At 74.8% G+C, this 47,407-nt stretch carries 42 protein-coding genes, 1 pseudogene and 1 riboswitch; of the genes and pseudogenes, 7 read left to right on the forward strand and 36 right to left on the reverse strand.

What is annotated here, in order from left to right; all coding sequences use genetic code 11:
• Nucleotides 1–763: pseudogene (locus AB6N24_RS09040) on the reverse strand (hypothetical protein); the annotation flags it as partial.
• A gap of 255 nt (nucleotides 764–1,018) precedes the next feature.
• Between AB6N24_RS09040 and AB6N24_RS09045 the strand changes: the two are divergent.
• Nucleotides 1,019–1,528, forward strand: coding sequence for an Lrp/AsnC family transcriptional regulator (locus tag AB6N24_RS09045; protein ID WP_412869070.1), 510 nt, complete (start codon nucleotides 1,019–1,021; stop codon nucleotides 1,526–1,528).
• 26 nt (nucleotides 1,529–1,554) lie between these two features.
• On the opposite strand, the gene AB6N24_RS09050 is transcribed toward AB6N24_RS09045, so the two are convergent.
• The 4 genes from AB6N24_RS09050 to AB6N24_RS09065 form a co-directional block, all read right to left on the reverse strand.
• Complete coding sequence (locus AB6N24_RS09050; RefSeq protein WP_412869071.1) at nucleotides 1,555–2,523, reverse strand: universal stress protein; 969 nt, start codon at nucleotides 2,521–2,523, stop codon at nucleotides 1,555–1,557.
• 170 nt (nucleotides 2,524–2,693) lie between these two features.
• Nucleotides 2,694–3,194, reverse strand: coding sequence for an HNH endonuclease (locus tag AB6N24_RS09055; RefSeq protein WP_412869107.1), 501 nt, complete (start codon nucleotides 3,192–3,194; stop codon nucleotides 2,694–2,696).
• Nucleotides 3,195–3,407: 213 nt separating this feature from the next.
• Entirely contained in the window at nucleotides 3,408–4,163 is a 756-nt protein-coding gene (locus AB6N24_RS09060) for a C40 family peptidase (protein ID WP_412869072.1), read from the reverse strand.
• 2 nt (nucleotides 4,164–4,165) lie between these two features.
• Nucleotides 4,166–4,317, reverse strand: a riboswitch (cyclic di-AMP (ydaO/yuaA leader).
• A gap of 306 nt (nucleotides 4,318–4,623) precedes the next feature.
• Entirely contained in the window at nucleotides 4,624–5,325 is a 702-nt protein-coding gene (locus AB6N24_RS09065; protein ID WP_412869073.1) for an iron-dependent transcriptional repressor DtxR, read from the reverse strand.
• Between the two features lie 95 nt (nucleotides 5,326–5,420).
• On the opposite strand from AB6N24_RS09065, the gene serC reads away from it, so the two are divergent.
• Together serC and AB6N24_RS09075 are read left to right on the forward strand one after the other, a co-directional pair.
• The gene (gene serC, locus AB6N24_RS09070; RefSeq protein ID WP_412869074.1) at nucleotides 5,421–6,575 is read left to right on the forward strand and encodes a phosphoserine transaminase; all 1,155 of its coding nucleotides are present in this window, start codon (nucleotides 5,421–5,423) and stop codon (nucleotides 6,573–6,575) included.
• A 19-nt stretch (nucleotides 6,576–6,594) separates the two neighbouring features.
• Nucleotides 6,595–7,908: an MFS transporter gene (locus tag AB6N24_RS09075; protein WP_412869075.1), complete on the forward strand. Its 1,314-nt coding sequence runs from the start codon at nucleotides 6,595–6,597 to the stop codon at nucleotides 7,906–7,908.
• A 217-nt stretch (nucleotides 7,909–8,125) separates the two neighbouring features.
• Here AB6N24_RS09075 and AB6N24_RS09080 read toward each other — a convergent pair whose 3' ends face one another.
• The 7 genes from AB6N24_RS09080 to AB6N24_RS09110 form a co-directional block, all read right to left on the reverse strand.
• Nucleotides 8,126–8,788 carry an LPXTG cell wall anchor domain-containing protein gene (locus tag AB6N24_RS09080; protein WP_412869076.1) on the reverse strand — a complete coding sequence of 221 codons (663 nt, stop codon included), beginning with the start codon at nucleotides 8,786–8,788 and terminating at the stop codon, nucleotides 8,126–8,128.
• Between the two features lie 177 nt (nucleotides 8,789–8,965).
• Complete coding sequence (locus tag AB6N24_RS09085) at nucleotides 8,966–10,837, reverse strand: DUF4012 domain-containing protein (protein WP_412869077.1); 1,872 nt, start codon at nucleotides 10,835–10,837, stop codon at nucleotides 8,966–8,968.
• 345 nt (nucleotides 10,838–11,182) lie between these two features.
• On the reverse strand, nucleotides 11,183–12,538 hold the full coding sequence (locus tag AB6N24_RS09090; RefSeq protein ID WP_412869078.1) for an MFS transporter: 1,356 nt from the start codon (nucleotides 12,536–12,538) through the stop codon (nucleotides 11,183–11,185).
• Entirely contained in the window at nucleotides 12,535–13,104 is a 570-nt protein-coding gene (locus tag AB6N24_RS09095) for a MarR family winged helix-turn-helix transcriptional regulator (protein ID WP_412869079.1), read from the reverse strand. Before AB6N24_RS09095 ends, AB6N24_RS09090 begins: the two co-directional genes overlap by 4 nt.
• A 125-nt stretch (nucleotides 13,105–13,229) precedes the next feature.
• Nucleotides 13,230–13,640 carry a RidA family protein gene (locus AB6N24_RS09100; RefSeq protein ID WP_412869080.1) on the reverse strand — a complete coding sequence of 137 codons (411 nt, stop codon included), beginning with the start codon at nucleotides 13,638–13,640 and terminating at the stop codon, nucleotides 13,230–13,232.
• 51 nt (nucleotides 13,641–13,691) lie between these two features.
• Complete coding sequence (locus AB6N24_RS09105; RefSeq protein WP_412869081.1) at nucleotides 13,692–14,303, reverse strand: CAP domain-containing protein; 612 nt, start codon at nucleotides 14,301–14,303, stop codon at nucleotides 13,692–13,694.
• A gap of 89 nt (nucleotides 14,304–14,392) precedes the next feature.
• Nucleotides 14,393–15,718, reverse strand: a complete 1,326-nt coding sequence (locus AB6N24_RS09110) for a UDP-glucose dehydrogenase family protein (protein WP_412869082.1) — start codon at nucleotides 15,716–15,718, stop codon at nucleotides 14,393–14,395.
• Between the two features lie 71 nt (nucleotides 15,719–15,789).
• Here AB6N24_RS09110 and AB6N24_RS09115 point away from each other — a divergent pair, with 71 nt between their 5' ends.
• A complete protein-coding gene (locus tag AB6N24_RS09115) occupies nucleotides 15,790–16,308 on the forward strand; it encodes a VanZ family protein (protein ID WP_412869083.1) in 519 nt (172 codons plus the stop codon).
• 3 nt (nucleotides 16,309–16,311) lie between these two features.
• Here the strand turns inward: AB6N24_RS09115 and AB6N24_RS09120 are convergent, their stop codons facing one another.
• The 9 genes from AB6N24_RS09120 to AB6N24_RS09160 form a co-directional block, all read right to left on the reverse strand.
• The gene (locus AB6N24_RS09120; RefSeq protein WP_412869084.1) at nucleotides 16,312–17,793 is read right to left on the reverse strand and encodes an NCS2 family permease; all 1,482 of its coding nucleotides are present in this window, start codon (nucleotides 17,791–17,793) and stop codon (nucleotides 16,312–16,314) included.
• Between the two features lie 95 nt (nucleotides 17,794–17,888).
• The gene (locus AB6N24_RS09125; RefSeq protein WP_412869085.1) at nucleotides 17,889–18,707 is read right to left on the reverse strand and encodes a polysaccharide pyruvyl transferase family protein; all 819 of its coding nucleotides are present in this window, start codon (nucleotides 18,705–18,707) and stop codon (nucleotides 17,889–17,891) included.
• A complete protein-coding gene (locus AB6N24_RS09130; protein ID WP_412869086.1) occupies nucleotides 18,704–20,155 on the reverse strand; it encodes a lipopolysaccharide biosynthesis protein in 1,452 nt (483 codons plus the stop codon). The genes AB6N24_RS09125 and AB6N24_RS09130 overlap by 4 nt, the downstream gene beginning before the upstream one ends.
• A complete protein-coding gene (locus AB6N24_RS09135; RefSeq protein WP_412869087.1) occupies nucleotides 20,152–21,531 on the reverse strand; it encodes an O-antigen ligase family protein in 1,380 nt (459 codons plus the stop codon). Before AB6N24_RS09135 ends, AB6N24_RS09130 begins: the two co-directional genes overlap by 4 nt.
• Nucleotides 21,528–22,400: a glycosyltransferase gene (locus AB6N24_RS09140; protein WP_412869088.1), complete on the reverse strand. Its 873-nt coding sequence runs from the start codon at nucleotides 22,398–22,400 to the stop codon at nucleotides 21,528–21,530. Before AB6N24_RS09140 ends, AB6N24_RS09135 begins: the two co-directional genes overlap by 4 nt.
• Complete coding sequence (locus AB6N24_RS09145; protein WP_412869089.1) at nucleotides 22,393–23,475, reverse strand: glycosyltransferase family 4 protein; 1,083 nt, start codon at nucleotides 23,473–23,475, stop codon at nucleotides 22,393–22,395. The genes AB6N24_RS09140 and AB6N24_RS09145 overlap by 8 nt, the downstream gene beginning before the upstream one ends.
• Nucleotides 23,468–24,631 carry a glycosyltransferase family protein gene (locus AB6N24_RS09150; RefSeq protein ID WP_412869090.1) on the reverse strand — a complete coding sequence of 388 codons (1,164 nt, stop codon included), beginning with the start codon at nucleotides 24,629–24,631 and terminating at the stop codon, nucleotides 23,468–23,470. The genes AB6N24_RS09145 and AB6N24_RS09150 overlap by 8 nt, the downstream gene beginning before the upstream one ends.
• Nucleotides 24,624–25,736, reverse strand: coding sequence for a glycosyltransferase (locus AB6N24_RS09155; protein ID WP_412869091.1), 1,113 nt, complete (start codon nucleotides 25,734–25,736; stop codon nucleotides 24,624–24,626). The genes AB6N24_RS09150 and AB6N24_RS09155 overlap by 8 nt, the downstream gene beginning before the upstream one ends.
• 59 nt (nucleotides 25,737–25,795) lie before the next feature.
• On the reverse strand, nucleotides 25,796–27,262 hold the full coding sequence (locus AB6N24_RS09160) for a sugar transferase (protein WP_412869092.1): 1,467 nt from the start codon (nucleotides 27,260–27,262) through the stop codon (nucleotides 25,796–25,798).
• 287 nt (nucleotides 27,263–27,549) lie between these two features.
• Between AB6N24_RS09160 and AB6N24_RS09165 the strand changes: the two genes are divergently transcribed.
• Nucleotides 27,550–29,121 carry a tyrosine-protein kinase domain-containing protein gene (locus tag AB6N24_RS09165; RefSeq protein ID WP_412869093.1) on the forward strand — a complete coding sequence of 524 codons (1,572 nt, stop codon included), beginning with the start codon at nucleotides 27,550–27,552 and terminating at the stop codon, nucleotides 29,119–29,121.
• 379 nt (nucleotides 29,122–29,500) lie between these two features.
• Here AB6N24_RS09165 and AB6N24_RS09170 read toward each other — a convergent pair whose 3' ends face one another.
• Nucleotides 29,501–30,028 carry an LPXTG cell wall anchor domain-containing protein gene (locus AB6N24_RS09170; RefSeq protein WP_412869094.1) on the reverse strand — a complete coding sequence of 176 codons (528 nt, stop codon included), beginning with the start codon at nucleotides 30,026–30,028 and terminating at the stop codon, nucleotides 29,501–29,503.
• A 73-nt stretch (nucleotides 30,029–30,101) separates the two neighbouring features.
• Nucleotides 30,102–31,943 carry a DUF4012 domain-containing protein gene (locus AB6N24_RS09175; RefSeq protein ID WP_412869095.1) on the reverse strand — a complete coding sequence of 614 codons (1,842 nt, stop codon included), beginning with the start codon at nucleotides 31,941–31,943 and terminating at the stop codon, nucleotides 30,102–30,104.
• 168 nt (nucleotides 31,944–32,111) lie between these two features.
• On the opposite strand from AB6N24_RS09175, the gene AB6N24_RS09180 reads away from it, so the two are divergent.
• Nucleotides 32,112–32,735: an arsenate reductase/protein-tyrosine-phosphatase family protein gene (locus AB6N24_RS09180; RefSeq protein ID WP_412869096.1), complete on the forward strand. Its 624-nt coding sequence runs from the start codon at nucleotides 32,112–32,114 to the stop codon at nucleotides 32,733–32,735.
• A 33-nt stretch (nucleotides 32,736–32,768) separates the two neighbouring features.
• Here the strand turns inward: AB6N24_RS09180 and AB6N24_RS09185 are convergent, their stop codons facing one another.
• The 13 genes from AB6N24_RS09185 to AB6N24_RS09245 form a co-directional block, all read right to left on the reverse strand.
• Nucleotides 32,769–33,596 (reverse strand): CAP domain-containing protein, encoded by an 828-nt coding sequence (locus tag AB6N24_RS09185; protein ID WP_412869097.1) that lies wholly within the window; start codon nucleotides 33,594–33,596, stop codon nucleotides 32,769–32,771.
• 111 nt (nucleotides 33,597–33,707) lie between these two features.
• Nucleotides 33,708–34,196: a hypothetical protein gene (locus AB6N24_RS09190; RefSeq protein ID WP_183296952.1), complete on the reverse strand. Its 489-nt coding sequence runs from the start codon at nucleotides 34,194–34,196 to the stop codon at nucleotides 33,708–33,710.
• Nucleotides 34,193–34,552, reverse strand: a complete 360-nt coding sequence (locus tag AB6N24_RS09195) for a response regulator (protein ID WP_258727252.1) — start codon at nucleotides 34,550–34,552, stop codon at nucleotides 34,193–34,195. The genes AB6N24_RS09190 and AB6N24_RS09195 overlap by 4 nt, the downstream gene beginning before the upstream one ends.
• 52 nt (nucleotides 34,553–34,604) lie before the next feature.
• Entirely contained in the window at nucleotides 34,605–35,060 is a 456-nt protein-coding gene (locus tag AB6N24_RS09200; RefSeq protein WP_412869098.1) for a chemotaxis protein CheX, read from the reverse strand.
• On the reverse strand, nucleotides 35,057–35,440 hold the full coding sequence (locus tag AB6N24_RS09205) for a response regulator (protein ID WP_034634097.1): 384 nt from the start codon (nucleotides 35,438–35,440) through the stop codon (nucleotides 35,057–35,059). Before AB6N24_RS09205 ends, AB6N24_RS09200 begins: the two co-directional genes overlap by 4 nt.
• Nucleotides 35,437–36,258, reverse strand: a complete 822-nt coding sequence (locus AB6N24_RS09210; RefSeq protein ID WP_412869099.1) for a CheR family methyltransferase — start codon at nucleotides 36,256–36,258, stop codon at nucleotides 35,437–35,439. The genes AB6N24_RS09205 and AB6N24_RS09210 overlap by 4 nt, the downstream gene beginning before the upstream one ends.
• A complete protein-coding gene (locus AB6N24_RS09215) occupies nucleotides 36,255–37,397 on the reverse strand; it encodes a protein-glutamate methylesterase/protein-glutamine glutaminase (RefSeq protein ID WP_412869100.1) in 1,143 nt (380 codons plus the stop codon). The genes AB6N24_RS09210 and AB6N24_RS09215 overlap by 4 nt, the downstream gene beginning before the upstream one ends.
• A gap of 95 nt (nucleotides 37,398–37,492) precedes the next feature.
• Nucleotides 37,493–39,127 carry a methyl-accepting chemotaxis protein gene (locus AB6N24_RS09220; RefSeq protein WP_412869101.1) on the reverse strand — a complete coding sequence of 545 codons (1,635 nt, stop codon included), beginning with the start codon at nucleotides 39,125–39,127 and terminating at the stop codon, nucleotides 37,493–37,495.
• A gap of 107 nt (nucleotides 39,128–39,234) precedes the next feature.
• Nucleotides 39,235–40,878 carry a methyl-accepting chemotaxis protein gene (locus tag AB6N24_RS09225; RefSeq protein WP_412869102.1) on the reverse strand — a complete coding sequence of 548 codons (1,644 nt, stop codon included), beginning with the start codon at nucleotides 40,876–40,878 and terminating at the stop codon, nucleotides 39,235–39,237.
• A 1-nt stretch (nucleotide 40,879) separates the two neighbouring features.
• Nucleotides 40,880–42,016, reverse strand: a complete 1,137-nt coding sequence (gene chvE, locus AB6N24_RS09230) for a multiple monosaccharide ABC transporter substrate-binding protein (RefSeq protein WP_412869103.1) — start codon at nucleotides 42,014–42,016, stop codon at nucleotides 40,880–40,882.
• Between the two features lie 19 nt (nucleotides 42,017–42,035).
• Nucleotides 42,036–43,778, reverse strand: a complete 1,743-nt coding sequence (locus AB6N24_RS09235) for a methyl-accepting chemotaxis protein (protein WP_412869104.1) — start codon at nucleotides 43,776–43,778, stop codon at nucleotides 42,036–42,038.
• Nucleotides 43,779–43,866: 88 nt separating this feature from the next.
• Entirely contained in the window at nucleotides 43,867–44,280 is a 414-nt protein-coding gene (locus AB6N24_RS09240; RefSeq protein ID WP_309485012.1) for a chemotaxis protein CheW, read from the reverse strand.
• Nucleotides 44,281–44,282: 2 nt separating this feature from the next.
• Nucleotides 44,283–46,736 carry a chemotaxis protein CheA gene (locus tag AB6N24_RS09245; RefSeq protein WP_412869105.1) on the reverse strand — a complete coding sequence of 818 codons (2,454 nt, stop codon included), beginning with the start codon at nucleotides 46,734–46,736 and terminating at the stop codon, nucleotides 44,283–44,285.
• A gap of 387 nt (nucleotides 46,737–47,123) precedes the next feature.
• Between AB6N24_RS09245 and AB6N24_RS09250 the strand changes: the two genes are divergently transcribed.
• Nucleotides 47,124–47,407: endo-1,4-beta-xylanase (locus AB6N24_RS09250; RefSeq protein ID WP_412869106.1), on the forward strand; the 284-nt coding region annotated here is incomplete at its 3' end.

Consider the following 47,407-nt stretch of genomic DNA (forward strand, 5'->3'; position numbering starts at 1 on the left):
TCGCGGCCCCGAGCGCGTCGACGGCGGCCTGGAGGGCGGCCCGCGGCGCGTCGCCGGCCTGGGGGGTCGCCGTGAGCACGCCCTGCGCGGCCTGGGTCACCGCGGCGGCGTCGGCGAGGGCTGCCGCGCGGAACGCGGCGGACGACGCGAGCTCGACCGCGCGGGTGCGCCCGTCCAGGAACCGGGCGTCCGCAGCACGCGCGGCGGTCTCGGCCGCCACCCGGTCCTGCGCGCGGGCGAGCTCGGCGGCACGGGCGTCCATCTGGACCTTGACCACGATGCCGGCGACCAGCGCGCCGAGCACGAGCGAGACCGCGCCGACGACGAGGGCGGTCCGGACCCGGCGGCGCCGCGCGGGGGCGGCGGGCAGTGCCGGTGCGAGCTGGGAGGCCGCGTCGGTGGTGGGCGCCTCGGCGGTGGGTGCGTCGGCCGTGGGTGTGACGACGTCGGGTGCGTCGACGGCCGGTGCATCGGTGCGAGGCCCGGTCGCGCCGACCTCCGGGGCCTCGGCCGGGGCGAGGCGCTCGACCGCCGGAGCGGGAGCCGGCGCGGGGACGAGCGGGGTCGCCGCGGGCGCGGTCGTGACCGAGGCCCGGGCGCCGGGCGCCGCCGTCGCACCGGCCGCTGCCGTCGCGTCAGGTGGCGTCCCCTCGTCGGTCGACGAGGCCACCGGCACCGCGCCCTGGGGAGCGACCCCCGGTGCGCCGAGCTCGCGCTGGGTCGGGATGGTGCCGAGCCGTCGGTCCTCGCGCACAGTCGCCATGGGAGCCCCTGCCTCTCGTCGAGCACGACTTTTGCGGAACTGCCACTTGGACGCAAGGCCAGATGCGCATTGTTACGGCTATATGTCGGGTTTGTTCCGTGCTGCCCAGAAAAATCATTCCTCGGCGTATTGATTCGTGAGATCGCGGGATCCTGACCATTTGGTCGCGAACTCCCCTTCGTGCCACCGGACGTTCGGCCCGCTCGTGCAGCCGCTGCGGCGGGGCCCGTCGCGGGCGTGCGGGATGATGAGCGCGTGCCACCCGCCGCCCCCTGGGACCGCCCCGCCGAGACCACCACGCCCGCCCCGCTCGACGGGCTCGACACCGCGATCCTGCGCGAGCTCGCCGTCGACGCCCGGGCGAGCTACGCGGAGATCGGCGCAGCGGTGTCGCTGTCGGCACCTGCCGTCAAGCGGCGCGTCGACCGGCTGCGGGCGCGCGGTGTCGTCCGCGGGTACACGGTGCTGCTGGACCCCGCGGCGCTGGGCTGGGCGACGGAGGCGTTCGTGGAGCTCTACTGCCACGGCTCGACCAGCCCGGCCACGATGCGCGCCGCGGTGGAGAACTACCCCGAGGTCGTCGCCGCGAGCACCGTCACGGGAGACGTGGACGTGGTGCTGCAGGTCCGCGCGCACGACATGCGCCACCTCGAGCAGGTCGTCGAGCGCCTCGCCGCCGAGCCGTTCGTGGCCCGGACCCGCTCGACGATCGTGCTGTCCGCGCTGCTGCGCCGGCCCGACGTCCCCGCGGCCCCGCCCGCCTGACCGCCCGGGCCGGCGGCCGTCCCGGGCTAGACCCGGTGCTCGGGCGGCACCTCGCCGGTCTGCTCCGCGAACTGCTTGCACCGGCTCGTCACGACCATGACCGGGCACACCGCGTGGTGCAGCACCGCCTGGCTCGTCGACCCGAGCAGCAGCCCGGCGAACCCGCCGCGTCCGCGCGAGCCGACGACGATGAGGTCCGTCGCGGTCGAGAACTCCGTGAGCAGCTCGGCGCCCGTGCCGTCGAGCACGTGCCGGCGCACGGTGAGCCCCGGGTGGTCGGCGAGCGCGCGGTCGACCACGACGCCGAGGCCCTCGGCAGCGTCCGCGAGCACCTGCTCGTGGTCGACGGCCGCGGGCAGCCACGCGAGGATCCCGCTGCCGGCGCCCACGGGCACGCCCGCGACCGCGGTCAGCTCGGCGCCCCACACCTCGGCCTCCCGGATGGCGCAGCGCAGCGCGAGGTCCGCCTGCGGGGACCCGTCGATGCCGACGACGATGCGCCGCACAGGACCGACCGGCTTGAGCGGCGCGTCGTCGGACGCCGCCCGGGACGGGCCCGCGCCGCGCAGGGGCACCACGACCGTCGGGCACGACGCGTGCGCCGGGAGCGCCGAGGACACGGTGCCGAGCAGGCGGTCCGCGAACCCGCCACGCCCGCGGGTGCCGACGACCGCGAGCGCCACGTCGTGGGACATCTCGACGAGGACGCCCGCGGCGTCACCGGTCGCGACCGTCGCGGTGACCGGGACCCCGGACGGGGCGACCCGCGCCTGGGCCTCGGCGAGCACCGCGCGGGCACCCTCCTGGATCGCGGAGTCGTCGAGCGCCGCGTAGCCGCCGTCGAGCGAGGCGGCCGTGAACGACGGCAGCGAGTAGGAGCACACGATGTGCAGCCGGCGTCCGTGCACCTGCGCCTGGGCGGCGGCCCAGTCGAGCGCGTGCAGGCTCGCCGCCGAGCCGTCCACCCCCACGAGTACGACGTCGTCGCGCGTCATCACCGGCACCTCCTGGTCGTCACGCCACCCAGTCTGCCCCCGATCATGCCCCGGCCGGAAACTTTCGGGAGGCGTTCTTGGGGGACGCTTGGCGTGCAGGACGCGCGGCGGCACGCACGGAGCCCGGCGGGTGGGACCCTCAGCCCGGCGGCGCCCGCCCGGGACCGCCCTCAGGCGACGAGGTACGCGCTCCAGGTCGGCTCGTCGACGTGGGAGCCGGCCATGAGCGCCGCCAGCCCGCGCGGTGCGCGCGGGACGAACGGCAGCTCCCAGCCGATCTCGTGCAGCAGCCGGTCGGCCTTGCGGTGGTTGCACCGGCTGCACGCCGCGACCACGTTGGTCCACTCGTGCCGGCCGCCGCGCGAGCGGGGCAGCACGTGGTCGACCGTGTCCGCTCCCCCGCCGCAGTACGCGCAACGGTGGCCGTCGCGCTGCAGGACCGTGCGCCGTGTCGGGGCGACCGCCTTGCGCATCGGCACGTGCACGTACCGGGTGAGGCACAGCACGAGCGGCAGCGGGAGCGAGGTGCGTTCGGAGTGGAGCTCACGCCCGTCGGTCTCGAGGATCGATGCCTTCCCGGACATGACGAGCGTGACGGCGCGGTGCACGCTCACGACGCAGAGGGGTTCGAGACTGGCGTTGAGAAGCAGCGTCCGGTGCGTCACGGGCATCAGCACGGCGGGCTCCTGTCCAGATCGGTGGACCCGCCTGGCTGGCGGGTCCCTGGGGGAGTGCAAGCGCGACCAGAGTACGCGGCGACGAGCCCCGCGTCCCTCGACTGTGGCACGAGCGCGGCGTGAACGCCCGGTGACTTCCGGACGCACGTCCAGGGCCCCCTGCGCGCGGTGGCGTGCAGGGGGCCCATGAGGAGCGGTGCGGGGGGCTCAGCCGATGCGGATGAAGACCGGCGAGCTCTGGTAGATGTTCCGGAACTGCACGGTCTTGCCGGGCGACGGCGAGTCGATCTGGTCGTCGCCGCCGGCGTAGATGCTGATGTGGCCGGGGCTCCAGATCAGGTCTCCGGGGAGCGCGTCGGCCCGCGAGACGATCGTGCCGGCCCCCTTCATCGCGGACGACGTGCGCGGGAGCGAGATGCCGAGCTGGGCGTAGACGTACCCGACGAAGCCTGAGCAGTCGAAGCCCTCGGGCGTCGTGCCGCCGGCGAGGTACGGGGTCCCGACGTAGCGGGCGGCGATCTCGAGGACCGCGTTGCCCGACACGGACTGCGGGATCGGGTTGTTGACCGTCGCGGCGGCCGTGCGCTCGGCGCTGCGGCTCGCGGCGGTGCGTGCGGCGCGGGTCTGGGCGACCGGCTTCGGGGCCACGGTCACGGCCGGCGCCTCGAAGGACCACGCGGCGTCCGCCGGGGAGGAGACGACCGGCGAGGTCTGGAGCACGGCCCGCGCGGAGGCGGTGAGCGCGGAGGTGTCGACCGCCGGCAGCGCACCCGCGGCACCGGCGCCGGGGGCGGCACCCGCAGGGCTGATCATCGTGGCGACGAGACCGCCCGACGCGGCGACGATCGCGGCCCCGCGGCCCACCGCACCCATCGAGTCGGACGCCGCGGAGGCGAAGTCGGTCAGCGGGGTAGCAGGGCGTCGTGCAGAACGGTGCCGCGCGCGCGTCATGCTCTCGGTCACTGAGTGCCTCTCCTGTCGCCTGCGAGGTCAGCTGTCGGGTTCGGGTGGGAGAGCACCCGGCCGTCGGGATGCGAGCATCCGTCGGGCTTCACCCCAAGGACACCGTTGCCGGTGCCCGTCATGGGTCCCCCGCCCCTGCCGGCGAGTTGAACGGACCGCGTGCGGCGGCAGGGCTGGGCGAATCCGCACGAGGGCTTCCCCGAAGGAGGGTCCGGGTGAAGCAGGACGAACGTACAGGAGTCCTCGCGAGAATGTCACGTATCCGACACGTCCGTTTCGTCCCCTCCTCCGGACGGGCCGCGGCACCCGCCTGCCCCCTCCCCCGGACGGGTCCCGCGGCTGCACGACGACACCCCGCCGGCACGGTGACCGACGGGGTGCCGTGCGCCTCGGCGCAGGTCAGCGGAGGTCGCGCCCGGCGCACCGGAGCCGCCGGGCGGCCGGGAGGCCGGGCGGCCGGTCAGCGGTTGCCGACGAAGATGTGGCGCGCGACGTCGTCGGGCAGGTCGAGGACGGTCGCCGCGCCCGGGGGTGCGATGGTCACGACGCCCGGGCTGCGCTCGACCGTCACCGTCACGCCCGGACGGATCCCCGCCTGCGCGAGCCGCGACAGCAGCTCGACGTCCGGCTGGATCGGCTCGCCCAGGCGCGCCACGACGACGTCGTCGAGCCGGCCCGGCGCGGCGTTCGCGACCGTGAGGAGCGACGTGACGCCGTCGAGGAACTGCTCCGACGTGCTCGTCTCGCCGATCTCCGCGAGCCCCGGGATCGGGTTGCCGTAGGGGTCGAAGTGCGGGTGGTCCAGCAGCGCCGCGAGCCGGCGCTCGACGCGCTCGCTCATGACGTGCTCCCAGCGGCACGCCTCCTCGTGCACGAACTCCCAGTCGAGCCCGATGACGTCCGTCAGGAGCCGCTCCGCGAGCCGGTGCTTGCGCATCACGCGGGTGGCCTTCGCCAGACCCAGCTCGGTGAGCTCGAGGTGCCGGTCCCCGCTCACCACCACCAGGCCGTCGCGCGCCATCCGCGCCACGGTCTGGGAGACCGTCGGGCCGCTGTGCCCGAGCCGCTCCGCGATGCGGGCGCGCAGCGGCGTGATGCCCTCCTCGGTGAGCTCGTACACGGTCTTCAGGTACATCTCGGTGGTGTCGATCAGGTCGCTCACGCCGCAGCCTCTCGCTCGTCGCTCTCGTCGTCGTCGCTGGCCACCAGGGTAGGCGGTCCGGCGGCGACGGCCCCCGACGCCGTATCGTCTGCACCGTGCCCGAGGCCCACGACACCGCGCCCGCGATCCCTGCGATCACCGTCCCCGCCGACCTGCTGCCCGTCGACGGCCGGTTCGGCTCCGGCCCCAGCAAGGTCCGCGCCGCGCAGGTCGAGGCGCTGGCGTCCGTCGGTCGCACGCTGCTCGGCACGTCCCACCGCCAGCCGCCGGTGCGCGCGCTCGTCGGGCGCGTCCGCGCGGGCCTCGCCGAGCTGTTCGACCTGCCCGACGGGTACGAGGTCGCGCTCGGCAACGGCGGCTCGACCGCGTTCTGGGACCTCGCGACGCTGTGCCTCGTGCGCGAGCGCAGCCAGCACGTGAGCTTCGGGGAGTTCGGCGCGAAGTTCGCCACGGCCGCCGCGCGGGCGCCGTTCCTCGGCGAGCCGACCGTCCGCACCGCGCCCGCCGGACAGCTCGCGCTGCCCGAGGCGGAGGACGGCGTCGACGTCTACGCGTGGCCGCACAACGAGACCTCGACGGGCGTCGCCGCGCCGGTGCGCCGCGTGGCGGGCTCGCGCGAGCAGGGTGCCCTGACCGTGGTCGACGCGACGTCCGCCGCCGGCGGGCTCGCGGTCGACGTGAGCGAGACCGACGTCTACTACTTCGCGCCGCAGAAGTCGTTCGCGTCCGACGGCGGGCTGTGGCTCGCGGTGCTGTCGCCCGACGCGGTCGAGCGGGCCGCGCAGGTCGAGGGCAGCGGTCGCTGGGTGCCCGAGTTCCTCTCGCTCACGACGGCGGTCACGAGCTCGCGCCTCGACCAGACGCTGAACACCCCGGCGCTCGCGACCCTCGTGCTCCTCGCGGAGCAGCTCGACTGGATGCTGTCGCACGGCGGGCTCGCCTGGGCCGCCGCACGCACCGCGGAGTCCGCGGGGCACCTGTACGGCTGGGCCGCGCAGCGGGAGTGGGCGACGCCGTTCGTCGAGGACGCCGCGGCGCGCTCGAACGTCGTCGGCACGATCGACCTGGCGCCCGAGATCGACGCCGCCGCGGTGGCCCGTGTGCTGCGCGCGCACGGCGTGGTCGACATCGACCCGTACCGCAAGCTCGGCCGCAACCAGCTGCGCGTGGCGATGTTCCCCGCGGTCGACCCGCAGGACGTGCTCGCGCTGACGCGGTGCGTCGACCACGTCGTGGAGCAGCTGGGCTGAGCACGGCTCCGGTCCCCCGGTGAACGCCCGCCCCGCACCCGCCCGGCTCGTCCGGGACCGGGTCACGGCTGCGCTCTACGCCTGCTTCGGCACGTGGGGGTGGTTCCTCTACAGCTTCGTGCCCGGGCTGCCGCTGCTCGCCGACGAGCTCGGGATCACCCGCGCCCAGGCTGGCCTGCACACGACGTTCATGGCGTGCGGCACCCTGACCTCGGGCTTCACGAGCGCCGCGCTCGTGCGCCGGCTCGGGCGTCGCGGCGTCCTGCTGCTCGCCGCCGGGCTGCTCTCCGCCGGGGTCGTCGCGCTCGTGAGCGCACCCGGCCTGCTCGTGACCCTGCCCGCGGCGACCGTCGTCGCGACCGGCGGGGCGCTGTTCATCGCCGCCGCGCAGCCCGCGCTCACGGTGCACCACGGCGCCGCGGGGCCGGCCGCGGTGAGCGAGGGGCACGGGACGGGGGCGCTCGTCGGGCTCGTGGGGCCGCTCGCGCTCGGCGGCGCCGTCGCGCTGGGCTGGGGGTGGCGGCCCGCGGTCGCCGTCACCGTGGTGCTCGCGGCCGTCACGGCGCTGCTCGTCGCCCGGCTGCCCGGGCAGGGCGCGCTCGGCACGGCGACGGCGAGGAGGGCGGAGCCGACGGAGGCTGACGGGGAGCCGACGACGGCAGTGGCGGCGCGGACGACGACGGCACCGGGGACGACGGCGTCCGCGGCTGGTGCCGCCACGGGGCGGCCGGGCCGCTTCTCGACCGCCTTCTGGCTGCTCTGGGCCACGCTCGTCGCCGTCGTCGGCATCGAGAACGCCACGACCGCGTGGGCGGCCGACCTGCTGCGCACGCACGCGGGCGCCGAGAGCGGGGTCGCCGCCGGTGCCGTGTCGGGGCTCATCGCCGGGATGTGCGTCGCACGCTTCGCCGTCGGGCGCCTCGCGCTGCGGTTCACCCCCCTGCAGCTGCTGCTCGCCGCCTTCGCGGTCGCCGTCGCAGGGTGGCTGGTGCTGTGGGTCGCGACGACCCCGTGGCTCGCCCTCGTCGGGCTCGTGGTCGCGGGGCTCGGGTACGGCGCGCAGTTCCCGCTCGCGATCTCGATGCTGCTCGGGGCCGCCGACGGCCGGCTCGACCAGGCGCAGGCCCGCTCGACGCTCGGGGTCGGCGCCGCGGTCGCGGTCGCGCCGGTGCTGCTCGGCGGGCTCGCCGACGAGGTCGGGCCGCACACGGCGTTCCTCGTCGTGCCGGCGCTCATCGCGTGCGGGGTCGTCGCGGTGCTCCTCGCGGAGCGCGCCGGGCGACGGCACGAGCCGCACCCGCTCCACCCGGCGGACGCGGGCGGAGCGGCCTAGCACCGGGCGCCACCTGCCGCCCCGCGCACGCCAGTGGCACGTCCTGGCACCCGGCGCCGCCCCGCCGGGCCCACCCGGGCTGAGCACCCCGCACCGGGCACCACCCGCCGCCCGGCGCACGCGGGCGGCGCGGCGTCGCAACAGGCGCGGCCCGCCCCCGGATCACCGGGGACGGGCCGTGTCGTGCGGGCCGGACGGGCCCGCGTGGGTCAGCGGCTCAGCTCGTGGCGTCCCGGCGGGACCGCGCACGGGCGGCGACGAGCCCGCCACCGGCGAGCACGAGCGCGCCCGCGGCGACGAGCCACGGGGTCGTCTCGGAGCCGGTCGCGGCGAGCACCTGCGAGGACGCGGGCGCGGCGGCGAGGACCGACGACGACGCGGGCGACGTGAGGCACACGGGCGAGGACGGCGGGTAGGCCACCGTCGTGGTCACCGACGGGTTCACGGCGAGGGTCACGGCGACCCCGGGGCGGACCCAGTCGAACTCGTCGCCCTCGACCCACGTGCCGTCGGACTTCTTGGTCCAGCCAGGCCAGTCGACGCCCGTGCCGTCGGCTCCGGCGACCGCACCGGGCCACGGGACGCGACCCTCGAGCGGGAGCCCGGACTGCACGACGTCCGCGCCGGACGGGTTGTCCCACGTGATGCTCAGCGAGGAGCTCGTCGCGCCCTCGACCGAGACCTTGTACGCGAGGTAGGGGACGTCGTTGTCGCACACGGGCGAGAGGACGTCGACCTTCAGCGCGCAGACGCCCCCGGCCGAGTAGCCGTCCCCGGTGTCGCCGCAGCCGTCCGGCGTCGGCGCGACCACCGCAGCGGCGGGCAGCGCGAACGCCAGGCCGACGGCGGCCGACAGGGCGGCAGCGGCGCTCACCCTCATCGATCTCTTCATGGCGGTGCACTCTCCGTAACCGGAACAATCGGACATTCAGGAGAAGCCACCGTAACTCCGGCCCGCGGCGCCGGCCCGGAGGCGGACGGGTGAAACGGCGGAATCACCCGGTCGGTCGCCCACCGTACGGGGACACCGGGACAGCTGTCCGGACCGGCGTCCGGCTCAGTCCGTGCAGGTGCCGGTGACGGTCCCGGGGGACGTGAGCGTCGGCGTCGTCCACACGTCGAGCCCCTCGCCCGGCGCCGGCGCGGGCACCGTGACCGTGAACCGGTACGTCGCCGTCTCGCCCGGCAGCAGGCGTGAGGTGAGCGTGCTCACGGCGCGCTCCTGCTCGGTGGCGGCGACGCCTCCGACGAGCTGGTCGCCGAGGCGCTGGTCGAGGACCCGGCCGCCCGGGGGCGCGTAGACCGTGATGTTGGTCGCGAGACCCCCGACCGGCAGGCCGGTGTCGGCCGTCCCGGTCACGTACCGCGGGTACCCGGCGATGTCACCCGGTGGGGTGTACGCGAGGTCGAGGCGCAGCACGGCCGTGGCCCAGCCGGCCGCGGGGGGCGCGGCGCAGCGCAGCTCCTCGACGGCCAGGTCCGTCGTCAGGAAGTAGTCGAGCTTGCCCGCGGAGCCGTCGTTGAGGAAGACCCCGGCGGCCCCCGCCGGGGAGCGCGGGTCGAGGCCGGCGCCGTCGGTCGTCGTCCCGGCACCGGGCAGCTGCACCGCGTACGCGGCGTCGCCCGGCCGGGCGAGGAAGTCCGCGCCGAGCGACGTGCGCGCCAGCCGGTCCTGCTCGTCGGGGTGCGCGGACCACACCCGCACGCGGCGCTCGTCGCTCGCCCGGGCCAGCGCGTCGAGCAGGTCCCGGGTCTCGCCCCGCCCCGAGCTCACCGCGGTGAACAGCGCGGACGCGACGTCGGCGTAGAACGCGTCCGCCTCCTCGGGCTCGGGCAGCCGCACGTACGCCTCGCGCAGCAGGACGTCGAGCACCGTGCCCGCGGTGAGCTCGACGCCGCCGGCCTCGACCGGGCCCGTCGCGTCGAGCAGGTACGCCACCGCGACCGGGTCCATCGCCAGCACGCCGTCGACCGGCGTGCCCACGCTGCGCGTCCACATCGCGCTCACGAGCTCGGCGCTGCGGGGGAAGTCCGGGGTCAGGACGGTGTTCTGCACCCAGCGGCCGAGGCGGTCGCTGTGCACCGCGAGCTCCTCGTCGGTCAGCGGGAGGACCGGGGCGTCCAGGGGACGCAGGTCGAGCGTCGAGCGCTGGTCGACGAGCCGGATCGCGCCCTGGTCGGCGGTGAACGCCGCGACCGCGCCGACGATGCCGCCCGCGCTGCGCAGCTCGGCGGAGTTGAGCGAGAGCAGCAGGTAGGTGCGGGGACCGTCGGCGCCGAGCATCGGCGGGAGGAGCCGCGCCGCGTCGGACGCGGACCCAAGGGTGTCGGCCGCGGTGCCGAGCCCGTCGGCGACCTGCGTCACGGGCGCGGCGACGCGGTCCACGAGACGTGTCGTGTCGAGCGCCCCGACCGCGGCGGCCGAGGTGCGGGTCGTCGTCGCGGCCCGGTCGAGGGCCGGTGCGGCGGCGGCGAACAGGCCGAGGTCGATCGAGCCGTCGTCGCGCCGGACCTGGGGGTCGGCGACGAGGCCGCCGAGCTCGACGACGGCGGGCAGCGCGTCGGTCGCGACGTCGTCGACCGCGACCGCGACCGTGCGGACCGCCGTGAGGTTCGGGCCGGCCCACGGCACGTGCTCCGCGACGCGCCAGACGGGGTCGCTCGCCGCCGCTCTGGCCCGCGCGGTGTCCTCCTGCAGCCCCGGCAGGCCGTCCGCGAGCGCGCCGACGTCGCCCCCGGCGAGCCCGCTCTCGAGGTCCGCGAGCACCGCGCCGGCCTCGGTCAGGCCGTCGGCCGCCTGCGCGGCACGGAAGACCAGCCAGCCCGCGGCGGCGAGCAGCACCAGCACGAGGGCGCCGAGCACGACCAGCGCGCGCCGCAGCCGGCGGCGGCGGCGGCGGCGCAATGCTCCGGGGTTCTCGTCCTTCACCGGCGCGGGAGCAGCGGCGGCTTCGGCGCCCGGTGGGCCCAAGCGGTCGGGAGCGGGCACCGGCTCCGGCGCACGCCCCGGCTCAGGTCCGGCGGAGGGCGTCACGAGCCGAGCGTGTCACAGCGCGCCGCGCGAGCCGCCCGAGGACGACGACATTCACCCGGGAGCGCGTCGGGCGACGGCCCGGTCCTCGGCGCGGTCGGTCGGCGCAACGAGGCTCGGCGGCCCGGTGAGCGGCTGCGCCGCGGGTGAACGGCTGCGGCCCTGCGCGCGGCCGGCGAGAGGGGTCGATCGCCTCGCGCTCCCGGGCCGGCAGCCCGGGCGGCGCGAGGCGGGTCGGACCGGTCAGGCCGCCGACGAGCGGTCGGACGCCTCCTGCGCGCGCAGCCGGTGCGCGGTCTCGGCCCGGGCAGCCGGCTCGTGCGCGCCGTCGGGCTCCTCGGGCTCGGGGTGCCGCACCTCGAGGTGGGGGCGGCTCAGCACGTGGTAGCGGACCGTCAGGTGCCAGCTCTTGGCCGCCCACAGCGCGGCGCCGGACGCGACGAGCAGCGCCGAGATCGACCCGATGCCGATCGCCCAGCGCGCCCCGAACTCCTCGGCGACCCAGCCGACGATGGGCGAGCCGATCGGCGTCGCGCCGAGGAACACCATCATGTAGAGCGCCATGACGCGCCCGCGCATCGCGGGGTCGGTCGTGAGCTGGATCGTCGTGTTCGCCGCGGTCATCATCGTGAGCGAGGCGAGCCCGACGGGGATGCACGCGAGCGCGTACGACCAGTACGTCGGCATGAGCGCCATGACCCCGCTCGTGACGCCGAACGCGAACGCCGCACCGATCACGAGCCGCACGCGCGGCCGCTCCCGCCGGGCCGCGAGCAGCGCCCCGGTGAGCGAGCCGATCGCGAGGATCGAGCCGAGGATGCCGTACTCCCCCGCGCCCTTGCCGAACTCGGTGCGCGCCATGACCGCGCTCGTGAGCTGGAAGTTCAGGCCGAACGTCGACACGACGCCGATCACGACCATGATGACGACGATGTCGCTGCGGCCGCGCACGTAGGCGATGCCCTCGCGGATCTGGCCCTTGGCGCGCGGGACGACGGGCATCCGGTGGAGCTCGGTCGAGCGCATGCGGGTCAGGGCGAGGATCGTCGCCGCGAACGTCACGCCGTTGAGCAGGAACACCCAGCCGGAGCCGACCCACGCGATGAGCAGGCCGGCCACGCCGGGCCCGACGAGGCGCGCGGTGTTGAACGACGCGCTGTTGAGCCCCACGGCGTTGGAGAGCCGCTCGCGCGGGACGAGCTCGGCGACGAACGTGTTCCGCACCGGGCCGTCGATCGCGGACACGCAGCCGAGGAGGCCTGCGAACACGTACACCTGCCACAGCTGCCCGTGGCCGGACAGCACGAGCGCGCCGAGCCCGAACGCGAGCACCGCCTGCGCCGCCTGCGTCGCCGCGAGGAGCTTGCGGCGGTCGAGGCGGTCCGCGAGCACCCCGGCCCACGCGGACAGGAACAGCACGGGCCCGAACTGCAGCGCGGTCGTGATGCCGACGGCGATGCCCGACTCGTCGGTCAGCTCGGTGAGGACGAGCCAGTCCTGCGCGACGCGCTGCATCCACGTCCCGACGTTCGCGACGAGGGCGCCGCCGAACCACAGCCGGTAGTTGTAGTAGCGCAGCGAGGAGAAGGTGGGACTCATTCGGCGGCGAGCCTCCGGAGCAGCTGGGCCGCCTCGGCGAGGGTCGCTCGCTCGGCGGGGGTGAACGTGGTCAGGCGGCGGGTCAGCCACTGGTCGCGGCGGCGGCGGGTCTCGGTGACCTCCGCGGCGCCCTTCTCGGTGAGGCTGACGACGACCTGGCGGCCGTCGTTCGGGTGCTCGGCCTTGGTCACGAAGCCGAGCTCGGCGAGCGCGTTGACGGTCCGGGTCATCGACGGCGGCTGCACGTGCTGGCGCTCGGCGAGCGCGCCGGGGGTCATGGGTCCGTCCATGTGGATCCAGGCGAGCACCGAGAACTGGTGGTCGGGCAGGTCCGCGGCCCCGCGCTCGGCACGCAGGCGCCGGGCGGAGCGGAAGATGCCGATGCGGAGCTCGCCCGCGAGGTTCTCGGGGCGGCACTGCTTGGCGGTCGGTGCGGGCCGGGTGGCGGTCGCCGCAGCACCGGCCTTCGCCGCGGCGCCAGCGGCTGCGGGCGCGCCGGCCTTCGTCGCGGCGCCGGGGGCGCGGCCCGTCGCCGGGCGCTGCGGGGCGATCTCTCCGAGGGGCATGTTCTTACCCTAGTTCATTACCTTGGGTAAGCAACTGGACGAACCGCCCATCTCGCCCGTCCCTGCTCGCCGCGTGCGGCGTGCGGCGTGCGGCGTGCCGCGTGCGGCGTGCGGCGTGCGGCGTGTCAGGCGACCGGACCCAGCGCCGCCGTGAGGTCGACCTCGACGCGCTGCCCGGGGAAGCCGAGGGCGGCGACGCCGAGCAGCGTGCTGGCCGTCGTGAACGCCGGGGCGAGGGCGGACGCGCGCAGTTCCGCCCACACGAGCCCGAGCTCGTCCGGGTCGGCGCTCACGACGTGGACCATCGACCGGACCACGTCCGCGGGCCCCGCGCCGGCGGCCGCGAGCGCGACGAGGCAGTTCTCGACGACCTGCCGCGTCTGCGCGACGAGGTCGCCGGGCGCGCCGACGACGCGTCCCTCCCGGTCGAGCGGGCACTGCCCCGCGAGGTGCGCGAGGCGTCCGGCGTCGGAGACGGTCACGTGGCTGTAGCCGGGGGTCGCGTGCAGCCCGGGCGGGTCGAGGCGCTCGATCATCCGCCGAGTCTCACGCGGACGCGGCTGCCGCTCCAGCGGATTGCGGCGGCCTCACGGACCGAGGAAGACCGCCGAGCACAGCACCTGGTCGCCGTCCACGACGCACGCGACGCCGAGCTCGTCGAGCGTCGGGTCGAGCACGTTCGCGCGGTGCCCGGGCGAGCCGAGCCACGCGTCGACGACGGCGGGCGGCTCCGCGGCGGCGCGGCTCAGGTTCTCCGCGGCCATGCTCGGCCCGGCGCACGCGTCGAGCACCGGACCGAGCGGCGCGTGCTCCAGCGTGTCCTCGCCCACGAGCTCGGCGGCACGCGCCGCGGCCCCGTCACGCGCGCACGTCGACGGGCCGAGCGGGTCGAGGCCGTCGGTGCGGCGCGCCGCGTTCGTCGCGTCGACCAGCCGCGCCGCGTACGCCTCGAGGTCCACCTCCGTGACGTCCCAGCCGTCCGGGGTGCGGGCCGGCGACGCGGCCGGGGTCGGCGTGCCGGTGACCGAGATGATGCGGCCGACGTCCGGGCCGCCGCGGCCCAGCGCCGCGACACCGGCCGCGAACGCCACGAGGACCCCGAGCATGATCAGCGCCCAGCCCCACGAGGGCACCCCGCCCCGGCGCACGGCCGGCGGGGCGTTCCACCCGTCGGGCACTCCCCCGGTCCACCCGGGCATGTCCGCCGGACCCGACGGCCCGGAGCCCCCGCCGGGCCCGCGCACGGTCCCGTCGTCGGACCCCGCGCCACCCCCCGACGCCGTCATGGTCAGGGGCGCCCGAGCGCCCGGTAGGTCCAGCCCGCCGCGCGCCACCGGACCGGGTCCAGCACGTTGCGCCCGTCGAGGATGCGCCGCTCCGCGACGACCTCGCCGAGCACCTCGGGGTCGAGCTCCCGGAACTCGCGCCACTCGGTCGCGAGCAGCACGACGTCGGCGTCCTGCGCGGCCTCGAGCGCCGAGTCGGCGAACTTGAGGTCCGGCCACTTGGCGCGCGCGTTCTCGACGGCCTGCGGGTCCGTGACCGTGACGTACGCGCCCTGGAGCTGCATCTGCGCGGCGACCGACAGCGCCGGGGAGTCGCGGACGTCGTCGCTGTCCGGCTTGAACGCCGCGCCGAGCACCGCGACGCGCCGGCCCACGATCGACCCGTCGCACACCTCGCGCGCGAGGTCGACCATGCGGACCCGCCGGCGCATGTTGATCGAGTCGACCTCCCGGAGGAACGACAGCGCCTGGTCGACACCGAGCTCGCCCGCCCGGGCCATGAACGCGCGGATGTCCTTCGGCAGGCACCCGCCGCCGAAGCCCAGCCCGGCGTTGAGGAACTTGCGCCCGATGCGGTCGTCGTACCCGATGGCGTCGGCGAGCCGGGTCACGTCCGCGCCCGTCGCCTCGCAGAGCTCGGCCATCGCGTTGATGAAGGAGATCTTGGTCGCGAGGAACGAGTTCGCCGCGACCTTGACGAGCTGCGCGGTCGCGTAGTCGGTGACCACGAGCGGCGCACCCTCGGCGAGCGGCGTCGCGTAGACCTCGTCGAGCACGGCCTTCGCGGCGTCCCCGGCCTCGGTCGGCACCGCGTTCTCACCGGTCGGCAGCCCGTACACGAGCCGGTCCGGGTGCAGGGTGTCCTGGACCGCGAAGCCCTCGCGCAGGAACTCGGGGTTCCACACGAGCGTCGCCCCGATCGGCTCGAGCCGCTCGGCGAGGCGCTCCGCCGTCCCGACCGGCACCGTCGACTTCCCGACGACGAGGTCGCCGGGCTGGACGTACGGGAGCAGCGCGTCGAACGCGGCGTCGACGAAGACCATGTCCGCACCGAACTCGCCGCGCTTCTGCGGCGTCCCGACGCACAGGAAGTGCACGCGCGAGCCCGCGACCTCGGCGAGGTCGGTCGTGAACCGCAGCCGCCCCGTCGCGGACGTCTCCGCGAGCAGCTCGGGCAGGCCCGGCTCGTAGAACGGCGCGCGAGCGGCGGCGAGCGCCTCGACCTTCGCGGCGTCGACGTCCACGCCCACCACCTCGTGCCCGAGCTTCGCCATCGAGGCCGCGTGGACCGCACCCAGGTACCCGCACCCGATGACCGACATGCGCACGTTGGTGACTCCTTCGTGAGGGCTGCGTGAAGTGCCGCCAATCTACGACAGCACGTGCTTAGCCTGGCGGGATGACCACGCGGACGCGCCACCTCACCCGGGCGGCCCTCGTGGTCTACCTGCTGCTGGTCGCGTGGATCACCCTGACGCCCGACCTCGCCGACAACGACGCGCTCGGCAGGGTCCGGGTGATCACGGAGTGGCTGACCGCGCGCGGCGTCCCCGTGACGTACGCCGGGGTCGAGGCGGGGGCCAACGTCGTGATGTTCGGGCCGTTCGGCGTGCTGGTCGGGCTGCTCGTGCGACCCGCGCGTGCGTGGTGGGCGCGGGTGGTCGCCGGCGGCCTCGTGCTGTCCGCCGGCATCGAGACCGCCCAGCTGCTGTTCCTGCCGACCCGGGTGCCGACCGTCCAGGACGTCGTGATGAACACGCTCGGCGCGGCGCTCGGGGTCCTGGTGCTGCTCGTCGCCCACCGGCTGCGGCTCCCCCGCCGGGACCGCCGCGGCGCCGGGTCCCCTCCGGACGACGCACGCGCGCCCCTCGCCGCCGGGGCGGGAGAGGCGCGCGTGCGGACGACGGCGGAGGGCTGAGCGTCAGACGCCCAGCGTGTCCTTGATCGGGCCGAGCGTGAAGTACAGGACGAACAGCACGCCCGCGAGCCACATGAGCGGGTGCACGTCCCTGATCTTGCCGACGGCGACCTTGATGACGACGTACGCGATGAAGCCCGCGCCCATGCCCGCCGTGATCGAGAACGTGAACGGCATCAGGATCATGATGAGGAACGCCGGGATCGCGACCTCGTAGTTCTTCCAGTCGATGCCCGCGACCTGCATGACCATGAGGAAGCCCACGACGACGAGCGCGGGCGTGGCCGCCTCGAACGGGACGAGCTCGACGAGCGGCGAGACGAACGTCGCGAGCAGGAACGCGATGCCGGTGACGACCGACGCGAGCCCCGTGCGCGCGCCGTCCCCGACGCCGGCGGCGGACTCGATGTAGCTCGTGTTCGACGAGACGCTCCCCGCGCCACCGGCCGCGGCGGCGACCGAGTCGACGATCAGGATCTGCTTGGTGCGCGGCGGGTTGCCGTTCTCGTCGAGCAGGTCCGCCTCGCCGCCGACCGCGACCATCGTGCCCATCGTGTCGAAGAAGTCGGCGAGCAGGACCGAGAAGACGAGCAGCGCGACCGCGACGACCCCGATCTTCTCGACCGACCCGAACAGCGAGAACTGGCCGAGCAGCCCGAAGTCGGGCACCGAGACGAACGTGTCCGGGATCGTCGGGACGTTGAGCTCCCAGCCCGACGGGTTCTCCCCGTCGGAGCCCTGCGGGCCGACCTTCGCGACGAGCTCGACGACGACCGAGAGGACGGTCGCCGAGAGGATCGCGATGAGGATCGCACCCTTGACCCGGCGCACCATGAGCACGATCGCGAGGAGCAGGCCGAAGACGAACACGAACAGCGGCCACCCGGCCACCGAGCCCCCGATGCCCAGCTCGACGGGCGTCGCGAGGCTCGCGGGGATGCGCACGAACCCGGCGTCGACGAGCCCGATGAAGGCGATGAACAGGCCGATGCCGACGCTGATCGCCGTCTTGAGCTCGATCGGGACCGCGCGGAACACGGCCTCCCGGAAGCCCGTCAGGACCAGCACGAGGATGATCAGGCCCTCGAGCACGACGATGCCCATCGCGTCGGCCCACGTCATGTCCGGCAGCGAGGCGATCGAGTAGGCGACCACGGCGTTGAGCCCGAGCCCGGCGGCGAGCGCGAGCGGGAAGTTCGCCACGACGCCCATGAGGATCGACAGCACGCCCGCGACCAGCGCCGTCGCCGCGGCGATCATCCCGAAGTTGGGCCCGTCGCCGCCCCCGAGGAAGCTCCCCGTGCCGTCCTGGACCGTGCCGATGATGAAGGGGTTCAGCACGACGATGTAGCTCATCGTGAAGAACGTGACGAGGCCACCACGGACCTCGGCGCCGATCGTCGAGCCGCGCTCGGTGATCTTGAAGAAGCGGTCGACGGCGCTGCGCGGGGGCGCGGACACCGTCTCGGGGGAGGTTGTCGCCATGGCACGCATGGTGGCAGAACCTTCACCGCACGGGCACGGGGTGTCCACGGGTGTTACGTGGTGGTAACCCGTCGGCGGCGGCCTCCGCAGGCCGCTCAGGCGCCGGGGTCGACGACGTCCCACGGGAACGCGTCGAGGAGCGGCTGCGGGTCCCACGGCATCTCCGCGACCACGGGAGGTGCGGCGAGCGCGCTCTCGAGGTCGGGGAACGTCTCGTAGCCGGTGCGACCGCTGCCGCGGAAGTAGTCGTCGTACTTCAGCTCCGGCTCGCCCTGCGCCCGCACCAGCGACGCGGGGACTCCCAGCGCCTCCGCGACGACCACGGCGTGCAGCGACGAGCCCACGACGCGCTCGCTCTGCGCGAGCCGGCGCAGGACGTCGTGGACCGGACCGCGCGGGTCGACGAAGCTCGGGTGACCTGCGAGCCCGGACGCCTCGTTGAGGTTCGGCACGACCGCGAGCGCGTACCGCTTCCGGGGCACGAGCGCGACGAGCTCCGGCATCAGCCGCGGCAGGAGCAGCGCCGGGTCGCCGTACACCTCGGGCACCTCGATCCCCCGCTCGAGGAGGAACTCCCGCGTCCGGGGACCGCGCACCGCCCGGACGTCGAGGGTCCGGAAGCGGTGGTCCTCGGGCCGCGCCTTGCCGTTCACCCCGGACCCCCACACGGTGTCGCCCTCGTGCGCGAGGTGCAGGATCGACCCCACCGTGAGGAGCCGCCGGCGCCGGCTCCGTGCGGCTGGCCGGCCCGGCCCGCGGACGCCGCGGCGCTCGGCCCGCAGGAGCTCGACGACCAGGGGGCCCAGCAGGTCGCCGAAGTTGTTCTTCCGGGGGGCGCGCGACAACGCCTGCCCGAGGGGTCCGGGGAAGCGGGCGTCGCGCGGGTTCCAGTGGACGACGTCGACGGGGCTCATGCGGCGCGCCAACCCTTTCGTGCGGTGGAGCGGAGGGTCACGAGGTCGCGGCGCACCCGTGGCGAGAGCGCCGCGACGAGCGCGAACGCGACGGCGCACACGCCGGCGAGCGCGAGCGCCGTCAGGACGGGGCCCAGGTCGTCGTCGAGGGCCGGGGCCACCGCGCGGGCCGCGACGACCATGACGGTGTAGACGGCGAGCGGGACGGCGGCCGTGCGGACGAGCGGCAGGACGCGGACGCCCGTCCGCGGGACCGCCCACAGCGTGAGGATGAGCCAGTTGAGGAACAGCCCCACCGAGACCGCGACCGCGACCCCGGTGGACTGCCACTGCGCGCCGGCGATGATCAGGCCGACCATGAGCAGGCGCGTCACGACGGAGAACCTGAGCTGGAGCGCCGTGGCGCCCTTGGCGAGGAAGATCCAGTAGTAGACGTACCCGAGCGCCTGGAACACCCCGCCGACCGCGAGGATCGAGAACAGCGCCGGGGCCTCGCCCCAGCCCGGGCCCAGGACGAGCTCGAGGACCGGCTCGGCCAGCGCCACCGCGAGCGCGAAGCCGCCGGCGAGCGTGTACGTGAGCACGAGCTGGGCACGCACGACGTAGGTGCCGAACTCGGTGGGATCGGTGATCCGTGACAGGACCGGCAGCGCGACCTTGGTCATCGGCGAGGCGATCTGCTGCAGCGGCATGCGGAAGATCTGGTAGGCGCGGTCATAGACACCCAGCTCCGCGGCGCCCGCCGTGCGCCCGAGCACCGCCGAGTCCACGTTGGCGCTCAGGTAGTTCACGAGCTGGACTCCGGTGGTGCTGGTGCCGAACGAGACGAACGACCGCAGCCCGGTGCCGCGCCGCGGCCAGCCCGGTGCGCGTCGGGACGCGACCAGGAGCGCGACGAACGAGACGGCGGCCGCCGTGACCTGCTGGACGACGAGGCTCCAGTAGCCGAGGCCGCGCGAGGCGGCGACCACTGCGGCGACCAGCGCGAGCGCCTGGGCCGTCACGTCCACGGCGGCGAGCCGGCGGAACTGGAAGTGGCGGGACGCGTCCGCCGAGTACTGCGCGGCGGCGGCCTGCAGCACGAAGACCACCGCGAGCACGCGCGCCACGGGCTCGACCTCCGGCTCGCCGTAGAACGTCGCGATCGGCCCCGCGAGGAGCCAGACGACCGCCGCGCACGCCGTCCCGATCGCGACGTTGAGCCAGAACAGCGACGACCGCTGGGCGGGCGACAGGGTCGGCGCCTGAATCGCGGCGAGCGAGAGGCCGAAGTCGCTGAGCAGGAGCGCCGCGCCGACGAACGCGGCGACCATCGCGTACAGCCCGAAGTCCGCCGGCGTGAGCAGGCGCGCGAGCACGACCAGCGCCGTCGTCTGCACCGCGAACTTGAGCCACTGGCCGACGAGGGTCGTCGCCGCCCCGCGCGCCGCCGTCCCGGCGAGACTCACCGCGTCGCCGTCCGGCGCGCCGGGCCGACGCGCAGGCTCGTCGCCCGGCCCTCACCCGCCACGGGCTCGGTCGCGTCCCGCCCACGGGCCGCCCCGGCGGCCTCCTCAGCGACCTCCTCCCGGCGGAGCGCGCTCGACCAGCCGGCGAGGACCCCCACGACGAGGAACAGCAGCTCCGCGATCGGCTGCTGCAGCACCGCCCACCCCGTGAGGCCGACGCTCGCGATCCCCGCGAGCATCGCGAACGTGCCACGGGCGACGTCCCCCCGCGTGCCGCGCGTGCGCAGCGCCGGGACCGCGAGGCGCAGCGCCACGAGCACCGGGAGCAGCATGAGCAGCGCGCCCGGCACCCCCAGCTCGGCGGCGGCGAGCACGAAGGTGTTGTGCACCGGGTAGCCCGTCTGCGCGACGATCCACTCGTGACCGCTCACCTCGGTGACGAAGCGGTTCGGCCCGGTCCCGATCCACGGGTCCGCGGCGAGCTGGCGGAGCCCCGCGGCGAGCAGCTCCGGCCGGTCCCCGCCCGCGCTGTCGGTCTGGAACCGCCCGAGCAACCGGCTCAGCACCGGCACGAACGCCGCGCCGGCGAGCACGGTCAGCAGCACGCGGCGGTTGCGGTGGCGGACGCCGGGCTGGAGCACGGCCCACACGACCACGACGACGAGGAGCCCGAGGATGTTCGCGCGGCTGAGCGTCGGGGCCGTCATCGCGAAGCCCAGCGCGAGCGCCCACACACCCGCCCGACGCGTCGACCGGTCCGGCGACAACGACAGGGGCAGCAGGAGCCCGGTCGTGATCACGGCGATCTTCCCGAGCGTCGCGGGGTGGCCGAAGATGCCCGAGGCGCGGACCACGGCGGAACCCTCGACCAGGACCTGGAACGCCACGGAGGCGGCCAGCAGCCCCGTCACGGCGACCAGGGCGTACGCCAGGGCCCGCCCCGTGCGCGGGTCCGCGCGACCGAGCACCCGGCCGACGGCGACGCCGACGACCCAGCAGCCCGCGACCGTCAGCAGGTGCACGGCCCCGGAGACGAGCTCGGGCGTCCGCGGCCACAGGGCGACCACGCCGACCAGCAGGTAGAGCACGGCGGGCAGGACCGCGAGGCTCAGCCGCTGCAGCTTGCCCTCGAGCAGCAGCACGGCCGTCGCCCCGGCGACGAGGATCCCGTACGTCGTGACCGACGGGACGGGCGCCGCGATGCCCACGGTCGGCACCGCGGGGAGCGTGCCGAGCCGCAGCAGCGCGAACGGGGCGATCGTCAGGGCCGCGACGAGGCAGACCACGAGCCCGCGGACCCGCCCGAGGTGGAACAGGGTGAGGCCGCCGAGGGTCACGCCCAGGACACCGAGCGCGAGCACGACCTCGGTGCTCATGAGCGCGGTCCCGTGGGGCGCCGCGTGGACCGGCCGGTCGCCGCGGTGACGAGCTCGCGCACCCGGCTGGGCCTGCCCACCATCCGCAGCACGACCCGCGCGCCCGAGACGGCGATGCCGCGGGCGAGCTCCGGGAGGCGCTCCGGGGGTCCGGCCGGCAGGGCGAACCGGGCCAGGGCGCGTCCGCGCGGGATGCGCAGCCCGACGACCGTGTTCGCGAGGTTGTCCTCGTGCACGACCTGGAGCCACAGCGGGCGCCGCGTCCGGACGTTGTGCACGGTCGCGTGCCGGTCGATGTGGAAGTGCTCGTCGACGTAGACGGTCATGATGCCTTCGGGGTTCACCGGCTCGTACAGCGAGACGAACGGGTTCTTGGTGTAGGGCCGCAGGTAGAGGTCGTCGCCCGCGAGCTGGGCGCCCGTCACGAGGTTCACGGCGTGCGGCCCGGCCGCCTCCCCGGCCCGCACGTGCGCCCGGATGACGGCGACGAAGTCGCGCGAGACCGCGTCGTCGCTGTCGACCCGCGTCGTCAGCACGGCCGGCGCGGACGTGCGCGCCAGCACGAGCCGGCTCACCAGCGCCGCGGAGAACGGCTCGTCGACCAGCACGACCTCGAAGAGCCCGTCCCCCGCGAGCGTGCCGAGCGCGTCGGCGAGCCACTCCGGGCTGCGGGCGTCGACGAGGACGAGCCAGCGGACGCCGGGCACGGTCTGGGCGGCGAAGCCGGGCACCGTCAGGTCGGCGAACAGGGCGAGCCGGTGCCGGGTCCACGCGTCGCTCGTGACGGGCGCGGCCTCGCTCAGCGGGACGTTGAACCGCGTCACGACGACGTGCTCGTAGGGAGCGTCCGTGCGGCTCCGCTCAGTCACGCGACAGCTCCTCGTACCAGTCGGCCAGGTCCCGCCCGAGCGGCGCCCAGTCGAGCGCCGCGAGGTCCGGCTCGCCGGCACGCCCCCGCGCGTCGAGCAGCGCCTCCTCGAGGTGGTGCGCGGCCAGCGGCGGGGCGAACAGGCGCACCCATCCTCCCCCGACGAGCTCGCGCAGCTCCGGCAGCGCGCCCAGCGCGGGTGCGACGACCGGCCGCCCCGCCGACAGCGCGAGCAGGGCGGACCCGGAGTTCGTGATCCGCGTGTACGGCAGCACGACGGCGTCGGCTGCACCGAGCACCGTGGCCAGCTCGTCGTCGTCCAGGTGCCGCAGCAGCAGCCGCACCCGGCCGTCCGCCGCCGCGCGGGCGCGGAGCGTCTCCTCGTCCGACGCCCCGGCGCTGCCCGCGACCAGGAGGACGGCGCCGGGGTCGGCCACGTCGCGGAACGCCGCGAGCAGGTCCTCGACCCCCTTGTAGGCGCGGACCTTGCCGACGAACAGCAGCACGGGCACGCCCGGCGGGAGGTCGAGGCGCCGCCGGGCCTCCTCCCGGTCGACGGTCGCGAGCACGGACCGGTAGTGACCGTGCGGGACCACGACGTACGGCCGGTCGGCAAGGGCGGGGAAGCGCGCGACGGCCTCGTCCCGCGTCGCGCTGCTCAGGTAGTGGACGCCCGCCACCGCGCGGTGGAACCGGCGCATGAACCGCGCCTCGACCGTGACGTTGCGCGCCTCGTGGTTGCCCAGGTTGTGCGCCGTCCACACCACGCGCGTCCCCCCGAGCCGCGCCCGCAGCAGGAGCAGCCGCAGCACGGCGGAGCGCAGGCGCGCACCGACGGGTCCGCCGGCGCCGAAGTGCCCGTCGGGCCAGTGCCACGACCAGACGTCCGCGCGCCGCAGGGGCGAGCGGAGCACGGAGAACTCGCGCACCTCCCAGCCCGCGTCCTCGAGCGCCTGCGCCATGAGCGCCTGGAACGGGTTGTGCGCCGCGTTCTTGCGCGCGGGCCACATCTCGACGACCCGCCTGCGCGTCCGCCTCGCGGGGGCGCCCGTGCCGGCCCGCCGCGCCTCACCCATCGGAGCGCTCCCGATCGCCGACGTGCTGCGCGACCAGCGCCCGGGCCTGCGCGCCGCGCACGTCCCAGCTGTGCGCGCGGGCGAGCGCGCTGCGACGGTCCAGCGACGCGGGGTCGGGGTCCACGGTGAGCCGGACCGCGTCCACGTACCCCGCCGTGGTGGACGCCACCGTGACGTCGCCCGGCACCGGGGTGACCGCGGGGACGGGGGTGGAGACCACGTGCAGCCCCGCCGCCAGGTACTCGAACGTCTTGAGCGGGCTGACGCCGGTCGTGTACGGGTTCAGCAGGTAGGGCACGAGCCCGACCGTCGCGGTCCAGTACAGCCGGGCGAGCTCGTCGAGGGACAGCAGCCCGTGGTGGGTCGCGCCCGAGCGGACGAGCGACGCGACCTCGGCACCGGCGGCGCCGCCGCCCTCCGCGACCGGGCCGGCGAGGTGCAGGTCGACGCCCGCCTCCACGAGCGCACGCAGCAGCGCGAAGTCGACCTTCGTGGGGCTGAGGTTCCCGGCGAAGACGGCGCGCGCCGACCGCCCGGCGGCGGGACCGGCCGGACGGGCGGCGGTGATGGTCGCGACGTCGGCGACGTTCGGCCACAGGAGCGGGGCGGCGAAGCCCACGCGCTCGAGGTGCTCGCGCACGACAGGGCTGCTGGCGACCGCGACCGCACCGGCGGCCGCGAGCGCCCGTTCACCGGCACCGACCGCGTCGGCCGAGATGCCGGGGACCTCGGCGAGGAGGTCGACGCAGTGGTACACCGTGACGTCCGCGAGGCGCTCGAGCCCGTACGTGACCGGGGAGTACGCCCACAGGACGCGCGGCCCGGGGCGCCGGAGCCACGGCTCGACGAGGCGTCGCAGCAGGCGTGCGTTGAGCGTGCGCACCGGACCGGTGTGGTGCGGCACGACCTTGGGCGAGAGCACCGCCATGCCCGCCGGCCGGGCGCGCGGGGCGAGGTCGGCCCGGGCGCCCCGTACACGTGCGACGACGCGCCGGACGTCCCGCGCGGACAGCTCGGGCCGGCGCAGGCCGATCGACTCGACGAACGTGACGTCGAGCTCCTCCGCGAGCGCGCGGGCCACGTAGTGCTGGTTGGTCGCGATCGGCTGGTCCCAGTCCGCGGTACCGAGCACGAGCACCGCCGGGCGGTCAGACATCCAGCTCCCCGCTCGCGGCCGCCGAGGAGCGCGCCACCTCGCCGGCCGTGCTCGCCGCACCCGTCCACGTCCGGATGCGGTCGTCGAACGTCCGGCGGCCGAACCGCTGCGCGTGCTCACGGCACGCCGCGCGGTCCAGGTCGGCGGCCGCCGTGACCGCCGCCGCCAGCGACGCGGCCGACGCGAACGACTCCAGCAGCACCCCCGTCGTGCCGTCGAGCACGGTCTCGCTCGTCCCGCCCTCGCGCAGGCCCACGACCGGGGTCCCCGCCGCCATGGCCTCGACCGGCATGATCCCGAAGTCCTCGACCGCCGGGAAGACGAAGACGGCGGCCTCCTGGTAGAGCGCGTAGAGCATCGCGTCGCTCGGCGCGTCCACGACGGTCACGGGCACGCTCGCCTCCGCCGCGCGTGCGGCGAGCTCCGCCCGACCGGGTCCCTTGCCGGCGAGCACGACCGGCAGGCCCGCGGCCTCGCCCGCGGCGACCACGAGGTCGAGACGCTTGTAGGGGACGAACCGCGAGGCGCCGAGCACGAACGGGCGCGGCAGGGCGTCGAGGCGCGCACGCTCGGCCGGGCTCAGGCGGTCGCGCCAGGCGCCCGCGGCCTGGATCCGCTCGACCTCGACGGGCGGGTGGATGACGTCGGCGTCCCGCCCCCACGCGCGCCGGACCCGCTCGCGCACGAACGCGCTGTTGGCGGCGACGGCGTGGTGCTCGCGCGCGCGCCTGCGGTCCAGGGCCCGCAGCGCCGGACCCACCGTCCGCGGGAGCACCCCGGCGCCGCGCGTGTCGAGCTCGGGGTCCCAGACGTAGCGTGCCGGGCTGTGCACGTAGACGTACTTCCGGAAGTCCGCGGGCGACGCGTCGAAGCTCACGTGGTGGGCGAACAGGTGCGTGCTGACCAGCGCCCAGTCGTACCCGCCGGGCCGTCGCCCGCGCCACGTCGGGACCATCGCGGGGAGGGCGAGCGCCTTGCGGCGGCGCAGCGGCGTCCGCGCCAGCCACGTCTCGGTGAGCTCACGCCCGGGGTAGCGGTCCTCGACGTCGCTCCACAGGCACAGGAGGTCGGCGCCCGGGAAGGCCTCGACCATCGCGTCGAACACGTTCTCCGACCCTCCGGTGCGTGAGAGCCACTCGTGCACCAGGATGCCGCGTCCCGCCACTAGTACGCCCCGCCGCTGGCCAGCACGGCCTTCGCGGTCCGGGCCAGGATCAGGATGTCCCCGAACAGGCTCCAGTTCTCGACGTAGTACACGTCCATCCGGATGCCGTCCTCGACCGACAGGTCCGAGCGCCCCGAGACCTGCCACAGCCCGGTCAGGCCCGGCTTCACGAGGAGGCGGCGCGTCGCGCGCCGGTCGTACAGCGCGACCTCGGAGTCGATCTGCGGCCGGGGCCCGACGAGGCTCATCTCGCCACGCAGCACGTTGAAGAGCTGGGGGAGCTCGTCGAGCGAGTACTTGCGCAGCACGCGCCCGACCGGCGTGACGCGGGGGTCCTTCTTGGGCTTGTAGAACAGCCCGACCGAGTCGACGCCCTCGAGGGCGAGCACCTCGGCGAGGCGCTCCTGCGCGCCCATCTCCATCGAGCGGAACTTGATCATGCGGAACCTGCGCCCGTCCCTGCCGACGCGCTCCTGCGTGAAGAACACCGGCCCCCGGCTCGTGACCTTCACCAGCACGGCGAGCACCGCGAGCAGGGGCGCCAGCAGGACGGTCAGCCCGAACGCGCCGAACCAGTCGAACGCCGACTTCACGGCGTACTTCGGCCCGCTGAACCGCGGCTCGTCGACGTACATCAGCGGCAGGCCGCTCACGGGCTGCATGATCACGCGCGGCCCCGCGACGTCCGTCAGCGAGAGGGTCAGCGCGAGGTCGATGCCCTTGCCCTCGAGGTCCCAACCGAGCTGGCGCACCGTCTCGGACGTGATGGCGTCCGCGCCGGACACCGCGACGGCGTCGGCGCCGACCCGCTCCGCGATCTCCGCAGCGTCCTCCATCGAGCCCAGCACCGGGACGCCGAGCACGGTCTCGCTGTAGCCGACCTCCCCGCTCGCGACGCAGACCCCGACGACGCCGTACCCGGCGCGCGGGCTGCGGTGCAGCGTCTCGATGAGGTGGGCGACGGTCGGGCGGTGCCCGATGATCAGGACGCCCGCCTGGAACTCCCCGGCGTCCCGGCGACGGTGCAGCCACTGCCGCCACGCGTACCGGCTCACGAGCAGCAGGACGAGGCCGAGCGGCGCCGCGATCGCGAGGTACCCTCGCCCGATCTCCATCCGCAGCAGGTACGCGACGACCGCGACCGCGGCGAACAGGCGCCACGTCACGCCGAAGACGCGCGAGTACTCGTCGGGACCCGTGCCGACGACCCGGCGGTCCCGCGTCCGGCCCGTGACGAGCACGCCCAGCCACGCCGCGAGCAGGACGAGGGACACGGTCAGGTAGCTCGGCGAGAACTCGCCGGACACGGTCGTGACCCCGGTGGCCGAGAAGCGCACGACGTAGGCGACCGTCACGCCGGTCAGCACCGCGAGGGCGTCGGTCGCCAGGAGGCGGCGCGCGTAGCTGCGGGACCAGCCCGGCGCCGGGAGCGCCACGCGCAGGTCACGGCGCTCCGCCTCGGGCACGCCTCGCTGCGCTGGGAGCCGGAATTCACCGACCCGCGGCGTGCGTACCGTCATAGACAAGCCCCCCCGACCGCGTCCTCGTCGCCGCATCGAGAATACGTGCGCGCGGCCGTCTGTCCAGGGTAACCAGGAGCGGGCGAGACAATTCCGGTCAATTCGGGCGGCGAACGGGTGAATGTTCTCGCCGGGCGCGCGCGAGGCCCCCGGGATGCCCTAAGGAGCGCCGTGCGTGCGAGAATTCACCGGTTGCGGTGCAGGGCCGCGGCGCGGGGAGCGGGAGTGATTCGGTGGAGCTGCAGGACTATCTGACCATTCTGCGCAAGCGGTGGGTCTCCATCGTCGTGATCACGGCGCTGGCGGTCGCGGGCGCCGTCGCGGCCTCGCTCCTGATGACCCCCATGTACCGGGCGACGACCCAGGTCTTCGTGTCCGTGCAGGGCAGCTCGTCGACGACGGAGCTGCTGCAGGGGTCGAGCTTCACGCGCCAGCAGGTCACGTCGTACACCCAGCTCGCGACGAGCCCTCTCGTGCTCGGGCCGGTCATCGACGAGATGGGCCTGGACACGCGTGCCGACGAGCTCGGTCAGCGCGTCACCGCGGAGTCGCCGCTCAACACCTCGCTGATCAACCTGTCCGCCAGCGACGAGAACCCGGCCATCGCCGCCGCCCTCGCGGACGCGATCGCCGACGAGTTCCGCGAGGTCATCTCCGACATCGAGACCCCTGCCTCCGGCGGTCCGTCCGCCGTCAAGATCTCCGTCGTCCGCGACGCCGCCGCCCCCACGTCCCCGACGTCGCCCAACACCAGGCTGAACCTCGCGCTCGGCCTGCTCGTCGGCCTCGCGCTCGGCGTCGGCTTCGCCATCCTGCGCGAGGTCCTCGACACCCGCGTGCGCGGCGAGGCGGACGTCGCCAAGGTGACCTCGACGTCGGTCATCGGCACGATCGGGTACGACGAGGACGCCCCGCAGCACCCGCTCATCGTGCAGAGCAGCCCGCACAGCCACCGCGCCGAGGCGTTCCGCCGGCTGCGCACCAACCTGCAGTTCCTCGACATCGCGGACCGCCCGCAGTCGATCGTCGTCACGTCGTCGCTGCCCGGCGAGGGCAAGTCGACGACGACGATCAACACCGCGATCAGCCTCGCCGACGCGGGCTCGCGGGTCGCGCTCATCGACGCGGACCTGCGCCGCCCGTCGGTCGCCCGCTACATGGGCCTCGAGGGCGGCGTCGGCCTGACCACGGTGCTCATCGGCAAGGCCGCCGTGGAGGACGTCATCCAGCCGTGGGGCAACGGCTACCTGCACGTCCTGCCGTCGGGCCAGATCCCGCCGAACCCCAGCGAGCTCCTGGGCTCGCAGGCGATGGCGAACCTGCTCGACAAGCTGACCCGCACGTACGACATCGTGCTCGTCGACACCGCTCCCCTGCTCCCCGTGACCGACGCGGCGATCCTGTCGAAGCTCACGGGCGGCGCGGTCCTGGTCGTGGGCGCGAACAAGCTGCACCGCAACCAGCTCGCGGAGTCGATCGGCGCGCTCGAGACGGTCGGCGCCCGGATCCTCGGCGTCGTGGTGAACCAGCAGGTCCGCAAGCAGGGCGACGCCTACACGTACTACGACTACGCGTCCCACACGTCGACGGGCGAGCCCGTGACGCCGCCGTCGGGCCGCCGCGGCAGCCGCGCGCTGCGCCGCTCGGCGAAGGACGCCCGCCCGACGCGCCCGGCGGCGGCCGCCGCGCCGCGCCAGCCCATCAGCGCGTCGCAGCAGCGCGGCGAGGGCATCGCGGGCCTGTGGCCGGGCGAGCCGCTCAGCGGGTCGCAGCCCGGCGGGGGCGACCAGCGCACGTCGCACTGACGACGCACGCACCACGCACCACGACAGGGCCCTCGCCGACGGCGGGGGCCCTGTCGCTCAGCGAGCGACTCCCGCCGACGACCGAGTCTCGCGACGGGACCGACGAGCAGTTGTGCGACGCCTGACGCCCCGGGCCGCCACGGGGGTCCCGGGCGGTGGCACCAGGGCTCCCGCGCCTGGGTGAGGCCGCCCAGCCCGCGACCGGCCCCCGCGAGCGCCCGCGCCCCGGCGACGCACGCCCGAGCGCTCAGGAGGCGCCGAGCGACCGCCTGCCGGGACACGTCCGGCGCGGCGGTGTGCCACAGCCGAGCACGAGGAAGGGCCCCCGCCAGCGGCGGGGGCCCTTCTCGGCACTACGTGGGGGGAGCTACCGCACCACTCAGGCGGCGGTGACCCCGCGGCGACGCTTGGCGACGACGACCGCACCCGCACCGGCGAGCACGAGCGCGCCGGCACCGAGGCCCAGCGGCAGGGCGTCCGACCCGGTCGTCGGGAGCGCACGCGTGGTGCCGGCCGCACCGGCCGCACCCGCGACCGTGAGCGACTGCGTGCTGAGGACGGCGCCCGAGGCGGCGTCGGCCGCGACGAGCGTGTACGTGCCGGCCTGCGTCACCGTGACGGTGAAGACGGCCGTGCCCGTGGCGCTCGTGGTCTTGGTGAGCGTCTTGGTGCCCGCGATGGTGATCGCGGAGTCGGGCAGCGACGCCGGGTTCGACGTGACCGTGAGGGTGACGGGCGTGTTGCCCGGGCCCTGCACGGTGACGCTGAAGCTCTCGCCGGTGGCCGGCGTCGAGTCGGACACGGTGCCCTTGTTGGTGTAGTCCTGCGCGCCGTAGCCGAACGCGGCGGACGGAGCGAGGATGAGAGCGGCGGCTGCCGCGACGATCAGGACCTTACGGCGAATCATGTGTGAGTCCCCCCCACGGGTAGGCAAAAAAGGCTGTCGCACAACAGTGCTGACGACACGGTACATGTCCACGTCAGCATGCGGAAGGAATGATTACCGGGCCGTTCTGGCGGGCGGTCGGAGTGTGCCGTAATGTCGCATTTCCCGATTGCCCCGGAGCGGTTCGCACGTCCAGCTCGACGGTGACGGTCTGCCCGGGTTCGAGGGTGAATGTCCGGCTTTCCACGCCGAGCCCGTCGTGCACCTGGGCGAACGCGCCCGCCTCGGTCGAATTCACCCGGCTCGACTCGATGCGGCCGCCCGCGGGGGCGTAGAGCAGCACGTTGGTCCGCACGTGCCCGGGCGGCACCACCGCGCCGCCGCCCGTGACGTAGCCGGGCAGGTCGGCCGCGTCCGCGGGTGCCGTGGAGGTGAGCCGCACGGTGACCTGCAGCGTCTGCGACCCGTCGGCCGCGCACGCCGTGGCGGTGCCGGTGACGTCGAGGTCGAGGTAGTAGCCCATCTTCGCCTCGGTCCCGTCGTTGAGGTGCACCCCCACGACTCCGGACCCGCCGGCGCTGCCGCGCAGCTCGCCCGAGAGCACCGTCCCCGCGACCCGGGCCTGCTCCTCGGGACGCGCGGACCAGAACATCAGGCGGCCCTCGCGTGCGCCCTGCGCGAGCGCGTCGATCACGGCGGGCGCCTCCCCCTGCCCGGAGACGACGGCACCGAACACGGCGCCGGCGGTCGCCGCGAAGAGCTCGTCCTGCCGCTCGGGGTCCTCGATCTCGAGGTAGACCGTGCTCAGGAGGGTCTCGACCGCGTCGTCCGCGGTGAGTGTGAGGCCGGGCCCCACCTCGACGGGCCCGGTCGCGCCGAGCACGTGCGCGAGGGCGCCCGGGTCGATCGACAGCACGCCGTCCACGGTGCCGCCGACCTCGCGCAGCCAGATCTCCCGCGCGAGTGCGGCCGATCGGGGGAAGTCGGGGGTGAAGGTGACGTCACGCATGTCGGTGGCGAGCAGGGGGCCGAACAGTGCTTCCTCCGCGGGCGTCAGCGGCAGCACGGGCTCCGTGAGGCCGGCGAGCGAACCGCCGCTGCGCTGCTCGACGAGGCTCACCGCGCCTCCCTCGGCGCGCAGGTGCACGACCGTCCCGGGGATCCCGCCGGTCGCGCGCGGCTCGGCGTTGTTCTGCACGAGCAGCAGGTAGTCGCGGGGCCCGTCGGCGCCGAGCAGCGGCGGCAGCAGCTGCACGGCACGGGCCGCGGTCGCGGTCGTCAGCGCGACGTCCGTGACCTGCGCACGCAGCTGGACCACCGCGTCGCCGACGACGCCCACGAGCTCGGCGGTGTCGACGCCGTCCAGCGCGGCCTTCGCGTCCTGCACCGCGGCGTCCGCGGCGACGACCTGCGGGGCGACGGCGGCGATCGGCGCGACGTCGAGCCGGCCGTCGACGGGGGCGAGCGAGGCGGGGTCGACGACGGTCGTGGCCTGCATCAACGCCGGCAGCGCGTCCGCGGCGAGCCCGTCGACGACGGCGCTGAGCGTGCGGACGGCCTCGACGTCGGCACCGACCCGGGGCAGCGCGGCGGCGACGCGCCACAGCGGCCCGTGCGTGCGCTCGTACGCGGTGCGCGCCCGCTCCTGGAGCTGGGGCAGGACCGCGCCGGCACCGGCCACGTCCCCCGCGACGACGCGGTCCTGGAGCGTGCGGACGTCGGTGCGGGCGAGCTCGAGGGCGTCGCGGGCGCGGACCGCGTCGAACGCGAGGGACGCCGCCGCGGCCACGACGCCGAGCACGAGCACCGCGAGCACGAGCGCGACGACGGGGCCGCGTCGTCGGCGCTGCCGGCGACCGTGCCGGGCGGGGGCGCGCCGGCTCGCAGCGGTCGCGTCCGGGGTCGCCCAGGGCGCACCCTCCGCCGGCTCCGTCACGTCGCCCCTCCCCGTCGCACGCAGGGGCGTCCGCTCGCGCGACGACCCCCGTGGCCGCTCCCCACGGCCGCCGCGATGCTACCCGGGGCTCCTGGGACGACCGCGCAGGACGGGCGGCAGGACGGGCGGCGGGACGGACGGGCCACGGGGCGCGGGCATGATGGACGCGTGACGACCCCTGACGCGCCCCGGCCGTTCCACGTCCTCGCCGTGTGCACGGGCAACATCTGCCGCTCCCCCGCGGTCGAGCGGCTGCTCGCGACGGGGCTCGGTGCGCCGTGGCCGGTCGGCGGCACGCTGCACGGCCCGGCGGTCGGCCCGGACGGCGCCCTGGTCTCGTCCGCCGGCACGGGCGCGGTCGTCGGGGCACCGGTGAGCCCGCTCATGGTGGACCTGATGCACGGCGCCGGCGTCGACGCCGGGGGCTTCGCGGCGCGTCAGCTGACGCCGGACATCGTGCGCTCGGCCGACCTCGTGCTCGCGCTCACGCGCCGGCACCGCTCGGCCGTCGTGGAGCTGTTCCCGGGTGCGGTGCGCCGCACGTTCACGCTGCGCGAGCTCGCGCGGCTCGCGGCCCACGTCGACCGCGCGCAGCTCCCGGCCGGCGCCGGGGTCGGGGACCGGCTGCGGGCGCTCGTGCCGCTCGCTGCCGCTCAGCGCGGGCGGGTCACGGCCGACCCGGGCGCCGACGACGTGGTCGACCCCTACGGCCGCAGCGCCGACGTGTTCCGGCGGTCCTGGGACGAGCTCGCCCCGGCGGTCACGACCCTCGTGCAGGTCGTCCGCGGCTGACGCGCCGGGGTCACCCCACCCGGACGAGGGCGGTCAGCCCAGGAAGACCTGGGCGCACAGCACCCCGCGCGCGCTCGAGACGCAGCCGATGCCGACCGAGGAGTACGCGCGCAGGATGTTGGCGCGGTGGCCCTCCGAGCCCATCCACCCCGCCATCATCTCGGCGGGCGTCCGGTAGCCGAGGGCGAGGTTCTCCCCCGCCGAGCCGGGGCCGCACGCGGCCAGGATCGGCTCGAGGGGGTCGTGCTCGAAGCGGTTCTCGGCGACGAGCACCTCGGCGCGCGCGACGGCCTGCTGCGTCGCGCAGTCGGACACCGTGAGCGCACCGAGGCCGGCCGCGGCGCGCTGCTCGTTGGTCAGCGTCACGAGCGACGCGGCGAACTCCTGGTCCGCGGTCAGCGCGGGCGCCTCGGGGGCGGCGGGCGCCGGGGCGTCCTCGGGCGGCGCGACGGGCGGGGCCGGCTCCGCGGTCGGGGTCGTCGTGGGCGTCGCGGTCGGCGTCGTCGTCGGCTGCGCCTCGGGGGCCGGCGTCGTCGCGGACGGCTCGGGCGTCACGGTCGGGGTGCCGGTCGCGGTCGCGAGGGGCGACGGCTGCGGGCGCCGTCCGCCGCCGCGGGACACGTCGTCACCGCGCTCGACGAGCTGCGAGACGGCGGCCGGCAGCGCCGCGAGGGTCTGCTGCGGGCTCTCGGTGCGCAGCGACGGGACCGTCGCCCACGCGGAGAGCGCACCCGTGCACAGCGCGACGGAGGTCACGACGATGGCGCGCGCACGCACGCGCCGACGACGCGACCGCGCCGCCCGGAACTCACGCAGCTCACGCCGCCGAGGGGACGCGGGGGCGTGGCTCGGCTGCTCCATCCGGGTCACGTTATCCGATCGTGACCTGACCCGGGACAGAACGGGCATGTGAATGCCCTCACCACGCGGCACCGCACCCGGCGCCCACCCCGGCGGTGGGTCCGGCGTCCGTCAGATCACGAGCAGCGAGAACCGGCCCGGGCCGTACCCGGCGATGTCGACGTCGAGGTCCGTGCGCCGCACGTACGCGAGCACCCACTGCGCCACGTCCGCGGGGACCGGCTCGCCCGGCGCGTACACGACGTCGAGCTTGACGTGCGGTGCACCCTCGGCGTTGAACAGCGACGCCGTGATGTTGAGCACCTCCGACGCGTTCTCGAGCAGGTTCTCGGGCAGCGCACCGGCGTTGATCGCCTCCTCGGCGCCGCGCGACGGCACGAGCCCGATCGCCGCACCGACGCGCGCCGCGAGGTCCAGGTCGAGGATCACGAGCGCCGTGAGCCGGAGCATGTTGTCGACGTAGACGCCGACCGCCGCCCCGAACTCCTCGTTCGGGTCGACCATGCCGCCGCCGGTCGCGACCTGGACGTCGCGACCGAGCAGCCCCTCGAACAGCTCGCGGACGTCCTTCGCCGCGGGCAGCGGGGTCTCGGCGCTCACGCGAGCACCGGCTCGATCGCGTCGCGGAACGTGTCCGCGGTGAACGGCTTCGCGATGAGGAACAGCGCCCCCGCCTCGTCGGCCGTCTGCCGCATCTCCGGCGAGCCCTCGGACGTCACGAACGCGAAGGGCGTCTCGAAGCCCTCGCGCCGCAGCGCCCGCAGCAGCTCGATGCCGGTCATCTCCGGCATGTTCCAGTCGGACAGCACCAGGTCGGGCTCGTCGGCGCGCACCATCTCGAGCGCGGCGGCGCCGTCCGGCGCCTCCCGGACGTCCCAGTCGTACCCTGCCTGGCGCAACGTGCGCACGACGATCTGCCGCATCACGCGGCTGTCGTCGGCCACCAGCACTCGCAGCACCTTCACCACCCACTTCGTCGAGTCGTCATCCTGAGGGCCCCCACGACCCTCAGATCTGCCAGACGGACACGTCCAGGGGACGTCCCCGCCAGGCCAGGACCACGCCGTCGATCCGGGTCGCCCCGTGCGTGTCCGGCGCGCTGCGCCCGACCCGCGGCATGGTCAGCTTCTCCTGGACCGGCAGCAGCGCCTTGAGGTTGCCGCCGACCACGTTCACCACCTCGCCGAACGCGTCGACGAGGTCGTCCTCCGAGACCGCCTCGTCCGCCGGCATCCCGAGGAGGGCGCGCGCCAGGTCGTCCGCGGTCGACACGTCGGTCGACAGCAGCGTCCGGCCCGCGAACGCGCCGTGGATCTCGACCCACGCGTGCAGCGGGTCCGCGAGCACCGGGACGTCACCGGCCCACGGCACCAGGTGCCCGGGCTCGCCGTCGACCATCGCCGCGAAGACCTCCTCGGCGATCGCGGTGATCTGGACCGTGTCGAACGGGGCGAGCGGGCTCATACGGTCTCCTCGAGAGGCAGCAGCCCGAGCAGCTCGAGCTTGTCCCGGAGCGCGTCCGGGGTGAACGGCTTGATCATGTACTCGTGCGCGCCCGCGGCCAGGGCTCGCACGATCTGCCCGTGCTCGCTCTCCGTCGTGACCATCATGAGCGTCACGGAGCGCCAGTGCGGGTTCGCCCGGACGTTCGTCACGAACGTGAGCCCGTCCATCACGGGCATGTTCCAGTCGATGCAGGCGAGGTCGTAGCGGCCGCCGGCCTCGAGCACGTCGAGCGCCTCCTGGCCGTCCCCCGCCTCGACCGTCTCGTAGCCGAGCCGGCCCAGGGCCCCCGCGACGATGCGGCGCATCGTGCGGGAGTCGTCGATCACGAGCGCTCTCATGCTGCCCTCCGGGCGTTGTGCCGGTACACGGAGCTGCGGCCCACGGGGACCCGCTCCCAGTCGTCGTCGATGCCGAGCGTGGTCTCCGCCGCGCCGAGGAGCAGGTAGCCCCCCGGACGCACCACGGAGCGGGCCCGGCGCAGGACCTCGCGCTTGGTCGCGAGGTCGAAGTAGATGAGGACGTTGCGCAGGAACACGACGTCGAACTGCCCCGCGGGCGGTGCGTGCAGCAGGTTGTGCCGCTGGAACGTCACCATCGAGCGGAGCCGCTGGCTGATCTCCCAGTCGGTGCCCGTGCGCGTGAAGTGCTTGACGAGCATCGACGCGGGCAGGCCGCGGTTGACCTCGAGCTGCGTGTAGCGCCCCGCACGCCCGCGTGCGAGCACCTGCTCCGAGATGTCGGTCGCGGTGATCTGCAGGCGCACGCCCGGCATCGCCTCGTCGAGCGCCATGGCGACGCTGTACGCCTCCTGGCCCGTCGAGCACGCCGCGGACCACACGCGCAGCGACGTGCCGGCACCGCGGGCCGCGAGCAGCTCGGGCACGACGTGCTGGGTCAGCGCGGTGAACGGCGTCGCGTCGCGGAACCACGACGTCTCGTTGGTCGTGAGCGCCTCGACGACGAGCTCGAGCTCGGCCGGGTCGGGGCGGGCGCGCAGGGCGCGCACGTACGCGTCGACGTCGGCGAGCCCGCGCTCGCGCACGATCGGCAGGAGCCGGCTCTCGACGAGGTACTCCTTGCCGAGGTCGAGCTGGATCGCGCTGCGCTGACGGACGACGTCGGCGACGAAGGTGAAGCTCTCCGGCGTGAGGGTCATGCGGCACCTCCTGCGGCTCGGGCGGCGGTGGCGCCGGTGGCGTTCTGGAGGGCGCCCACGAGGGTGTGGGCGACCTGGTCGAGCGGCAGGACGCGGTGCGCGAGGCCCGCGGTCGCGACGGCGCCGGGCATGCCCCACACGACGCTGGAGCGCTCGTCCTGCGCGTAGACCGTGCCGCCCGCGGCGACGACGTCCTCGCAGCCGGCGCGCCCGTCGGAGCCCATGCCGGTGAGGACGACGGCGAGCAGGTCGCCGCCGAACACCCCCACCGCGGAGCGGAACAGGACGTCGACCGCGGGACGGCAGAAGTTGACCGGGGGTCCCTGCGTGAGCACGGTGCGCGCCCCGCTCGCGGAGCGCTGGAGCTCGAGGTGGTGGTCGCCCGGTGCGATGTACACGTGGCCGGGCCGCAGCTCCTCGCCGCCGGCCGCCTCGACGACGGTGCCGCCCGTCGCGCGGTCGAGCCGCGCGGCGAGCTGCCGCGTGAAGACGGGCGGCATGTGCTGCACCACGAGGACGGGGACGGGCAGCGGCGTCGACAGCGCCGAGAAGACCCGCGAGAGGGCCTCCGGCCCACCGGTCGAGGAGCCGACGACGACCGCCCGGACGGGGCGCGGGCGCGGTGCGGGCCGCAGCGTGACCGTCCGCGCACCGAGCGGGCGCAGGGCCGGTGCCCCGGTCGCGGCTGCTGCGCCGGCTGCCGGGGTCCCGAGCGCGCCGACGTGGCCGCGGTTCGGCACGAGGGCCTTGATGCGCGGGATGAGCTCCCGGGCGACCGTCGCGAGCGACTCGCTCACGCTGCCGACGTTCGCGGGCTTCGTGACGTAGTCGGTGGCGCCCGCGGCGAGCGCGTCGAGCGTCGCCGACGCACCCCGCTCGGTGAGCGTCGAGAACATGATGATCGGGACGCGCGAGCCCGTCGCCCGCAGCGCGCGCACCGCGTCGATGCCGTCCATGACGGGCATCTCGATGTCCATCGTGACGAGGTCGGGAGCGAGCTGCTCGACCTTGGTGAGCGCGATCTGACCGTTCGCGGCCGTGCCGACCACGTCGATCGCCGGGTCCCCGGCGAGCGTGTCGGTGACGAGCCGGCGGACCACGACGGAGTCGTCGACCACCAGAACCCGGATGCGTGACACGTGCTCTCCCCCTCGACGCGCCACCGTGCGGTGACGCGTCGTCCTCATCGGCTGACGGCCCGTGCGGGTGAGTACCCGGACGGGTGAGAACACCCTCAGTAGCGGAAGGCCCCGACCTGCTCGCGCAGCTCGGCGGACATCCGCGCCAGGTCCACGACCTGGTCGTTGGTGCGGCTCACGACGGCGCTCGCCGACGCCGCGGACGACGCGACGCCCGTGATGTTCGCGGCGATGTCGCCGGAGCCGGTCGCGGCCTCGCCGACGCTGCGCGACATCTCGGTGGTCGTCGCGGTCTGCTCCTCGACGGCCGACGCGATCGTCATCTGGTAGTCGTTGATGCTCTCGATGATCCGGCCGATCTGGCTGATCACCGCGACCGCGGACGTCGTCTGGCTCTGGTTCGCGGAGATCCGCGAGGCGATGTCCTCGGCGGCGCGCGCGGACTCCTGGGCGAGGTCCTTGACCTCGCCGGCGACGACCGCGAAGCCCTTGCCGGCCTCCCCCGCGCGCGCGGCCTCGATGGTCGCGTTCAGCGCGAGCAGGTTCGTCTGCTCCGCGATGCTCGTGATGACCTTGACGACGTTCCCGATCTCCTGCGAGCTCTCGCCGAGCGCCCCGACCGTGGTGGCGGCCTCCTGCGCGTGCTCGACGGCCTGCGAGGCGACCTTCGCGGCCTCGTTGGCGTTCTGCGCGATCTCGCGGATCGAGGCGCCCATCTGCTCGGCGCCCGCGGCGACCGTCTGCACGTTGCGGCTGACCTGCTCGGCCGCCGCCGCGACGACCCCGGCCTGCGCGGAGGTCTCCTCCGAGCCGGACGCGAGCTCGTGCGTCGAGGCGGACATCAGCTCGGCGGACGACGCGAGCTCGCGGGAGGTCTCCGCGACGCGGCCGAGCGTGGCGCGCATCGCCTCCTGGGCCTTGCCGAGGGACCGCGCCATCGCGCCGAGCTCGTCGTGCGTGGTGACGTCGGCGCGGACCGTGAGGTCGCCCTGCTCCATGGCCTCGATCGCGCGCTGGACCTCGAGCACCGAGCCGCGCATCGAGCGGGCGAGCAGGAGACCGAGTGCGACGACCACGGCGATGCCGACGACGAGCGCCACGAGGAGGATCACGCGGGCGGTGGCGGCGGCGCGCTGCGCCTCGGCGGCGATGCCGTCGATGTACTGCGTCATGCCGGCCTCGATCGCGTCGAGCTGGTCGACGAACTCGCCCTTGATCGGCTCGGTCACGTCGGTCAGCACGCGCTCGTACTCGACCGCGTCGTCGTCGAGCGCCGCCGGGACGAGCTGGGTGTCGCGCGCGTCCTTCCACGCCTCCCAGTTCGCCGTGAAGTCGTGGATCCGCGGCTCGAGGTCACCGATCACCAGGGTCACGGCGTCGAGCGCCTCCTGGAGCTCCGCGTCGTTCTCCTCCTGCTCGACGAGCCAGAACTCCTCGGCCTCGTCGGACGTGAGGGCGCCGAGCTGGGCGACGATCATGCGCGCCTTGAGCTGGTCCTCGTGCACCGTCGCGAGCGGGTCGCCGACGGACTTCTGCACGTCGGCGAGCGCCGCGGTCTTCGCGGCGAGGCTCCCCGCCTCGTAGATCCCGAGGCCGCCGATCGCCACCGCGACCACGGACAGCACGCCGATGACGCCGAGCAGCTTGCCCCGGATCGAGCTGGTCAGCCCGCGGCGGGTGGCCGTGGTGCCGGTGTCGCCCGTGGGGGCGGAGGGACCGGTCGTCGTCATGGCGTGCGCTCCTCGCGGTGGTGGGGCGGTGCCCCGCTGTCGTCGGTCCACCGATCGGCTCGCACTCGCCCGCGATGAGGCCCGGACCGGGCGAGCGGCGGGCGATTTCAGTACGTGAAGGCAACCGTCCGCTCGCGGAGCTCGTCCGAGAGCCGGGCGAGCTCGACCACCGACGCGCTCATCTGGGCGAGCACGTGCGAGCTGGTCTCGGCCGCCGACGCGACGCCCGTGATGTTCGCGGCGATCTCGCCCGACCCTGCGGCGGCCTCCTGCACCCCGCGCGACATCTCGGTCGTCGTCGCGGTCTGCTCCTCGACCGACGACGCGATCGTCAGCTGGTAGTCGTTGATCGCCCCGATGATGTGGGTGATCTGCTCGATCGCCGCGACGGCCCCCGTGGTGTCCAGCTGGATCGCGTCGACGCGGCGCGCGATGTCCTCGGTGGCCCGGGCGGTCTCGCGCGCGAGCTCCTTGACCTCGCCCGCGACGACCGCGAAGCCCTTGCCGGCCTCCCCGGCGCGCGCGGCCTCGATGGTCGCGTTCAGCGCCAGGAGGTTGGTCTGCTCCGCGATGCTCGTGATCGTCTTGACGACGTCGCCGATCTCCGAGGACGAGACCCCGAGCCGGGCGACGGTCTGCGTGGTGTGCGCCGCGACGCCGGTCGCGTCCGAGGCGACCTTGGCGGCCTGGTTGGCGTTCTGCGCGATCTCCCGGATCGAGGCGCCCATCTGCTCCGCCCCGGCGGCGACGCCGTGCACGTTGCGGTTGACCTCCTCGGCGGCGGCCGCGACCACGCCGGCCTGCGCCGACGTCTCCTGCGAGCTCGCCGCGACCTGCGCGTTGGACGACGCGAGGTCCTGCGCCGCCGCGGCGACGGTCCGCGCGGTCTCCACGACCCCGCCGAGCGTCTCGCGCAGCGACGCCTGCGCCGTCGACAGCGACGCGGCCATGCGGCCCGTCTCGTCGCGGCCGGGCACGTCGGCCGTCACCGTCAGGTCGCCCTCGGCCATCGCGTCGAGCGAGCGGTGCACGGCCTGGATGGCCCTGCTCGTGCGGCGGGCGACGGCCACGGCGAGCGAGCCGGCACCGAGCGACCCGACGACGAACGCGATCGCGAGGATGACGATGGTCCGGTCGACCTCGGCGCGGCTCTCCGCGAGGATCGCGTCGACCTGCGAGTCGATCTGGCCCTGCGCGAGGGCGAGCGCCCGGCCGGCCCACATGGGGTCGGCGGCGACGCTGGCCCCGATCGCCTGCTCGAGCCCGTCGACGTCACCGGCCTGCGCGAGCGGGACGAGGGTCGCGTCGCGGTACGCCAGCCACGCGGCCCACCGGTCCTGGAAGTCCGCCCACTGCTGGGTCTCGGACTGCGGGAAGTCCGCGACGGCCGCGATCTGCCGCTCGACGTCCCGGTCGTTCCACGCCTGGCTCTCCGTGAGCTGCAGGCGCGTCACGTCGTCGGCGGCGCCTGCCTGCTGCCGGACGAGCAGGTGGCTGCGGGCCTGCCCCGTGCGCAGCTCGGCCATCGCGGTCTGCAGCTGGCCCGTCAGGCCGGACATCTCCTCGAGGTTCTGGCCCGCGCGCCACAGCGCGACACCGCCGGCGCCGCCGACGAGGCCGAAGACCCCGACGAGGGCGAGCATCGCGACGGTGATCTTCGTGCCCACGGAGCGGTCCCAGAACCACGACGCCCGCGGGGAGCGCGGGGCCGGGGCGGTGGGGCCGTGCGGGTCGGTCGTCGGTCGTGCCACGTCAGCTCAGCTCCTGCGCCGTGTAGTAGCCGCCGTCCACCAGGACGGCCTCGTAGTTCTCGCGCGTCACGACCTGCGGGGTCAGCAGGTAGGACGGGACGACCTTCACGCCGTTGTCGTACGACGTGAGGTCGTTGGTCTCGGGCTCGACGCCCTCAAGCAGCGCGTGCACCATCGCGACGGCGACCTCGGCGAGCTGCCGGGTGTCCTTGTAGACCGTCGCGTACTGCTCCCCCGCCACGATCGAGCGCGCGGAGTCGACCTCGGCGTCCTGGCCGGTCACGGTCGGGAACGGCTGCGCGTCGGTGCCGTAGCCGATGCCGCGCAGCGACTCGAGGATCGCGCGGCTGATGCCGTCGTACGGCGACAGCACGCCGTCGAGCGTCACGCCCGTGCCCGTGTACGCCGGGAGCAGCTCCTGCATGCGCGCGGTGGCGTTCTTCGGGTCCCACGCCGGTGTCTCGATCGCCGCGAAGTCCGTCTGCCCCGAGGGCACCACGAGCGTGCCGGCGTCGAGGTAGGGCTGCAGCACCGTCATCGCACCCTCGTAGAAGACGGTCGCGTTGTTGTCGTCCGCCGAGCCCGCGAAGAGCTCGACGACGAACGGTCCCGGCGCGCCCGTGGGCTGCCCGGCGGCGTCCAGCACCCCCATGCCCTGCAGGAGCGTCGTGGCCTGCTGGACGCCGACGCGCTGGTTGTCGAACGTCGCGTAGTAGTCGACGTCGGGCGACTCGCGGATCAGGCGGTCGTACGCGATGACCGGGATGTCGGCGGCGGCCGCGTCTGCGAGGACGTCCTTGAGGGCGACCCCGTCGATCGAGCCGACGACGAGCGCGTCGGCTCCGGCGGCGATCATCGCGGAGAGCTGCTCGACCTGCGTCGGCACGTCGTTCTCCGCGTACTGCAGGTCGACGCCGTAGCCGAGCGCCTCGAGCTGGTCCTGGACGTTCTCGCCGTCCCCGATCCAGCGGTCCGACGTCGTCGTGGGCATCGCGACGCCGACGAGCGGGGCCTCGACCGCGCCCGTCGAGCCCACCGCGCCGCAGCCCGTGAGGGCGAGCGCGAGCGTGGTCAGGCCCGCGGCGCACCAGGACGTGCGGCGGCGAGCGGCGGTACGTGCGTGTGCGTGCGTGGTCATGGGTCCTCGGTCCGGTCGGTCAGTACGTGAAGGCGGCGGTGCGGCCGCGCAGCTCCTCGGAGAGCCGCGCGAGCTCGACGACCGAGTCGCTCATCTGCGCGAGCACGCGCGAGCTGGTCTCGGCGGCCGACGCGACGCCGGTGACGTTGGCGGCGATCTCGCCCGACCCCGCGGCGGCCTCCTGGACCCCGCGGGACATCTCGGTCGTCGTGGCCGTCTGCTCCTCCACGGAGGAGGCGATCGTCAGCTGGTAGTCGTTGATGGAGGCGATGATGTGGGTGATCTCCTCGATCGCCGCGACCGCCTGGCGCGTGTCCACCTGGATGGCCTCGACGCGCTTCGTGATGTCCTCGGTCGCGAGCGCCGTCTCGCGCGCGAGCTCCTTGACCTCGCCCGCGACGACCGCGAAGCCCTTGCCGGACTCGCCGGCGCGTGCGGCCTCGATCGTCGCGTTCAGCGCGAGCAGGTTCGTCTGCGCGGCGATGCTCGTGATGACCTTGACGACGTCGCCGATCTCCGACGACGAGACCCCGAGCCGCGCGACGGTCTGCGTGGTCGTCTCCGCGACGCCCGTCGCGTCCGTCGCGACCTTGGCCGCCTGGTTCGCGTTCTGGGCGATCTCGCTGATCGACGCGCCCATCTCCTCGGCCCCCGCCGCGACGACGTGCACGTTGCGGTTGACCTCCTCGGCGGCGGCCGCGACGACGCCGGCCTGCGCGGACGTCTCCTCGGAGCTCGCGGCGACCTGGGCGTTCGCGGCGGCGAGCTCGTGGGCCGCCCCCGCGACGGTGCTCGCGATCTCGACGACACCGACGAGGGTCTCGCGGACCGCCGCCTGGGCGACGCCCAGCGCCTCCGCCATGCGCCCGAGCTCGTCGCGGCTGCGCACGGGGGCCGGGACCGTGAAGTCGCCGCCCGCCATCGCCTCGAGCGACGCCTGGACCTCCCGCGCGGCCCGCCGGATCGACATCGCGGTCTCGTACCCGAGCGCGACGACCACGACGAGCGCCGTCCCCAGCGTGAGGACGAGCGTCGCCACGGCCCGCTGGGACTGCTGCTCGGCCTCCGCGGCGACCTCCGTGAAGTACGCGGTCGTGTCCTGGTCGAGCGCCTCGAGGGTCGCCTCGAGGCGGTCGATGAGCGGCTGGCTCACGTTCTGCACGAGGCTCGAGTAGTACGGGGTGTCGTTCTTCAGCGCGGCCGGCACGAGCTGGACGTCGCGCACCTTGATCCACTGCGCGTACGCGATCTTGAAGTTCTCCCAGGTCTCGCCGCCGCCGCCCACGGCGTCGAGGTCGGCGATCGCGGCCTGCAGCACGGCGTCGTTGTCCTTCTGCCGGGCCAGCCACTCGTCCTGGAGCTGCTCCTTCTCGAACGCCGCGAGCTGCGCGACGATGAGCCGCGCGGTGGTCACGGCCTTCTGGACCTCGGCGCGGCTCGCGACGAGCGTCTCCTGGAGGTGGGCGAGCTCGGCCGTGCGGGCCGTGATGCCCTGCATCGTGACGACGGCCGCGCCGCCCGAGACCGCCGCGACGACGGCGAGCAGCAGGATCGACGTGAGGATCTTGGTCCGCACCGAACGGTCGCGCACGACCGCGAGGACGCCGTGCGCACGCCCCGGCCCCCCGTCGACCGGCGACCCGCCGGCCCCGGCAGCAGCCGGCGTGCCGGCGTCCGCGACGAGGTCGGCGCGCTCACGCCGGGCGAGCAGGTCGGCGCCGCGGCGCAGCAGCGACCGCGCGTCCCGAGTCGTCGTGCTCATGCGTCCGTGCTCCTCGTCTCAGCATCCATGCCTGACGTGCACATCGACCGGGCGCGAGCCCAGTTGAACGGTCGTCCGGGTGACTCGCTCAGGTGGCGGTCGCCGCGTCGACGTCGAGGACGAGCAGGAGGTCGCCCTCCAGCTTGTACGCGCCGAGGATCAGCTCGCGCAGCTCCGCGTCGAGCGTGTCGGGCGGCTGCTCGAACCGCTCCGGGCCGACCTCGACGACGTCGCCGATCTCGTCGACGAGCAGGCTGATCGGCTCGCCGGCCACCTGGACGACGACCATCATCGGCTCCGCGTCGTCGGCGAGCGGCTCGAGGCCGAGCCGGGGCCGCAGGTCGATCGTCAGGACCACCTGGCCGCGAAGGTTCACGAGGCCGGCGGTGCCGACGGGGGCCAGCGGGACGCGCGTGCGCACGTGCGAGCGCAGCGCCTCCTGGACCCGGGTCACGTCGACCCCGTACAGGCTCCCGCCGAGCGTGAAGGTCACGTACTGCACGGTCACACCCCTGCCGTCTCGAGCTCGGACGCGCGCCGCTGCTGCGGCACGACGACGTCGTAGAACGCCGGGTCGGCAGCCATGACCGCGGCCCGGACGTCGAGCAGCTCGGTCACGCGCTCGTGCAGGACGGTCGAGCCGGTCAGGCCCGCGTCCTCGATGTCGCTGTGCCGCGAGACGTCGTCGTCGATGATGTCGACGATCTCGTCGACCACGAGCCCGACGCTGCGGCCCGCCCGCGTGTACACGACGAGCAGCAGCTCGTCCTTGCGGACGCTGTCGAAGACGCCCAGCACCCGGTCGAGGCGGGCGAGCGGCAGGATCGTCCCGCGGTACTGGATGACCTCGCGGCCGCCGACGAGCTCGACCTGGTCGATCCGCACGTGCTCGAGGCGCGCGACCGATGCGAGCGGCATCGCCACGCGGCGTCCGCCCCCGATCCCCGCGACGAGCAGCTGCTCGACGACGCGCTCCGTGGTCTCCTGCACCGCGCCGCGGCGCTCGCGTGCGTGCTGCTCGCCCTCCGCGACGAGCGCGCGGCGCGCGATCGCCTGGACGTCGAGGATCAGCGCGACGGCACCGTCGCCGAGCACCGTGGCGCCCGCGTAGATGCCGATGGCCTTGAGCCGCGCGGAGAGCGCCTTGACGACGATCTCCTCGGTGTTGAGGACCCGGTCGACCAGGAGCCCGAAGCGCTGGTGGTCGGCCTGGACGACCGCGATGACCGTCGAGGACCCCGGCTCCACCGGGATGCCCAGCACGTCCGCGAGGGACACGAGCGGCAGCAGCTCCCCGCGCAACCGGTACACCGCGGCGTTCTGGATGCGCTCGATCCCGGCGCCGGCACGCTGGCCGTCGAGGGCGACGAGCTCGAGCAGGCTGACCTGCGGGACGGCGAACAGGTCGCCGCCGCACACGACCGTGAGCGCGGGCATGATCGCGAGCGTCAGCGGGATCCGCAGGCGCCAGACCGTGCCCTCGCCGAGCGTCGAGTCGACGTCGACGGTGCCGCCGATGGCCTCGATCTTGGTCCGCACGACGTCCATCCCGACCCCGCGGCCGGACACGTTGGTGACGGCCTCGGCCGTCGAGAAGCCGGGCAGGAACAGCAGCTGCATGAGCTCGGGCGGGGTCATGAGCATGACCTGCTCGGGCGTCCGCAGGCCACGCTGGACGGCCTTCGCGGCGACCTTCTCGGTGTCGATCCCGCGGCCGTCGTCGGCCACCTCGACCACGACCTGACCGCCCGCGTGGTACGCGCGCAGCGTGAGCAGCCCGCGCGCGGACTTGCCCGCGGCGACGCGCTCGGTGGGCGACTCGATGCCGTGGTCGACCGCGTTGCGCACGAGGTGCGTGAGCGGGTCCTTGACGGCCTCGAGGAGCCCGCGGTCGAGCTCGGTGTCGCGGCCGACCATCTCGAGCTGGACCTCGCGGTCGCACGCGGCGGCGAGGTCGCGGACGACGCGCGGCATCTTGGACCACACGTGGTCGATGGGCTGCATGCGGGTCTTCATGACCCCCTCCTGCAGCTCGCCGGCGATGAGGTTGAGGCGCTGTGCGGAGCGGACCAGGTCGACGTCGGAGCGGTCGCCCGCGAGCCGGCTGATCTGGTTGCGCGAGAGCACGAGCTCGCCGACCTGGCGCATGAGGGCGTCGAGCAGCTCGACGTCGACGCGGATCGAGGTCTCGGAGCTCGTGGACGCCGACGCGGGGGCGGACTGCGCGGCGGGTGCGGCGGCGGGCTGCGCGGTGACGGCGGGCTGCGCGGCCGGGGCCGGGGTCGGGACGACGGCGACCGGTGCGGGCTGCTCCGGGGCCGGCGGCGTGGCGACGGCGGACGGCTCCGCGCTCGCCGCGGCGGCGCGCGCCGAGCGCGGGACGATCACGCGCGACGGGTCGGCGGCGCGTGCGGCCGGCTTCGCGGCGGGGGTCTCGGCGGGTCCGTCGCTCGGGACGTCGGTGGTCGTGGAGGCGACGGCGACGTCGGTGGCGGACGGTGCGGCGGCCGCGGCAGGCGTCGCGGACCCGGTGCCGGCGTCCGACGCCGCAGCCGCAGGGTCCTGCGCTGCGGACGCGTCGCGCCCGGCCTGCAGCCGGCCGACCGCGTCGAGCACGCCGTCGATGTCGACCGCGCCCTCGGTGCCGTCGGCGGCGATCGCGGTGAGGATCTCGCGCACGACGTCGACGAGACGCAGCAGGACGTCGGTCGTCCCCTGGTCCATCGAGCGCTTGCCGTCGCGGAGCTCCACGAGGAGGTTCTCCCCCGCGTGGGTCACGCGCTCGAGCCGGCCGTAGGCGAGGAAGCCGGCGGTGCCCTTGATGGTGTGGATCGTGCGGAACACGCTGCCGAGGAGCTCCCGCGACCCCGGGGTCTCCTCGAGGGCCACCAGGTCCTGGTCCAGCTGGTCGAGGTTCTCGTGACTCTCGACCAGGAACTCACGGACGATGTCGTCCATGTCCTCCACTGTGCCCTCCCACCCGTGACCGGCGGCCGTCCCGCCTGACGCACCGCCCATCGGTCAGCCGTGCCCGGACGTGAGCAACCGGGACGGGTGAGGGCGGACGGGTGGGTCGGGACCCCGGGGCGGAGCACCGGGCCGGGGTGCGGGCGGACCGCCCGCCCGACCGGCGGGCCGCGGCTTCGCCCGTGCTCGACGCGTGTGCCCGTAAGAAACGTTTCAGGCCCACCCCGATCCCTTCGGTTCGCCGACCGATCGTGCGACCGTGAGCGCCAACACGGGTGAGGACCGCCCCCTCGAAATCGATATCCATCGGTGCAGAGGCGTCCGGCCCGGCCGTACCCGCCCGTCGACGACGACGGGCACCCTGAGAGAGAGGTACGCATGAGGACGACTCCACGACGCGCCGGGCTCGCCCGGCGCGGACTCATCGCGGCGGGCCTGACGCTCGCCACCGCGCTCGCCGGCCTGGTGGTGACGGCACCCGCGCAGTCGGCGGCGAGCACCCTGGCTGCGGCGGCCCAGCAGAGCGGCCGGTACTTCGGGACGGCGATCGCGGCGAACCGGTTGAGCGACTCGACGTACGCGACGATCGCGAACCGTGAGTTCGACATGATCACGGCCGAGAACGAGATGAAGATGGACGCGACGGAGCCGTCGCAGAACCA

Origin of the sequence: Cellulomonas jepli (assembly GCF_047229345.1) — a bacterium.
Lineage (GTDB): Bacteria > Actinomycetota > Actinomycetes > Actinomycetales > Cellulomonadaceae > Cellulomonas_A.

Excerpts from the sequence above, each read along its gene's own strand:
- AB6N24_RS09050 (WP_412869071.1), bottom strand. The coding sequence starts at position 2,523 with ATGACGCGCGACGACGTCGTACTCGTGGGGGTGGACGGCTCGGCGGCG.
- AB6N24_RS09055 (WP_412869107.1), bottom strand. The coding sequence starts at position 3,194 with ATGCCCGTGACGCACCGGACGCTGCTTCTCAACGCCAGTCTCGAACCC.
- AB6N24_RS09080 (WP_412869076.1), bottom strand. The coding sequence starts at position 8,788 with ATGAGGGTGAGCGCCGCTGCCGCCCTGTCGGCCGCCGTCGGCCTGGCG.
- AB6N24_RS09090 (WP_412869078.1), bottom strand. The coding sequence starts at position 12,538 with ATGAGTCCCACCTTCTCCTCGCTGCGCTACTACAACTACCGGCTGTGG.
- AB6N24_RS09095 (WP_412869079.1), bottom strand. The coding sequence starts at position 13,104 with ATGCCCCTCGGAGAGATCGCCCCGCAGCGCCCGGCGACGGGCCGCGCC.
- AB6N24_RS09100 (WP_412869080.1), bottom strand. The coding sequence starts at position 13,640 with ATGATCGAGCGCCTCGACCCGCCCGGGCTGCACGCGACCCCCGGCTAC.
- AB6N24_RS09105 (WP_412869081.1), bottom strand. The coding sequence starts at position 14,303 with ATGCCCGGGTGGACCGGGGGAGTGCCCGACGGGTGGAACGCCCCGCCG.
- AB6N24_RS09115 (WP_412869083.1), top strand. The coding sequence starts at position 15,790 with ATGACCACGCGGACGCGCCACCTCACCCGGGCGGCCCTCGTGGTCTAC.
- AB6N24_RS09120 (WP_412869084.1), bottom strand. The coding sequence starts at position 17,793 with ATGGCGACAACCTCCCCCGAGACGGTGTCCGCGCCCCCGCGCAGCGCC.
- AB6N24_RS09125 (WP_412869085.1), bottom strand. The coding sequence starts at position 18,707 with ATGAGCCCCGTCGACGTCGTCCACTGGAACCCGCGCGACGCCCGCTTC.
- AB6N24_RS09135 (WP_412869087.1), bottom strand. The coding sequence starts at position 21,531 with ATGAGCACCGAGGTCGTGCTCGCGCTCGGTGTCCTGGGCGTGACCCTC.
- AB6N24_RS09145 (WP_412869089.1), bottom strand. The coding sequence starts at position 23,475 with ATGGGTGAGGCGCGGCGGGCCGGCACGGGCGCCCCCGCGAGGCGGACG.
- AB6N24_RS09150 (WP_412869090.1), bottom strand. The coding sequence starts at position 24,631 with ATGTCTGACCGCCCGGCGGTGCTCGTGCTCGGTACCGCGGACTGGGAC.
- AB6N24_RS09170 (WP_412869094.1), bottom strand. The coding sequence starts at position 30,028 with ATGATTCGCCGTAAGGTCCTGATCGTCGCGGCAGCCGCCGCTCTCATC.
- AB6N24_RS09185 (WP_412869097.1), bottom strand. The coding sequence starts at position 33,596 with ATGGAGCAGCCGAGCCACGCCCCCGCGTCCCCTCGGCGGCGTGAGCTG.
- AB6N24_RS09200 (WP_412869098.1), bottom strand. The coding sequence starts at position 35,060 with ATGAGCCCGCTCGCCCCGTTCGACACGGTCCAGATCACCGCGATCGCC.
- AB6N24_RS09205 (WP_034634097.1), bottom strand. The coding sequence starts at position 35,440 with ATGAGAGCGCTCGTGATCGACGACTCCCGCACGATGCGCCGCATCGTC.
- AB6N24_RS09210 (WP_412869099.1), bottom strand. The coding sequence starts at position 36,258 with ATGACCCTCACGCCGGAGAGCTTCACCTTCGTCGCCGACGTCGTCCGT.
- AB6N24_RS09220 (WP_412869101.1), bottom strand. The coding sequence starts at position 39,127 with ATGACGACGACCGGTCCCTCCGCCCCCACGGGCGACACCGGCACCACG.
- chvE (WP_412869103.1), bottom strand. The coding sequence starts at position 42,016 with ATGACCACGCACGCACACGCACGTACCGCCGCTCGCCGCCGCACGTCC.
- AB6N24_RS09235 (WP_412869104.1), bottom strand. The coding sequence starts at position 43,778 with ATGAGCACGACGACTCGGGACGCGCGGTCGCTGCTGCGCCGCGGCGCC.
- AB6N24_RS09245 (WP_412869105.1), bottom strand. The coding sequence starts at position 46,736 with ATGGACGACATCGTCCGTGAGTTCCTGGTCGAGAGTCACGAGAACCTC.